The sequence below is a fragment of the Paenibacillus massiliensis subsp. panacisoli DSM 21345 genome, assembly GCF_000426545.1.
GTDB lineage: Bacteria > Bacillota > Bacilli > Paenibacillales > Paenibacillaceae > Paenibacillus > Paenibacillus panacisoli.
This window is the reverse complement of record NZ_AUFO01000010.1, coordinates 115,343-173,013: the sequence shown is the minus strand read 5'-3', so window position 1 is coordinate 173,013 and position 57,671 is coordinate 115,343. Positions and strand designations below refer to the sequence as shown.

Annotated in this window: 47 protein-coding genes and 2 riboswitches (1 of these 49 cut by a window edge); of the genes, 9 read left to right on the top strand and 38 right to left on the bottom strand. The window is 49.5% G+C overall.

The annotated features are described in order from the left end of the window. Positions 1–269 carry the beginning of a proline dehydrogenase family protein gene (locus K331_RS0109005; RefSeq protein WP_028590037.1) on the bottom strand. 655 nt of this gene lie to the left of the window's left edge, so the window shows 269 of its 924 coding nt (coding positions 1–269); the start codon lies at positions 267–269; its stop codon lies off the left edge, out of view. Positions 270–571: 302 nt separating this feature from the next. Here K331_RS0109005 and K331_RS0109000 point away from each other — a divergent pair, with 302 nt between their 5' ends. After that, complete coding sequence (locus K331_RS0109000) at positions 572–928, top strand: DUF1304 domain-containing protein (protein WP_028590036.1); 357 nt, start codon at positions 572–574, stop codon at positions 926–928. 515 nt (positions 929–1,443) lie between these two features. Here K331_RS0109000 and K331_RS0108990 read toward each other — a convergent pair. The 11 genes from K331_RS0108990 to gcvH all read right to left on the bottom strand — a co-directional run bounded on the left by K331_RS0108990 (position 1,444) and on the right by gcvH (position 15,051). Further along, positions 1,444–2,931, bottom strand: coding sequence for a CAP domain-containing protein (locus K331_RS0108990; protein ID WP_028590035.1), 1,488 nt, complete (start codon positions 2,929–2,931; stop codon positions 1,444–1,446). Positions 2,932–3,154: 223 nt separating this feature from the next. After that, entirely contained in the window at positions 3,155–3,667 is a 513-nt protein-coding gene (gene msrA / locus K331_RS0108985; protein ID WP_028590034.1) for a peptide-methionine (S)-S-oxide reductase MsrA, read from the bottom strand. A 229-nt stretch (positions 3,668–3,896) separates the two neighbouring features. Continuing rightward, positions 3,897–4,529, bottom strand: a complete 633-nt coding sequence (locus tag K331_RS0108980) for a 50S ribosomal protein L25 (protein WP_028590033.1) — start codon at positions 4,527–4,529, stop codon at positions 3,897–3,899. A 221-nt stretch (positions 4,530–4,750) separates the two neighbouring features. Beyond that, on the bottom strand, positions 4,751–5,224 hold the full coding sequence (locus K331_RS0108975) for a GNAT family N-acetyltransferase (RefSeq protein ID WP_028590032.1): 474 nt from the start codon (positions 5,222–5,224) through the stop codon (positions 4,751–4,753). A gap of 73 nt (positions 5,225–5,297) precedes the next feature. Then, positions 5,298–7,808 (bottom strand): type I pullulanase, encoded by a 2,511-nt coding sequence (pulA, locus tag K331_RS0108970; protein WP_028590031.1) that lies wholly within the window; start codon positions 7,806–7,808, stop codon positions 5,298–5,300. A 159-nt stretch (positions 7,809–7,967) separates the two neighbouring features. Continuing rightward, on the bottom strand, positions 7,968–8,609 hold the full coding sequence (locus K331_RS0108965) for a hypothetical protein (RefSeq protein WP_028590030.1): 642 nt from the start codon (positions 8,607–8,609) through the stop codon (positions 7,968–7,970). Positions 8,610–8,898: 289 nt separating this feature from the next. Then, complete coding sequence (locus K331_RS0108960; RefSeq protein WP_028590029.1) at positions 8,899–10,050, bottom strand: mannitol-1-phosphate 5-dehydrogenase; 1,152 nt, start codon at positions 10,048–10,050, stop codon at positions 8,899–8,901. Next, positions 10,047–10,481, bottom strand: coding sequence for a PTS sugar transporter subunit IIA (locus tag K331_RS0108955; protein WP_018884694.1), 435 nt, complete (start codon positions 10,479–10,481; stop codon positions 10,047–10,049). The genes K331_RS0108960 and K331_RS0108955 overlap by 4 nt, the downstream gene beginning before the upstream one ends. After that, a complete protein-coding gene (locus K331_RS0108950) occupies positions 10,478–12,556 on the bottom strand; it encodes a BglG family transcription antiterminator (protein WP_028590028.1) in 2,079 nt (692 codons plus the stop codon). Before K331_RS0108950 ends, K331_RS0108955 begins: the two co-directional genes overlap by 4 nt. 9 nt (positions 12,557–12,565) lie before the next feature. Next, positions 12,566–14,029 carry a PTS mannitol transporter subunit IICB gene (locus K331_RS0108945; protein ID WP_028590027.1) on the bottom strand — a complete coding sequence of 488 codons (1,464 nt, stop codon included), beginning with the start codon at positions 14,027–14,029 and terminating at the stop codon, positions 12,566–12,568. Positions 14,030–14,658: 629 nt separating this feature from the next. Beyond that, positions 14,659–15,051 carry a glycine cleavage system protein GcvH gene (gcvH, locus tag K331_RS0108940; RefSeq protein ID WP_028590026.1) on the bottom strand — a complete coding sequence of 131 codons (393 nt, stop codon included), beginning with the start codon at positions 15,049–15,051 and terminating at the stop codon, positions 14,659–14,661. A 364-nt stretch (positions 15,052–15,415) separates the two neighbouring features. Then, positions 15,416–15,576, top strand: a riboswitch (glycine riboswitch). A 3-nt stretch (positions 15,577–15,579) separates the two neighbouring features. After that, positions 15,580–15,664, top strand: a riboswitch (glycine riboswitch). Positions 15,665–15,797: 133 nt separating this feature from the next. Here gcvH and gcvT point away from each other — a divergent pair. From gcvT to gcvPB, 3 genes are read left to right on the top strand one after another with little or no spacing between them, the layout of a single operon-like run. After that, a complete protein-coding gene (gcvT, locus tag K331_RS0108935) occupies positions 15,798–16,898 on the top strand; it encodes a glycine cleavage system aminomethyltransferase GcvT (protein ID WP_028590025.1) in 1,101 nt (366 codons plus the stop codon). A gap of 39 nt (positions 16,899–16,937) precedes the next feature. Beyond that, complete coding sequence (gene gcvPA, locus K331_RS0108930) at positions 16,938–18,293, top strand: aminomethyl-transferring glycine dehydrogenase subunit GcvPA (protein WP_028590024.1); 1,356 nt, start codon at positions 16,938–16,940, stop codon at positions 18,291–18,293. Continuing rightward, a complete protein-coding gene (gcvPB, locus tag K331_RS0108925) occupies positions 18,290–19,756 on the top strand; it encodes an aminomethyl-transferring glycine dehydrogenase subunit GcvPB (protein WP_036634481.1) in 1,467 nt (488 codons plus the stop codon). Before gcvPA ends, gcvPB begins: the two co-directional genes overlap by 4 nt. 298 nt (positions 19,757–20,054) lie before the next feature. Here the strand turns inward: gcvPB and ptsP are convergent, their stop codons facing one another. The 9 genes from ptsP to galE form a co-directional block, all read right to left on the bottom strand. After that, positions 20,055–21,767 carry a phosphoenolpyruvate--protein phosphotransferase gene (gene ptsP, locus K331_RS0108920; protein ID WP_028590022.1) on the bottom strand — a complete coding sequence of 571 codons (1,713 nt, stop codon included), beginning with the start codon at positions 21,765–21,767 and terminating at the stop codon, positions 20,055–20,057. Beyond that, entirely contained in the window at positions 21,760–22,035 is a 276-nt protein-coding gene (locus tag K331_RS0108915) for an HPr family phosphocarrier protein (protein ID WP_025681322.1), read from the bottom strand. Before K331_RS0108915 ends, ptsP begins: the two co-directional genes overlap by 8 nt. Before the next feature lie 177 nt (positions 22,036–22,212). Continuing rightward, on the bottom strand, positions 22,213–23,037 hold the full coding sequence (locus K331_RS33030) for a glucose PTS transporter subunit IIA (RefSeq protein ID WP_028590021.1): 825 nt from the start codon (positions 23,035–23,037) through the stop codon (positions 22,213–22,215). 278 nt (positions 23,038–23,315) lie between these two features. After that, positions 23,316–24,173 carry a glucose PTS transporter transcription antiterminator GlcT gene (glcT, locus tag K331_RS0108905; protein WP_028590020.1) on the bottom strand — a complete coding sequence of 286 codons (858 nt, stop codon included), beginning with the start codon at positions 24,171–24,173 and terminating at the stop codon, positions 23,316–23,318. Between the two features lie 215 nt (positions 24,174–24,388). Then, positions 24,389–25,969 (bottom strand): flotillin family protein, encoded by a 1,581-nt coding sequence (locus K331_RS0108900; protein WP_018884705.1) that lies wholly within the window; start codon positions 25,967–25,969, stop codon positions 24,389–24,391. A gap of 30 nt (positions 25,970–25,999) precedes the next feature. Next, the gene (locus K331_RS0108895; protein ID WP_028590019.1) at positions 26,000–26,518 is read right to left on the bottom strand and encodes a membrane protease regulatory membrane protein; all 519 of its coding nucleotides are present in this window, start codon (positions 26,516–26,518) and stop codon (positions 26,000–26,002) included. A 360-nt stretch (positions 26,519–26,878) separates the two neighbouring features. Continuing rightward, the gene (locus K331_RS0108890; RefSeq protein WP_028590018.1) at positions 26,879–28,042 is read right to left on the bottom strand and encodes an iron-containing alcohol dehydrogenase; all 1,164 of its coding nucleotides are present in this window, start codon (positions 28,040–28,042) and stop codon (positions 26,879–26,881) included. 376 nt (positions 28,043–28,418) lie between these two features. Further along, positions 28,419–30,020 carry a UDP-glucose--hexose-1-phosphate uridylyltransferase gene (locus K331_RS0108885; RefSeq protein WP_028590017.1) on the bottom strand — a complete coding sequence of 534 codons (1,602 nt, stop codon included), beginning with the start codon at positions 30,018–30,020 and terminating at the stop codon, positions 28,419–28,421. A 29-nt stretch (positions 30,021–30,049) separates the two neighbouring features. Continuing rightward, positions 30,050–31,036, bottom strand: coding sequence for a UDP-glucose 4-epimerase GalE (gene galE / locus K331_RS0108880; RefSeq protein WP_028590016.1), 987 nt, complete (start codon positions 31,034–31,036; stop codon positions 30,050–30,052). 389 nt (positions 31,037–31,425) lie between these two features. Here galE and K331_RS0108875 point away from each other — a divergent pair, with 389 nt between their 5' ends. Further along, positions 31,426–32,286 carry an AraC family transcriptional regulator gene (locus K331_RS0108875; RefSeq protein ID WP_028590015.1) on the top strand — a complete coding sequence of 287 codons (861 nt, stop codon included), beginning with the start codon at positions 31,426–31,428 and terminating at the stop codon, positions 32,284–32,286. A gap of 221 nt (positions 32,287–32,507) precedes the next feature. On the opposite strand, the gene mgrA is transcribed toward K331_RS0108875, so the two are convergent. The 5 genes from mgrA to K331_RS0108850 form a co-directional block, all read right to left on the bottom strand. After that, complete coding sequence (gene mgrA / locus K331_RS0108870) at positions 32,508–33,524, bottom strand: L-glyceraldehyde 3-phosphate reductase (protein ID WP_028590014.1); 1,017 nt, start codon at positions 33,522–33,524, stop codon at positions 32,508–32,510. Between the two features lie 88 nt (positions 33,525–33,612). Continuing rightward, positions 33,613–34,353, bottom strand: a complete 741-nt coding sequence (locus K331_RS0108865) for an NAD-dependent protein deacylase (protein WP_028590013.1) — start codon at positions 34,351–34,353, stop codon at positions 33,613–33,615. A gap of 55 nt (positions 34,354–34,408) precedes the next feature. Beyond that, positions 34,409–35,185 carry an HAD family hydrolase gene (locus K331_RS0108860; RefSeq protein WP_028590012.1) on the bottom strand — a complete coding sequence of 259 codons (777 nt, stop codon included), beginning with the start codon at positions 35,183–35,185 and terminating at the stop codon, positions 34,409–34,411. A 42-nt stretch (positions 35,186–35,227) separates the two neighbouring features. Continuing rightward, the gene (locus tag K331_RS0108855) at positions 35,228–36,043 is read right to left on the bottom strand and encodes an alpha/beta fold hydrolase (RefSeq protein ID WP_028590011.1); all 816 of its coding nucleotides are present in this window, start codon (positions 36,041–36,043) and stop codon (positions 35,228–35,230) included. Between the two features lie 133 nt (positions 36,044–36,176). Beyond that, positions 36,177–36,845 (bottom strand): bifunctional 2-keto-4-hydroxyglutarate aldolase/2-keto-3-deoxy-6-phosphogluconate aldolase, encoded by a 669-nt coding sequence (locus tag K331_RS0108850; RefSeq protein WP_028590010.1) that lies wholly within the window; start codon positions 36,843–36,845, stop codon positions 36,177–36,179. A gap of 392 nt (positions 36,846–37,237) precedes the next feature. Between K331_RS0108850 and K331_RS0108845 the strand changes: the two genes are divergently transcribed. The 3 genes from K331_RS0108845 (at position 37,238) to ilvD (ending at position 40,613) form a co-directional block, all read left to right on the top strand. Beyond that, complete coding sequence (locus tag K331_RS0108845; protein ID WP_028590009.1) at positions 37,238–38,278, top strand: acyltransferase family protein; 1,041 nt, start codon at positions 37,238–37,240, stop codon at positions 38,276–38,278. A 165-nt stretch (positions 38,279–38,443) separates the two neighbouring features. Further along, positions 38,444–38,692: a KGG domain-containing protein gene (locus tag K331_RS0108840; RefSeq protein WP_028590008.1), complete on the top strand. Its 249-nt coding sequence runs from the start codon at positions 38,444–38,446 to the stop codon at positions 38,690–38,692. A gap of 232 nt (positions 38,693–38,924) precedes the next feature. Beyond that, positions 38,925–40,613, top strand: a complete 1,689-nt coding sequence (gene ilvD, locus K331_RS0108835) for a dihydroxy-acid dehydratase (protein ID WP_018884718.1) — start codon at positions 38,925–38,927, stop codon at positions 40,611–40,613. A gap of 131 nt (positions 40,614–40,744) precedes the next feature. On the opposite strand, the gene K331_RS0108830 is transcribed toward ilvD, so the two are convergent. Beyond that, positions 40,745–42,205 carry a polysaccharide deacetylase family protein gene (locus tag K331_RS0108830; RefSeq protein ID WP_028590007.1) on the bottom strand — a complete coding sequence of 487 codons (1,461 nt, stop codon included), beginning with the start codon at positions 42,203–42,205 and terminating at the stop codon, positions 40,745–40,747. Between the two features lie 358 nt (positions 42,206–42,563). Here K331_RS0108830 and K331_RS29150 point away from each other — a divergent pair, with 358 nt between their 5' ends. Then, a complete protein-coding gene (locus tag K331_RS29150) occupies positions 42,564–43,697 on the top strand; it encodes an AI-2E family transporter (protein WP_156897630.1) in 1,134 nt (377 codons plus the stop codon). Here K331_RS29150 and K331_RS29145 read toward each other — a convergent pair. From K331_RS29145 to K331_RS0108770, 11 genes are all read right to left on the bottom strand, one after another. Further along, positions 43,674–45,554: a peptidoglycan D,D-transpeptidase FtsI family protein gene (locus K331_RS29145; protein WP_051289729.1), complete on the bottom strand. Its 1,881-nt coding sequence runs from the start codon at positions 45,552–45,554 to the stop codon at positions 43,674–43,676. The genes K331_RS29150 and K331_RS29145 overlap by 24 nt on opposite strands. A gap of 335 nt (positions 45,555–45,889) precedes the next feature. Beyond that, on the bottom strand, positions 45,890–48,199 hold the full coding sequence (locus K331_RS0108815; RefSeq protein WP_028590006.1) for a methyl-accepting chemotaxis protein: 2,310 nt from the start codon (positions 48,197–48,199) through the stop codon (positions 45,890–45,892). Between the two features lie 385 nt (positions 48,200–48,584). Continuing rightward, positions 48,585–49,913, bottom strand: coding sequence for a peptidase U32 family protein (locus K331_RS0108810; protein ID WP_018884723.1), 1,329 nt, complete (start codon positions 49,911–49,913; stop codon positions 48,585–48,587). Between the two features lie 28 nt (positions 49,914–49,941). After that, a complete protein-coding gene (locus K331_RS0108805; protein WP_018884724.1) occupies positions 49,942–50,874 on the bottom strand; it encodes a peptidase U32 family protein in 933 nt (310 codons plus the stop codon). A gap of 12 nt (positions 50,875–50,886) precedes the next feature. Next, positions 50,887–51,936, bottom strand: a complete 1,050-nt coding sequence (gene mltG, locus K331_RS0108800) for an endolytic transglycosylase MltG (protein ID WP_028590005.1) — start codon at positions 51,934–51,936, stop codon at positions 50,887–50,889. A 96-nt stretch (positions 51,937–52,032) separates the two neighbouring features. Beyond that, a complete protein-coding gene (locus K331_RS0108795) occupies positions 52,033–52,338 on the bottom strand; it encodes a DUF1292 domain-containing protein (RefSeq protein ID WP_028590004.1) in 306 nt (101 codons plus the stop codon). Beyond that, positions 52,335–52,637, bottom strand: a complete 303-nt coding sequence (locus K331_RS0108790) for a DUF1292 domain-containing protein (protein ID WP_018884727.1) — start codon at positions 52,635–52,637, stop codon at positions 52,335–52,337. The genes K331_RS0108795 and K331_RS0108790 overlap by 4 nt, the downstream gene beginning before the upstream one ends. Positions 52,638–52,650: 13 nt before the next feature. Continuing rightward, complete coding sequence (gene ruvX / locus K331_RS0108785; protein WP_028590003.1) at positions 52,651–53,067, bottom strand: Holliday junction resolvase RuvX; 417 nt, start codon at positions 53,065–53,067, stop codon at positions 52,651–52,653. A gap of 10 nt (positions 53,068–53,077) precedes the next feature. Then, positions 53,078–53,338: an IreB family regulatory phosphoprotein gene (locus tag K331_RS0108780; protein ID WP_018884729.1), complete on the bottom strand. Its 261-nt coding sequence runs from the start codon at positions 53,336–53,338 to the stop codon at positions 53,078–53,080. 131 nt (positions 53,339–53,469) lie between these two features. Then, positions 53,470–56,094 carry an alanine--tRNA ligase gene (gene alaS / locus K331_RS0108775; RefSeq protein WP_028590002.1) on the bottom strand — a complete coding sequence of 875 codons (2,625 nt, stop codon included), beginning with the start codon at positions 56,092–56,094 and terminating at the stop codon, positions 53,470–53,472. Between the two features lie 504 nt (positions 56,095–56,598). Continuing rightward, positions 56,599–57,627, bottom strand: a complete 1,029-nt coding sequence (locus K331_RS0108770; RefSeq protein WP_404821475.1) for an AI-2E family transporter — start codon at positions 57,625–57,627, stop codon at positions 56,599–56,601. Positions 57,628–57,671 lie beyond the last annotated feature (44 nt).

Sequence of the window (57,671 nt, the reverse complement as noted above, 5' to 3'; positions counted from 1 at the left end):
CCCGTTCCTGCAATAGCCTGAATGCTTCGGATCGCCTCCGCAGCAGCTGCGGCTGCTTCTTCCTCACTCGCCACGAACTCTCCCAAATGGTCCAGGGTGGCCAGTATCCCCTGTTCATTCAATTCCCACACCTTCTGTAAAGCATCCTCCAATGTCTCTCCTGCGACAAAACGATCTGCCCCTAGCCGCAGTCCATGACTTCTGGCTAGACGGTTGGCTCTTTCACTTCTGGACAAATATAGCAGCGTATTGCGCAGCATGCTCTCCAGATCACCTCTTCTCCATCATCTGTTCATCCATCTGTCAACTGGTGTCAGCCCATCACCGGATTGCGATAGCCTATGCCTTACAGCATATGAGGCTTCATGCCGATTTATTGCAGACCAGGCTTGTCAGCTTTCTGTTATTTGTCATTGCTGCATGGATTTATTGCGAAGCTTAATGCTTGTATTCAATATAAGTTGAGAGTAATATATACAAGATGAGTTGGTAGCAATCCATTTGTTAGCAATCCATAAGGGGATTATTAGATTCATATTGTAAGCTTAATAGGAATAGGAGGAATCATTGTATGTTGGGAGCTATATTCGTAGGTCTTGTTGCAGCGCTTCATGTGTACATATTTCTGTTAGAGACCTTCTTCTGGACGACACCGCGGGCACGCAAGGCCTTCGCAACGACTCCAGAGTTCGCAGCACAGACCAAGACGCTTGCTGCCAATCAAGGGGTATATAATGCTTTTCTCGCGGCAGGTCTGATATGGGGGCTGGCTCATCCAGTAGCTAGTACTGGACAGCAGATTCAGGTCTTCTTCTTGCTTTGTGTGCTTGTGGCTGGCTTGTTCGGAGGCTTGACCTCCAAGCGCTCCATTCTGTTCGTACAGGCAATGCCTGCACTAGTTACATTGCTGTTGGTTTGGCTCACCTAGAGCCCTATACAACAAAACAGGCGTCAGATCTACAGCTTGGTAGCTGGTCTGGCGCCTGTGTAATTTTACACGACTAGTATGAAATTGAATGACGTGAAAGAGATTAATGAAACGAGTGACCTAGCAGATCATAGCAAAGATATGCATTATGATCCAGCTCCTCATGTTGCTTAGACCATACTGTGGAGCCCCACCATTCAAAAAAATGAACAAGCCAGTTCATCCAATCCCTCTCCTTCACCTTAAGCATCTTAGTCTTTTTAAACCAATAATCCCAACCTTTTTAGAAGGATTTTATCTTGTCTTTGGATATCTGTCAACAGATATCTGCTCCTTTTCAAATTGAGTCCTGATATCCGTTGAATTAGCAAACTACACATACACAACAATAGCCATGGCAAGCGCTTAGAGCTTCCATGGCTATTGTTGTAAATTATATTTATTCGTAAATACGATATAACGTCTGATCCGTATTGAGCAAATACTTATTCAAGCAATACTTATTTGAGCCATACTTATTCGAACGAATACGTAACGTCAGAATTGCTCGTCATATTAAGCAGATATGTCAATTGATCGCTAACGGACAGGTATACATTGAGCTCGGGAGCACCGAGATTAGGAACCGTCAGACTGAAGCGGCCCTGTTGATCCAGCTTAACACGTGTCGTCTGAATGAACGGCTCCTCAGGGGCAGCACCATGAATGCGCAGGGTGAATGTCTCATTGGCATACTTAGTGATTGTACCTCTGATCTTCAAGGTATGGTCTCCTGTATACTCGACCTGAACCAGTGGATTCGGCAGGTGATCTCCTGGTTGCTCCTCGCCTGGTGGCTGTTCTTCACCTGGAGGTTCTTCTCCAGGAGGCTGCTCTTCTCCTGGTGGCTGCTCTTCTCCCGGAGGCTGTTCCTCTCCAGGATCCGGACTACCATTCTCAACTGAGAAGAAACGAGTCTGATACGCGATATCTGCGGACGAACCGTTCTTCTTCTTCAAGCCAGTAATACGAATATTGAACGTATCCCCATCCTTCAGGGACTTGATTCCATCTGGACGGAAAATAACTCCATAACCAGAGCCATACCCATCGGGGCTCACGTTAAAGAAAGCCTTCCCTTGACCCGTTCCATTCTGATGCTGTGCTCCCAAAACCCAGGTGCGTTGATCAGAGGAACGAACGATCTCTACTTGTACACTGTTATTGGACGGCTTCGCAAAAACATCCGGGTTCAATTGTACAGACCAGGCTTGATTACTATTGAAGGCTTCAATAGGAAAAGCCCCTTTGTTCGGATACAAGCTGTAATTGTAATTAACCCTTCCGGAACGGCTGGTATCCAATACCTGCATGCTACTGTAATGGCTTGCATACGAGTTGTTTGGTCTAATCAGCGACGCAATGCCGAATCCAACCCGTTTCAGTTGTGGATTTAACACCCACCGACGATGGCCAAGATTAGCGATATTACTGGAGTCGGAATCATCCATGTAGGCATGCACGCTTTCCACTGCAAGATTTTTGCTAGAGCTGTAAGAAGCATACAGATTGGAAGTCGAAGCTGATTTGGCACCCAGATCGAAAAATTCCTTAGTCATACCTGCTGGCTGCGGAGGAAAATGGGTCAGGAAGTCAGCAGTAGAGACAAGAACAGCTCCATGCTGGGCTTGACGGTTCAGAGCGGAATCCAGCACAAGATCACTTGGTAGCCCTGTAAGAAAACGATAGAAATTGGATGCATTCAACGCTTGCTCCAAGTAACGCTCGTTAACAGCACCTGCAACGAAAGGATAACGTGTGGAAGGCTCCTCTGTATACAGAGGACCAGACACATTATCATCCATCCACAAGTTCCACTGCTGGATAATCTCTTGCTTGCTGCGCTCGGGCAGCAGGCTGTCTACAGAGCTTGCTTGTGCCACTGAAGAGTTCCAGAGCAGAAGCAGCATACCGACCAGCGGCAGCCCTAGCAATAGACGAAATGTTGTTTTGAGTCGAACCATGTAATTCAAATCTCCCTTCATTATGTCAATACTCAGTGTATATCGACATTTAAGGGAAAATTTGTTATATTATCTTTAAATTTTATTTGCTTGGATGCTGCCTCACATGATCCTACATACTGCTTCACATCACGCTCAAAGCTCTGAGCAAGCTCTGACATGCAAAAAAAACACAGCTGCATCCTGAGTAGATAGCACTGTGTTTTAATAGGTTGACTACAGATTACCAATGATTCTGAATGAACGAATCACGGCCTGACTTCTCCCGGTCTTCTTTGTAATGCTTCGGATTTTTCTTATGATAATCCTGATGGTAATCCGCTGCAGGGTAGAAGACCTCCGCTGACCGGATTTCTGTCACAATCGGCTGATCGAAGCGACCGCTGGCCGCAAGCTCCTGTTTGGATTGCTCGGCAAGCACGCGCTGCTCTTCATTGTGCACAAATATGGCTGTACGATACTGACTTCCCCGATCATGAAATTGCCCCTCTGCGTCCGTCGGATCAATCTGTACCCAATACAGCTCCAACAGCTTCGAATATGGAAAAACTTCATCATCATAAGTAATCTCTACGACCTCAAGATGGCCTGTCGTTCCTGTCTTTACTTCCTCATATGTAGGGTTATCGGTAGTGCCTCCCATATATCCAGACAAGATCCCATGAATGCCTGGCAGCTCATCAAATGGAGTTACCATGCACCAGAAGCATCCGCCGGCAAAGGTTGCCTTTTGTATCATACGATCAATCTCCTTCAGTTCCAACTTGATATGGTGTTTATCCTGCTTGGACACCATTGTACCATTTGGCTTCATCATTGTACCGTTCGGCTTCATCATTATAAGCGGATTCCATTCATAATTCCAAGCACGACATTCTCATTCATAGCAAAAAGACAGGCCAGCCAAGGAGTATCTCCTCAGCCAGCCTGCCTCTACACGATAGAGTGTAAGCGATGATACGTAATTATTCTTCTGACTGCTTCGCTTCAGCTTCAGTGCCTTCTGCCGAAGCTTCAGGCTCAGACTCTTCTTCCGTCTCGGCAATGCGCGGTACGATTACTGAAGCGATTACCCCGGCTTCATCCGCCATCAAGGTAACCTTGTCAGGCAGCTTGATATCGCCCACGCTCAGCTTGTCACCAATATCGAGACCCGAGATATCCACTTCAATTGCGGACGGTAGATCCGCTGGCAGTGCCTCGATCTCGATCTCTGTCTCCTGTACCTGCAATATTCCACCGGTCTTGGTGCCTGCTGCGGTACCTTGGAAGTCGATCGCTACCTTTACGCGAATTGGTTTATTTTTAGATATTTTCAAGAAATCAGCATGAAGGAATCTTCCATCCTGCTCCTGATAATCCTTAATCAATACGGGAATTTTCTTGCCACCCAGCTCCAGATCGAACATCTCCGTACGACCTGTACGCATGATCTTGCTGAAATCCTTGGCATCGACACTAACCGGTGTTCCGTCCATCTCTGAACCATACACCACTGCCGGAACGCGACCGCTCAATCTTAATTGGCGTAATGCTGCTCCTTTAGTCTCCGTTCTGTTCTCTGCCGTCAGTTGATTGCTCTTTCCTTGATTAGCCATGGTATTGAACCTCCTTAGGTATCCCTTACATGGATCATCGCCATCCTGTAACAGGACAGCATAGTAGCTATTAAAAGCAAGCCTGCTAGCATTATAAGCATGACAAGCCATAAGTATACTTACCCTTTTTTCAAATATTGACCCCTTATTCGCCTAAAAATACTGTTTTACCAGGTGAAAGAACGCTTTTGTCAGTCCCTACTTAAAGAAAAAAAGCCGCACTAGTGCGACTTTTGGGTTAGGTCTAGAAAATAGTGTATGAATTCATCGTCCCTTGTATACCCTTGCTTATGATACAGCGCTTGGGCTGTTGCATTGTCTGGAGCAGTGGATAGCTCAATTCCTTTGGCGCCTGTCTTCACCGCGAAGCCTCTAGCCTGCTCCAGTAGCAGCTCTGCGACACCTTGACGGCGATGGTCCTCCCGTACATACAGATCATTTAGCACCCATACTCTCTTCATAGAAATAGAAGAAAAGCTGGGATAGAGCTGTACGAAGCCCACTGCTTGACTAGTAGCCGAATCTCTGGCAGTGTAGATCACCGATTGCGCATGCTCCAGCCTCGCCAGTAAAAATTCTCGTGCTGCCTTCACGTCCGAAGGCTGGTGATAGAAACTCCGATAATGATCGAATAATGGCACTAGGTCATCCAGATCACGAATGGTTGCCTGCACTGCCGAGTAAGACACGTTCATCCTATAACCTCGCTCCTCTACAATAACTTTCGAAGACTGTTCTTAGCATGCTACAATCCGTTTATGCCCCATATTACACTGCGGTCTCTCGTACGATACCACTACGAACAAGCACCTGCATATGCTGCTCATCGGGCCGGATATCAATGTAACGATCCATCTCGATATCCTTGGCCTCCCACTGCTTCAGTCTGAGAATGTAACCGACTCTGCGCACATGAGGAGCTACTCGGATATGGGCAACTGCCCGCCCGTCTTCGATCCTCTCCAGCGAGATCTGCCCATCCTGCAGCCCGGTTCCCCACACCCAGACATTCCAGCCTTCATAAGACTGATCAGGACGCTCGTAATACAAAGTTATTGTTCGATAGGGGTGGGGTGACGAGTCCGAGCATGGGTCTAGGTCGAGGTGTGAATTCTCAGATAAGTGCAGCATGGAATGACAATCCTGCCCTCTATTCTCTACCGTAACTGGGTCAGCAACACGGACTTCTGCCGACAAGGCAACTTGCACTTGGCCTTCCTGATCCTCGACGGTGACAGGATCCGTAGAAGGCATCGCATCATGAAGCACCATGATCGACCAACGCGGCACCGTAACACGATCACCACATACGATGTCCAAAGTGTCTGTGCCCGCCTGCCGCTCATTCACAACAATATGCCAGCATTCCGAATCTTCCGGCAGGAACATGGTCTGCTCACGATCCGACCCGTTATAGATGACCACAATATTTCGCCACGTATCCCCACCAGCGTAGCTGTGCAACCGATAGGCCACGGTATGATCGCTCTCACGCAGCGTCTCCAGATGCTGCTCCACCAGCTCAGCTGACTGCAGTCGAAATGCCGGATGGCTGCGCCGAAGCAGGATCAGACCTGCATAGTAGTCAAAGACAGCACGAAAACGCGTCTTATGGCTCCAGCGAATACAATTAACGGCATCCCCGCTTCGATAGCTGTTATGATCACCGTACTTGGAGCGCAGTAGTTCATCGCCTGCATGTATGAAAGGTATGCCCTGTGAGGTCAAGACAATGCCATTCGCGAGTAAAGAGCGACGCACTGTCTCATCCTCCATCAGTTGGGTCTGATCCAGTAGTGCATAAGGGTCCGCATCCCGAACGGCTTCCTCAGCAGAGCGGCCATCTCTCGGCTCACCCTGATCCCAATCCGGGAAGGCACAGTGCCCGCGCAGCTGCCGCACCGTAATAATCTTGTCCCACAGATTCAAATTATCATGAGCTGTGACATAATTGATGGATTCGGAAGGAGCCTTCGTAAAATCATAGATCGCTCCCCGAACTCCTTGCATAATCTCGCCTTCTCTATCCCATGCACCTGTAGCAAAGCCGGCTCCTTCTCCATCACTATCCCCCTTGATCGCTCCCCGAAAATGATCATTAAATACCGCAAAACCCTTGCCGCGCTGGCTCCCCTTCAAGGTCTTTTCCTGAAGTGGTGATTCCCCGCCTGTCCATGGCTCTCCATAGATCAGCATCCCCGCGTAGACTTCCTCTCTCAGCTCTTTGGTCAGCTCTGCCACGGTTGGAGTGTCTATCAGCCCCAGCAGATCGAAGCGGAAGCCGTCAACATGATACTCCTCTGCCCAGTAGCGAAGTGAATCCTTGATATATCGGCGTACCATCGGACGCTCGCTGGCCACCTCGTTACCTACACCAGAGCCGTTAGACCATTCACCATGCTCGTTTTTACGATAATAATAACCCGGTACGATCGGCTCGAAGGGACCTTCCTCCAAGGCATACGTATGGTTGTAGACCACATCCAATATGACACCGATCCCTGCCCTGTGCAGAGCCATCACGAGCTCCTTGAACTCTCTGATCCGTAAAGCTGGATTACGCGGGTCGCTGGCGTAGGAGCCCTCTGGCACATTGTAATGCTGGGGATCATACCCCCAGTTATATTGCGGCGAATGGGCAGGGTCCGCCAGTTCATCAATGGTATGGCAATCGGCTATCGGAAGCAGATGTACATGAGTAATACCCAGCTCCTTCAAGTGATCCAGGCCAATGGACTCTCCATCCTTATTACATAGACCTGTCCTTGTAAAAGCGGAAAACCGACCACGATCCCCCTCAAAGTCCGTATCCGGATCAGCTGAGAAATCCCGTACATGCAGCTCATAGATAACAGCATCTGTAGGGTGTGCACAGTCAGGACGTCGATCCTCAGACCAGCCAGCCGGGTCGGTAGAGCGCAGGTCCAGTACAGCAGTTCGCTGTCCATTCGCCGTGACCGCCCGCCCATAAGGATCGGCGGCATAACGAACATCATGCTTGCCGAAGGTTAGCTTATACATGTAGTAATGGCCAGCCCAATCCCCATCAACGCAAGCCTCCCACACACCATCATCATGTCGATGCATGGACCATTCCAGGCCACCCTCATCCTGTCTTACTTGCCCCTCTTCATCATAGCTTCCTGCATTCGCATAGATGACGAGCTGGACCTGATCTGCTGTCGGTGCCCACAGGCTAAAATGGCTCATCTGTCTTGTATAGGATAGACCCAGCTTGCGGTCTGTATAGGCCGTAGCCAGAGAGAAATTGCTTGTCATCGTATCACCACCAAGAAAATTGTCTACATTAATAAAGAACAAATTCCGTGTATAATCCTTCAAGCGGCTACTCGTCTACCGAGCTGTAAGTCCGTATTTACACGTTACCCTATCATCAACTTATGCATGGACTATACCGAACTCCTCAGCACCAGCCCATCACAGCTCGGACAGATGGTAGGTTCGTTCCTCCACGTGGAAGCTGTCATGATCCTCCCACCACACCTTGCCCCCATAGTAATCCTCGTTGGAGATCACTCTCGATTGGCGAAACACATACAGTATTCTCGTACCCAATGTTGTCTTGAAGTCGACCCCAAGTGCCCCTTGATCCACCTGTGTCACTGTAACCAGATGAATGCCGTCGGGGGATGCTGCTTCAGCAACATCCTGAATAGATACCATGACCGAGGCCAGGAGATGGACGAGCAGCACCAGAACCATCATAAGTACAAATACCCCATACACCAGCCCTGCACCCAGCTTCTTCAAGCGATGCTCAGAAGTCTTTTTCAATAGTGGATACAGTAGAATCCAAGGCAGCACCATCCATGGGTAGGATATGACCCCAAGCAGCAGAATCAAGTAGATCAGGGCAAGCCATAGCTGTGGCACACGCCGCAGCGTATTCTTTCTTACCCGCCACATCCATGCGGTACACAAAGCCATGTACAGCACAGTAGATACCGTATCGAGCACCGGCCACATCCAGGATACATTCAGGAATCGAAAGAGTGCATACAATACTATGTAGGGCGCTGCCAGATTTCGTATCATTTTATCATACCATTGCTGTAACAATGAGGACCCCTCCTATAATTCTCCATATTATACCGTTCATTATGGCATAATTCCAAAATATGAAGTGTCTATATTGTTATTTTCAGCACATTGCACTGCTCCTTGCCCTCGATGATCTGAAGACTTTCTTTCCTGATTCCCATCCCCTAAAATTACCTTTAACAGATTATTCAGATTAAAAAAGCACCCTGTACGCCGCTTGGGCCATACAAAGTGCTTGCTGAAATCTTGGTCAGGCACAAGCTCTATAGTCACTTGAGACTAACCAAATGTTATTTTTTAAAATGAATTAATTGCTGCGCTTCAATTGCTCATATTCCGCCACGATCTGCTGATGCAGAGGATGATCTGCGGCAATGCCTGTGTAGCGCGTAATGGCCGCTCCAATACCCTCATTCTGAATAGCTGCTTGCAGCTCTGCGACTTCCGGGTCTTCGTCATTCTGGAAGATACAGGCCGCTGCCATTCCTTGCAAGAGATGCTTCGGATGAATACCGTATTCATAAGCTTGAAGCGCAGGGCGCACCAGGCGATCATTCGGTGACAGCTTGCGCAGTGGCGAACGGCCGACACGTGATACTTCATCGGTCAAGTTCGGGTTGCGGAATCGCTCCAGATTTTTAAGGATATACTTGTTGTGCTCTGCCTGATCCAAGCCGAATCGCTTCACCAGTACAGCACCAGTCTCCTCCAGCGCACCCTTCACAGACGCTAGTACCTGCTCATCCGCGATGGCTTCCTGAATGGTCGAGAAGCCTGCCGCATAGCCCAAATAGGCTGCTACGCAATGCCCGGTATTAACGGTGAATAGCTTGCGTTCAATGTAAGGCTCCAGATTGTCTACATAGTGTACGCCGCTGATTTCTGCATGGTCTGGCGACATTTGCGAACGATCAACTACCCATTCATAAAAAGGCTCAACCTGCACATATAGCGGGTCCTCATGATGCTGAATCGGAACAATCCGATCCACCGCTGCATTCGGGAAGAAGATGACACCCTCAGCCTTGGTGCGCGTCTCCTCATCCAGCAAGGCGTACACATGCTCCTTCAGCTGCTGACTGCCACCAATCGCATTCTCGCAAGCGATAATGTGCAGTGGCTGTGCTCCAGCATTCAAGCGCTGTGAGATGCCTTGGGCAATGCCAGGGGCAATCGCTTTGAGGATATTAACGCCCACCGCCGTCGTCACGATGTCTGCTCCAGCTACCGCTGCGGCTACCTCCTGAGCATTTTTTCCACTGATGGCTGTTACGTTAGTGACTTGCTCTGTATCCTTCGCATCATTAGCCAGCTCCACTGTATATTCATGACGACTGCTAAGCGCAGAGACAAGCGTATCATTGACGTCTGAGAAGATGACCTCATAGCCCGCTCGGGACAGCAACAGGCCAATGAAGCCACGGCCAATATTACCAGCACCAAAATGGACGGCCTTCATAGCTCCATCTCACTCTCGAAGAGCGCAATGATCTCTTCCGGTGTACTTGCAGAGCGCAGCTTGTTCATATTCTCATCGTCGGAGCAGACAACGGCAATTCCGGTAAGAATCTCCATATGCTCTCCACCTTGGGCGGCAATCCCGATCACCATATAAGCTTTCTCTTCACCAAAATCCACGCCTTGTGGAAATTGAATAATGGAAATACCTGTGGAATGAATGAAGGATTTGGATTCCTTCGTGCCGTGAGGGATGGCAAGCCCGTTGCCTACATAAGTGGAGACAATCTCCTCACGCTCCAGCATTTTGTCGATGTACTCTGCCGAAATATGTCCCGCATCCAGCAGGATCTGTCCTGCCATGCGGATCGCCTCGTATTTGTCAGTCGCTGTAGCGTTCATTTTCACCTTATCTGTTGTCATAATGCTCATAGTATGGTCCTCCCTGTCTCTAGTTTGCTGCGGAAGAATTCGGCCAAGCGATCGGTTAGATACGTTGAGATCTCTTCCCGGCTTCCCTTCTCCAGCAGCATAATTAATTCTTCTTGCAGTAATAATGCGCTGATTTCACTCAGCACCTCCAGGCTCTCCTTCGGCAGCTCGCGCGGACCCAGCATCAGCAAGATCTGCGTAACCGGATCACGCGCTTCATCCAGCAGCAACGGCTCCTCCAAATGGTACAGTGCAAGGGTAGGCCGCTGCACATCCGGGCTTCGAGTGTGAAAGAGAGCCAGTGAGGAATCAGGGATCACCATACTCCCGTGCCGCTCGCGTTCCAACAGCAGCTCTGCGACAGCGTCTGGATTACGAACAGTTCCCCTCCCCACCTCGGAGGTGCACAGCTGCTGCATGAGTTCCCTCAGCGCCAAGTCCCGGTTATCCACCGGATAGATCTGAAAGTCCTCAATGATTCTTACAATTTCCTGTAGACTGTCACGTAGCCCCATTAGCCATCCCAATCCTTGAGTAGGCTCCGCTGCTGCCTTAGGCTTGCCACTTTCCTTACTGAGCGTAATATGCTGTATAAAATGTCGCAGTCGATCGCTCTCCTCCTGCGTGAGGAGCGGGCTGATCTTGAGATATCGGTCTGGCTCCAGAGGAAGATCCACGGTTGAGATGATCAGATCGTAGTCCTCCTTAGGAATCCGGGCCGCCTCGTACCATGAAGCGCGGTCAATAATGCGAATTTGCGGCAGCTCCTTGCCCAGCCGTGTCGCCAGCAGCCGCGATGAGCCAATACCGCTCGTGCATACCACAATCGCTCTTACATCCCTTTGCAGCTGACGCAGCCGCTCCGCCGAAGCACCAAAATGCATAACCAGAAATCCGATCTCCTCATCCGGTAGCAGCACATCTGTCATTCCAACAGCCGCTTCCTTCACGGCCTCGAATAGCTCCTCATAATCCCGCCTGATCTGTTGGAGGAGAGGATTGCGGATGGCATTCCCTTCCTTCAGGCGTTTGATCACTGGTTCAGCATGGGCAATTAATCCCTCACGCAGTAGCCGGTCTTCGCTGTAATGCGTATCCGTCAATATTTCCACGCGCCGGATCAGCTCTCCAACGATCTCCAGCACCTCCAGATCGTCCAGCGGCAGCAAGCGCGTTGAGTCATTCTCTGCAAATCGGAACAGCTGCTTGAAATACTTTCGCTCCGTCTCGGACAGCTCCACTCCCAGGGCCTCCGATAGCTCCGTACTCATGCGTTCGACCATTGCAGAACGAACTCGTTCCTCTTCAGCCTCATGCTCCTGCTTGATCTTCAGCTCCAGTGTCTCTACCCGGCAGCCCTTTCGTATGCGGGCAATGGAGACGGATAGCTGGATCAACAGCTCCATATATTTGCTCTCGACCATACTGTCGAGCCACGGGCTATTCGGCTGCCATAGTGCATTTTCTACCGTAAGAAGATGCTCACGCCCGATGATCTCCATTAGCTTCTCCATCGCAGGAGATTCCTGTCCCATCTGGTCTGGACTGAACAGATCCGATTCATCCAGATGCTCCAGTGCAAGCTCCGCCATAGCCCGCCTGATATCGGATTCTTTGCCTGTAATCTCGACTCCGTATCCGCGTCTGCGCACAAGCGTAAGCCCTCGCTTCTCGACCCAGGACTGCAATTCATCCAGATCATGGCTGACCGTGACCACGGTTACCTTGAGGTCCGAAGCGATCGACAGTAGCTTAATCGGCTCTGGATCGTCCAGCAGCACGCATAATGCATAGATCTTTCGTTCCTCCGGCGTCCATTCTACAGACTCCACCTGGAACAATTGTTGCCTGAGCTGAGAAAGCCGTGAGGGATCGGCATCTAGATAGATACCGACCCCGGATTTCTTTTTGAGCTCGATCCCGTGGGATACGAGCTTTTTCTCGACTGCGCTAAGTTCTCGAAGAATTGTTCGTGTGCTGACATTGATACGGGCTGCAATATCTCCAGCCGTTACTTCTTTTGTCTGTTGCAGCAGGAACTCCAGAATTTCACGTTGTCTCTTGGTTATATTCATCGCTTCTCATCAGGAACCGGATTTGAGGCGCTCCACCAGTGCCTCATACTCAGGGCTCTTCAAGAAGTTATCTATCGAGATATGCTCAGCATTTGGAGCAACCGTCTTCGCACGATCTGTCAGTGTCTGCTGCGTAATGACGATATCCGCATCCTGTGGAATCTCACTGATCGCTGTATTCGTCACGACCACATCGACGCCAGCTTCCTTCATTTTTTTCCGCAAAATCGATGCACCCATCGCACTGGAGCCCATACCTGCATCACAGGAGAACACAATCTTGTTCACTTCGGCCTTCATGTTGTCAGCAGCGATGCCTGCTGCACGGTCTGCTTCTTTGTTATCATTTGCTACGATGTTGTTGTCGGATTTGCCTTGGTTCTTCATTTCCTTCATTTTTGCAGAAGCTGCTTCCAGATCCTCTTCTTTTTGCTTACCTGTTTTCAGCAGAACCGCTGCAACCAGGAAGGACACGACTGCAGCTACAGCTACACCAGCGAGCATTGGCAGATATCCGCCTTTTGGCGTCATCAGGAAATAAGCAAAGATACTGCCTGGGGACGGAGCCGCTACAAGACCAGCACCTGTCATCATGAATGTAGCTGTACCTGCGATACCACCAGCCATTGCAGCAATGATCAGGATCGGCTTCATCAGAATGTAAGGGAAGTAGATCTCATGAATCCCGCCGAAGAAGTGAATGATAACCGCACCGGGAGCTGAGGATTTCGCAGTTCCGCGGCCAAACAAGCAGTAAGCCAGCAGAATTCCCAGACCAGGACCTGGATTGGATTCGAGCATAAACAGTACGGATTTACCCAACTGACTTGCTTGCTCTGTGGCCAGTGGCGTCAGAATACCATGGTTGATTGCGTTGTTAAGGAACAGGACCTTACCTGGTTCGATCAGCAGATTGACCAGTGGCAGAAGCCCTGCATTCATCAGAATTGCTACACCAGCAGACAAGAACTGACTGATCCCCTGAATGACAGGCCCAATCGCTACGTGCGCTGCCAATGCCAGCAGACCACCAATAATACCTGCCGAGAAGTTATTAACCAACATCTCAAAGCCAGACTTAATCTTCCCATCTACAGCCTTATCAAATTGCTTGATGACCCAAGCACCAAATGGACCAGCTGCCATTGCGCCAAGGAACATCGGAATGTCTGCCCCTACAATGACACCCATCGTCATAATTGCACCGACTACACCACCACGCTGACCATGCACCATGGTACCACCGGTATAACCGATCAATAATGGAAGCAGGTAAGTAATCATTGGTCCTACAAGCTTGCCAAGCTCCTCATTCGGAATCCATCCTGTCGGGATGAACAAGGCCGTAATCAGACCCCAGGCAATAAAGGCCCCCATATTCGGCATTACCATACCGCTCAAGAAACGGCCGAACTTCTGTACCCCTACTCGGATGCCTCCGCTTTTTTGGGACTTTGCGTCCACTGAACTCATATTGATACCCTCCTCAAAAAGTAAAATCTGTGCTCCAACATCATGACCTTTGAACTAGGTATTACGTCGTGCCAGATGAATGAAATAAAAAGCTAAATGCTTAACTTCTTAAATTCATGGTAGATGAAAACGGTATCTTCTACAATCAAATGAAAACCAACTGCCGTCATGAACCTTGATGACATCATTTAAATTTGAAGAGCAAACCCTTGATACATAAGGATTGAATAAGCTCCAGTTAATTTCATTTTCAGGATCAAGGAGCATAACCTTCAGGCATCAACCTTTAGGGAGCAGTACCTATCTGACTGAAAGTATGCCCATTACACAAGCAGCTCATTTGGGACAAACGACAAATTTTGCACATCGCAAAAAAGCGTGCTGACAACCTTCTTTTGAAGGTAATCAGCACGCTTGAATGGCATTTTGCGGTCGACAAGTTCCCCGCAAGGCCTCAAATATCATATTTAAACAATTCAAATACGGCATGAATATAACATATAAGTAACTCGAACATGACACAAACCAACAAAATCAGGTCTAGTCACCTAAACTAGTTATGCTTTCCTTAGTCGCAAACTTCTCAAGCAACTCCCAAGTAACAACATGCAAGCGAATCGTACTTAACCTCAATCTGCTACATGGCTCGTATAAGCCTCAGGGCTCAGCAGCTTGGCTAAAGCCTCCTCTGCGCTATCATCCAGTTCAATTTCTATCATCCAGCCCTCCTCATAGGGTGAGGAATTGACCAGCTCAGGAGATGCCTCCAAGGCACCATTCACTTTCACAATGGTTCCACCCACAGGCGCGAACAAGTCCGATACCGTCTTGACGGATTCAATCGTACCAATGCCTTCTCCAGCAGTAACTACGCTTCCTTCTTCAGGTAGCTCAACGAACACGATATCGCCCAATTGATGCTGTGCAAAATCGGAGATGCCAACGAGCAATGTGCCTGCATCCGTCTTGCGCACCCATTCATGCTCTTCACTGTACAGATAGTTATCTCTTACCTCGCTCATGCTTCATCCTCATTTCCTAATGATCGTTGGTCATTTCAAGGTTATGCAGCGTTTAATTCATCCTAGCAGCGTCGATTTAGCATTCATTATCCAGTATCAGCTATTACACGATAAGATTACGCCAAGGTTGAATATGGTGTCAATATAGCTCACAAAAATGTCTGAAGTTATAAAGAACTTTGTCCTCCCGCTAGTAATTCGGCGCGAATATCAGGAAGGATCAGCCATCAATGTGATTAATTTCATAGAATATGATAATTTTGTTGACATACATCTACGAATCGCGTATTAATGGTTATATAGGTACAGCATACACGAACCTGTGGCAATACACAAAATCATAACAACGTGACGAACGATGCGGATGAAGGTATAGGGAGAGATTATCAATGATCGAATGTCTGGCATTGGCTGGTGCATTTCGATCAGGTCAGGCTGGCCCATTGCCACATGACCACAGGTAACGCCGAAGGAGTAAGCAGAACCGTCTGTGAATCTCTCAGGCAAAAGGACCTTTACCGGACGCAACTCTGGAGAGAATTCACCGATCGGTGGATCACCCAAGGGGAAACCTGTGCTCGCATGGGGTAACTCTCAGGTATCAAGGACAGAGCCAAAGAATGATGGATCACGGTAGCAGTATGGCTCCGTGGCGCATTTTTTGGGCTGTCCTTTTTTGCATGACCTGGAACAACATGAGACGCTTTGGAAATGTAGTACGAATCATGATGATGAGGTGACAGACCATGGGCAAATTAAAGCAAACCTCGCTGTTCCCATTGTATGGCGAGCTACCAGGAGTACGATGTATTGATTTTGGAGGCTGGGAGCTGCCGGTCCAATTCAGTGGAATTGTGAAGGAACATGAGGCGGTAAGGCAGCAGGCTGGACTGTTCGATGTCTCGCATATGGGCGAGTTCACCTTGGAGGGAGCAGATGCGGAGCAATTTCTTCAGCAGGTGACGACCAACGATGTGAGTCGACTGGAGAACGGTCAGGCCCAGTATACACTTCTCTGTTATCCCGATGGCGGAGTTGTGGATGATCTGCTGATTTACAAGCGTGGAGAGGGACGCTATATGCTGGTTGTGAATGCCTCCAACATCGACAAAGACTGGGAATGGCTGCAGAAGCATCTTACCGGAAAGGTCAGTATGCATAATATCTCGGATGATACCGCACTCTTGGCGCTTCAAGGACCGGCTGCTGCAGCAATTCTTGCTTCAATCAGCACAGTCGAGCCTTCCAGTCTGCAGTCCTTCCGTTTCGCCGAGGACGTTGAGGTAGCTGGACATAAAGCCCTGGTATCGCGAACAGGCTACACAGGTGAGGACGGATTCGAGCTATATCTTCCTGTTCAGGATGCTCCGAAAGTCTGGAAGGCATTACTAACAGCAGGTCAGTCTCACGGTCTGTTACCAGCAGGTCTCGGGGCGCGAGATACACTGCGCTTTGAAGCCAAGCTGGCACTCTATGGTCAGGAGCTGTCTTCCAGCATTTCGCCATTGGAGGCGGGTCTGGGATACTTTGTGAAATGGGACAAAGGTGACTTTATCGGACGAGACGCTCTGCTTGCACAAAAGGAAAACGGCGTTCCACGCAAGCTTGTCGGTGTGGAAATGATTGACCGCGGCATCCCTCGTCCGCACTATCCTGTATTCGCTGAGGGAGTACAGATCGGCGAGATTACTACGGGGACCCAATCCCCGACCTTGAAGCGCAACCTTGGATTGGCCCTCATTGATAGCCGTTACACGGCTGTAGGCACTCCGCTGGAGATTGAGATTCGCGGCAAGCTCCTCAAGGCCGAGGTTGTTCCTGCACCTTTCTACAAGCGAAGCTACTAACCCTACTACAAAGTGAATATGGAAGGAGCCTGTTGCTGCATGAAACCGCACCGTTATTTACCGATGACTGAGCAAGATCAAGCGGAGATGCTGCGCACCGTTGGCGCGGAGAACATCGAGGATCTGTTCAAGGATATTCCGGAGAACATCCGGTTCAGAGGAGAACTACCTGTCTCCTCTCGTCTGGACGAACGCGCACTGACTCGCCATATGGCTGGTCTGGCAGACCGAAATGCTCATACGGATTCCCATATCAGCTTTCTTGGAGCAGGCATCTATGAGCATCATATTCCATCTGTCATCAATCACATCATTTCCCGCTCTGAGTTCTATACAGCATACACCCCCTATCAACCGGAAATTAGCCAAGGTGAGCTACAGGCCATTTTCGAGTTCCAGTCCTACATCTGTGAGCTCACAGGCATGGCTGTGGCCAATGCCAGTATGTACGACGGTGCCACAGCGTTGGCCGAAGCTGGCTCGCTTGCTGCCGGGGCCACACGGCGCAAGCGTCTTGTCGTCTCGCGTGCCATTCATCCCGAGGCACGTGAGGTGCTGGCTACCTATGCACATGGTCTGAATCTCGACATCGTGGAGGTCGGCTGCAAGAATGGCGTAACAGATGCTGAGGCTCTTGCAGCAGCAGTGAATGAGGAGACCGCAGCTGTACTCGTACAAAATCCGAATTTCTTCGGAGCTGTTGAGAATGTACGTGCTATGGCTGAGCTGATTCATACCTATAAGGGACTGCTCGTGGTCAGCTCCAATCCGATATCTCTCGGACTGCTGGAGGCTCCAGGCAAGCTTGGTGCCGACATTGTCGTTGGCGATGCGCAGCCACTGGGTATCTCGACCTCCCTCGGCGGACCGACATGCGGTTACTTCGCTGTCTCCCAGGCGCATATGCGCCGAATTCCCGGGCGGATCGTAGGCCAGACCACAGATCGCAACGGCAAACGTGGCTTCGTATTAACCCTTCAGGCGAGAGAGCAGCATATTCGGCGGGAAAAAGCGACCTCCAATATTTGCTCGAATCAGGCGCTGCTTGCTCTTTCTGCCTCCGTCTATATGTCCGTAATGGGCAGACAGGGTATGGCGGACGTCGCAACTCTGAACCTTCATAAGAGCAGATATGCACTGGAACGCTTGACCTCAATCCCGGGTATTGAGCCTGCCTTTACTTCTTCTACCTTTAATGAATTTAGCATCCGGCTTCCAGAAGGCACCAACATGACCAAGCTGCAGTCCAGTCTATTATCCGCTGGCTTCATTGGCGGTTATGATCTGGGAAAAGCCTATGCGGAATACAAAGATTGTATGCTGATTGCAGTGACAGAGCAGCGGACCAAAGAAGAGATTGACCAATTTGCTAGCACGTTGGAGGGATTGTTATGAACCGACCTGAACAAGATATGCAGCTTATTTTCGAACGAAGCCGTTCGGGCCGTGTCGCATACTCCCTACCGGAATGTGATGTCCCCCAGCAATCGGTTGCTGAGCTTTTGCCTGATTTTGCCCTGCGTAGCGAGCCCGCAGCGTTGCCTGAGGTATTTGAGGTGGATGTCATTCGGCATTATACCGAGCTATCCCGTCGCAATTTCGGAGTGGATAACGGATTCTATCCGCTCGGCTCCTGTACGATGAAATACAATCCGAAGGTGAATGAGGATGTTGCCCGTTATGCGGGACTAGCCAAGATTCACCCATACCAGCCTGAAGAGAGCATTCAGGGAGCTATGGAACTCCTCTACACTCTCCAGCAGGACCTGGCTGGTCTGACTGGCATGGATGCGGTGACATTGCAGCCAGCCGCGGGAGCACATGGGGAATGGACGGGACTGATGATGATTCGCGCCTACCATGAGAGCCGGGGAGAGCAGCGTACCAAAGTGATCGTACCGGATTCGTCACACGGCACCAATCCAGCCAGCGCAACCGTTGCCGGCTTCGAGACAGTGACAATCCCGTCTACTGCCGAGGGACTGGTAGACCTTGATGCACTTCGCAGGGCAGTGGGCTTAGATACGGCAGCGCTTATGCTGACCAATCCGAATACCCTCGGCTTGTTCGAGACACAGATTACCGATATCGCGGACATTGTGCATGAAGCAGGCGGACTGCTTTATTACGACGGTGCCAACTCCAACGCCATTATGGGTATTACCAGACCTGGAGACATGGGATTTGACGTAGTCCACCTCAATCTGCACAAGACGATGAGCACACCACACGGCGGAGGTGGCCCCGGTGCAGGTCCGGTAGGTGTAAAGAAGCTCCTCACGCCTTTCCTTCCCAAACCGCTGGTCGTGAAGGATGAACAAGGCAACTATCGTTGGGACACACAAGCAGACTCCTCCATTGGACGTGTCAAAGCCTATTATGGTAATTTTGGCATCCTGGTACGGGCCTATGCCTACATTCGTACCTATGGTCCATCTGGTCTGCGCAACGTATCCGAATGTGCCGTGCTGAACGCCAATTATATGATGCATCGGTTAGCTCCTTATTTCGAGCTTCCTTATCCAGGTGTCTGCAAGCATGAATTCGTCATGTCTGGCAAAGGCCTCAAGCAATATGGCGTCCGCACCCTGGATGTCGCGAAGCGATTGCTTGATTTTGGGTATCACCCGCCTACCGTATACTTCCCGCTGAATGTCGAGGAATGCATCATGATTGAACCCACCGAGACAGAGAGCAAGGAGACGCTGGATGCATTCATTGACACCATGATCCGCATCGCCAAGGAAGCAGAGGAGAATCCAGAGCTTGTGCTAAATGCTCCATACACAACGACTGTCACCCGTCTGGACGAGACTACTGCTGCGCGGAAGCCTGTACTGAATTGTGCGTGTAGTTAGGCCTTCGGCAGCTTAAATCCCACCATAGAGGCGCTGCAAGCGTAAAGATCTGTCGACAACTCTAATTATTATCATTGCAATGTCGAGCATTGCACTGGTCTTCTCCCTCATCCATCAGCAGGTCTATCAAGGACCTGTTGATGGATGTTTTATTTTCATGTTCTTGGGTGTGAACGTAAAAAAGCCGGTATCCTAAGATACCGGCTGCCTTATCGGCGAAAGGTTAGATGTTGGAAAAAGACAAAATTACAGACCTTTCAAAAAAAAAACGGATGCTAAAGCTTGCCAAGTGGCCAGCTTATGCTTGAATACCTTGTACCAGCTTCACGACTTGCTCAGCTGTCTGCATATTCAGCGCTTCTGCGGCCAGCTTTTCCATCTCTGCACGGGACAGCTTGGAGATCTGACTGCGAGCAGGCAGAATGGAAGTAGCACTCATGCTGAACTCGTCAAGGCCGAGGCCCACCAGCAATGGAATTGCTGTAGCATCGCCTGCCATCTCACCACACATGCCAGCCCATTTGCCTTCGCGATGTGCTGCGTCAATGACCATTTTCACCAGACGAAGGATCGCCGGGTTGTATGGCTGATACAGGTAAGAGACACGTTCGTTCATACGGTCTGCAGCCATTGTATATTGGATCAGATCGTTGGTACCGATACTGAAGAAGTCCACTTCTTTGGCGAACTGGTCTGCCAGAACAGCCGTCGAAGGAATTTCGACCATGATTCCGATCTGGATATCCTCAGATACTTCAGTTCCTTCAGCTACCAGCTTAGCTTTCTCTTCAAGCAGCAGAGCCTTCGCTTCACGGAATTCATCCAGTGTAGCAATCATCGGGAACATGACACGCAGATTGCCGTATACGCTCGCACGCAGCAATGCACGCAGCTGTGTTCTGAAGATGTCTTGGCGATCCAAGCAGAGACGTACCGCACGGAAGCCCAGGAACGGGTTCATTTCCTTCGGCAGATCCAGATAAGGAAGCTCCTTGTCTCCACCGATATCAAGTGTACGAACAACTACAGGTTTGCCTTCCATTCTTTCAAGCACAGTCTTGTAAGCATTAAACTGTACATCCTCGGATGGCAGCTTGTCGCGGCCCATGTACAGGAATTCTGTACGATACAGACCAACAGCCTCGCCACCGTTGTCGATAACACCTGCTACATCGTTCGGTGTACCAATGTTGGCAGCAAGCTCCACATGGACACCATCTGTTGTAACGGTCGGCTGATCACGCAGCTTACGCCATTCCTCGCGCTGTACATCATAAGCCTGTTGCTTCGCGCGATATTCAGCAATCACTTCATCAGAAGGATTGATGAACACATCTCCGTCCAGGCCGTCAACGATGATCACATCACCATGCTTAGCTTCGGACATGATGCTCTTCGTCCCTACAACCGCTGGAATCTCCAGCGAGCGAGCCATGATTGCGGAGTGAGAGGTTCTACCACCAATATTGGTAGCAAAGCCTTTAACGTATTCACGGTTCAATTGTGCTGTATCCGAAGGAGTCAGATCCTCAGCAAGTACAATTGTCTCTTCACGAATCTCGGCAGGGCTCATGAACTTCACGCCCAGCAGGTGATTCAGCACACGCTTCGTCACGTCACGCATGTCAGCGGCACGCTCTTGCAGATATGCACTCTTCATGTTCTCAAACATTGAGATGAACTGGTTAGCTGTCTCATTGAGTGCATGCTCTGCATTGACCATCTCATCGCTAATTTTAGCTTTGACTGGATCAATCAGCTCAGGATCTTCGAGAATAAGCAGGTGAGACGCGAAAATCTCAGCCTTCTTCTCGCCCAGCTCCTGCAGCGTCTTCTCCTTGATCGCTTCCAGTTCGGTACGGGATGCTGCCAGCGCAGCATCCAGCTTGGCGATCTCCGCCGGTGCATCGGTTACTGTGCGCTTCTCTACAGAGTAATCAGGGTGCTCCAAGATAAACGCCTTGGCAATTGCGATGCCTGCAGAGGCCGCAATCCCTGAAATCTTATGCATGAACTTCGCCCAGCCCTTCCTTAACCATTACATCTTCCAAAGCTTGCAGAGCTGCTGCAGCTTCAGCGCCCTCACAGATGATGTTGATGGTGTCGCCTTGCTCAAGACCAAGGGACAATACACCCAGAATGGATTTCAGAGTTACTTTTTTGCCGTTAGCTTCAGCAAAGGATTCAGCACCACTGAATTTGTTAGCTGTGTTCACCAGAGCTGTTGCTGGGCGTGCATGGATACCGTCTTCGTCCGTAATTTTGAATGTTTTTTGCATAATCATCTTCCCGCCTTTTTTAAAATATATTATGGAGTTAATCATTAGGCTATGAATGGCCTTATATAGAAACTGCACCGCCGAAAGTAGCAGCTCTATAAGAGCTCTGCTCGAACGGGCATGTTTTCACAATGTTATTAACCTACTTAATACCTACTTAACGCGCTATATGCTCAATTAACGCGTTTTCCAAGTGAACGTGACAATATCTTCCTCACCAGCAACAAGCTCACCGGATTTGTTCAGCAGCACAGCTACCTCTCCCGGCAGATTCATGAAGATTACAGAGGATACGCTGGATCTTGCTTGCTCACGAATAACGTCCAGATCGAACTGGATAATCGGCTGTCCTGCCGCCACCAGCTCATCCTCCTCAACGAGAAGCTCAAAGCCCTGGCCACGCAGCTTGACGGTACCAACACCTATATGAACGAGTACCTCTTTTCCACCATCTGATAAGATGGTAACAGCATGCTGCGTCGGAAAGACGTTAGCAATCCGTCCATATACCGGAGATACGACAAGTCCACTATGAGGTATCACCCCAAATCCATCCCCTGTCATTCGGTTGGAAAATACAGGATCAGGTACTTGATCAAGGTTCAGCAGTTCACCCTGCATGGGCATCACGACAATCTCATGTAGAAGCGGACGATCCTGCTGCATAGAATGCAAATGTCCTTGTAGTGGCTCAGGCTGACGTCCAGCCATGATGTCCTGCATACGGGATTTCAGGAGCTCCGATACAAGACCGTACACCACCTGAAAATGATTCCCTATAATCTGGATGCCGGCAGCACCCAGTCCCTCCAGCATAACATAGTGTACGACAGATGCGTCCTTGACTTCAACTCGCAGCCGTGTGATACAGCAATCCAGATGCTCAATGTTAGCCGGTCCCCCAAAGGCTTCCAGCAATGCTCCCGGAAGTGCTTCCATAGCTTCTTCGGATAAGTTCTCCGGGATATGAGGCCGTGAATTTCCGAAACGCTTGTGGAACATCAACGAGCTTTCCTCCTAGTCGTGTTGCAGAGAACAGTTGCACAACTGCGCAAAAAAGGCATCAGTTAACAAAGTGACAGTTATAGCCTTTGGAATGTATCTTTCCCATAATAGCTATATCCAATCATACTTTAATCAACTCATGCCTGATCGAATCAGTAACACGTATCGTTATGCAATTATTCATGCACATTCAATAAATCTAAGAACAAGGCTAATTATAGCACGAAAACTTCAGAGTTTGCAACCTGATGTTTCTCATGTGCTTGGTGATATCTCTAACCAGAGTACTCTTGCTCCTTGCGCTGTTGTAAACGCTGTAAATGCATTGTTAAATAGCTCACTTCTGCAGCATATACAGGCAATCCCAGCCGCTTCTCCATAATCTTCGTCAGCTTCCAGGCAAGCGTGTACATTTCAGGATACTCCGAGCTCATCAGCTTATCCAGCTTGTGCATTTGCTCCACCGCTTCCCCACGCCGGACACGCTCGATCACGAAGCGCAGATGGGTTAACAGGCGTGAGTAATCCAAAGAATCAACAGGAATATTATATTCCAATGCATCCTCTACAATCGTCACTAGATCCGTAATCAGCGCTGAATGCTCACGCACCTGAGAAATGTGCTGATTCGTCATGGCACTGTATATGTGCAAGGCTACAAAGCCAATCTCATCCTGTCCCAAATCAATCCCCAAGCGATCGCGTATCAAATGTATTGCATATTCCGCCATTCGATATTCTTCGGGGTAGATCTCTCTGGTCTCGTATAGAAAGGGATTATGAATCACAATCCCCTGCTCCTTGCGCTTCAAGGCGAATGCAATATGATCCGTAATGGCAATATGAATATGTTCATTCAAAGGCACGCGAACCTGACCTTCGATATGGTGAATAACCTCACCAATGATCTCAATCAGTCGCTCGTCGACCTGAGGAATAAGCTGCTTGTACTGCTCCTGCTCCTCCTGATTGGTCAGAATGAACATCTTCTCCACCGATTCCAGCGATATATGGTCATTGGACTTTCGATTGAAGCCAATTCCCTTCCCAATAACGACGACCTCCTGATCATCGGGACGCACGCCAATAATAACATTGTTGTTTAATACCTTGACCACTTGTAGGCTGCTCACCATCCGCACCTCTTTTGCTCCAACTCTCGCACTTACAGGGTGTCTCGCTTAAGGTAACAAAATTTTCAGTAGAGGTCAATAGAGGTACATCCTGCAGGCAACTGATTACGTCAGGAACAACGGACAGCCCGCCTAGCAGAAGGAATAGAGTCCTTTGCAGGGGGCTGTCGCCAAATTCATATCAAATTATGAATTAATCCTTAGACCGACTAAGGCTACTCTTCAATTCGACGTTTCCCTGACTCTGACGGAGCTTGCTCGGTAGCAGGCACTGCTGTTACCGTCGATGCTGCTCCATCAGTCGGCACCGTGAATGCAGGTGTACCCGTTTTACCTTTGGTAAGTCCATGGATCAGACTCTCCACGTCAATTCCGGATACGCTCTTCAGCATCTCTGGGGCCGTGGACATCAGTTCTGTAACATAATTGCTCACTCTTGCAGCTCCAGCGCCGTCTCCCTTGCCTGTATCAACGACAGTCAGCTTCTCAATAGAAGCGATTGGCTCTGCAATCTTGCCAGCCAGTTCAGGCAGCATTTTGACAATGATATCGAGCACAGCAGCCTCTCCGAACTTCTGGAAGGCCTCGGCAAGCTTTTCCTTCGCTTCGGCTTCAGCCAGACCACGCAGTCGGATAACTTCCGCATCAGCAGTACCTTTGGCAAGCTCAGCATCCGCGACCGCCTGACCTTCGAGCCGTTTTTGCTCGGCTGTAGCCTTGGCTTGTGTCTCAATGGAGTACTGTACCGCATCAGCTTCCCGCATTTTACGCGCCTTATCCGCTTCGGCAGCTTGCTCGACCGCGTAACGGTCTGCTTCAGCCTTCTTCTTCACCTCAGCATCATACTGCTTCTCGCGCACTTGAATTTCCTTGCCCTGAATGTCGATCTCCCGCTCCTTGCGCACGAGCTCGACCTTCATTTGCTCCTCGACCACGGTCTGCTTGGCACGCGCCTCTTGAATATGATAGGCCTGATCCGCTTCGGCCTTCGCCGTATCCTGATCCTTCTTAAACGCAGCGACCTTCAGTTCCTTATCCTTCTCAGCCTCAGCAATGTTGGTATCCCGCAACAGCTCAGCCTTTTGACCCTCTTGCTCAGCCCGCGCCTTCTGAATCCGCGCATCCCGAACAGCCTCAGCTTCTGCAATCTCTGCATCACGTTTGACTGCTGCAATCCGCGGTTTACCGAGCGCATCCAGGTAGCCATGCTTATCACGTACATCCTTGATTGTGAACGAGACAATTTGCAGTCCCATTTTCTTCAAATCACGTGCAGCGACGCCCTGTACCTCTTGGGCAAACCGATCACGATTACGATATACCTCTTCTACAGTCATCGTCCCCAATATCGCACGCAGATGACCTTCAAGGACTTCCTGAGCTTCGCTTCTCAGCGCCTCAAGCGGCTTGCCGATGAACTGTTCAGCAGCAGTAGCCACATCCTCTATGGAACTGCCCACCTTGATAATAGCAACTCCGTCTGCAATAACAGGAACCCCTTGCTCCGTATATACTTCAGGAGTCGTCACATCGAGCTTGTGTGACAGCAAGGAAATGAATTCGGATTGCTGAAAGATTGGCCAAATGAACGCACCGCCACCACGCACAATCTTGATTTTTCGACCCGAATCGTCCTCAGAGATGTTCTTGTTTCCCAGAAAGGACCCCGTTACGATCATCGCCTCATCCGGGCCAACCGTCTTATAACGGGCCCAGAACGCAATACCCATAACCACAATCACAGCTACTACAATACCGGGAATAAGTATTACATCCATGTTAATCAAATCCTGCATGTTCTTCATCCTCTCCCCTATGTATTCGTCTTACACATTAAGATCAGAGACTACCAACACACCATCAGTGACTTCTATGACCACTACGCGGGTACCTGCAGCAAGCGGCTTATGCTCGAAGCTTGATGCTGTATGGATCGTATTTGCCGCCCCCAGCTTCACCATGACCTCTCCGAAGCCCTTGGCGGGCACAGGAATCGTAATCTCTCCAATCTTCCCGCCCAGCTCCTTCATGGAAAAGCCAGTAGATACTTCACTGTTCATCATGGGCTTCACAAATGCAAGGAACACCACCACAGCAACCAGGAAAGCGATCAACAGGGCTGCAATCAAGACGGTGGTACTCCCTAGGTTCGTGTATTTGCTTAGTAAAATACCGGCTCCGCCAAATGTCGTAGCCGCTCCTGCCAGTACTACAGGATTGAGCCAATCAATACCAGCCAGATCGAATACGCCATCAAGCCAGCTACCTAGCACATCGCCAATCAATACACTTACAATTGTAAAGAGTGCTCCGCCGATCAAGAATCCCCAGAAGACCGTTTCCAGCATAACCAGACCTCCTTTGTCCGTCGCTGATCTTATATCAATACATACGTATGTTGCCAATGCTAAGTTTCAGATATTTTCCTAAAGTTCGAATTATTACCCAGCTAATCCTCTGAATCCCTGAATATGAAGTACTCATTGTGTCGCTTCATCATCTATATATCTTACCTAAAATGTAATATTACGTCTATGACTTTGCGACTCACATCCACTCTACTTCTCGATGAACGACAAGAAACCGGCAGTCTGATCCAAGACCGCCGGTTTCTGCAAGGCTACTTTGTTAAGCTGCTACTCGATCAGCTGCCATTGGCCGAGTAGTAGAACACAGTACGCATGTAATTATGAAGTGTAAATATACTACAACGAAGCTTGATAGATGCTGACTACATCCTCACGCTGCAGTTTCTTGAAGTTACCGAATGGTCCAAAGCGCATCGCTTTGTCTGCCATCAGTTCGATGTCCTTATCCGTAATATCGTAGTCTGCCAGACGACTTGGCGCACCAATCGAGCTCCAGAAGCTGCGCAGCGCTTCAATGCCTTCTTCAGCTACCTGACGCTCAGATTTGCCCTCAGCATTCACATTGAACACTTGAACAGCCATACGTGCGAAACGCTCAGGCTTCACGTCGATATTGTGCTTCATCCAGTTCGGGAACAGAATGGCCAGACCACCACCATGCGGAATGTCGTACACAGCAGATACAGCATGCTCAATATTGTGCGTTGCCCAGTCACCAGCCAGCCCCATATTCAGGAATCCGTTCAGTGCCATAGTACCACAGAACATAACCGTCTCGCGCAGCTCGTAATTGTCGAGATCATCCACCAGCTTCGGCGCTGCCTCGATGACAGCACGCAGAATAGTCTCACACCAACCCAATTGTACCGGAGTGTTCGTATCCAAGTGGAAGTAGTGCTCAAGGACGTGAGACATCATGTCCACCATACCGTATACTGTCTGATCTCTAGGCAAAGAGAAGGTGTAAGTCGGGTCCAAGATGGAGAACGCAGGGTATACCAGTGGGCTACCCCAACCTAGCTTCTCCTGAGTAGCTTCATTGGTGATCACTGAGCCTGAGTTCATCTCGGAGCCCGTTGCAGCCATCGTCAGCACAGTTCCGTATGGAAGTGCTGCCGTCGGTACAGCCTTACGCTCAACGAAATCCCACATATCGCCATCATACTTCGCACCAACCGCGATCGCCTTCGTACAATCCAGCACACTGCCTCCACCTACAGCAAGGATGAAGTCAATGTCATGCTGCTTGCACAGCTCGACGCCCTTATGTACTGTCGCAAGACGCGGATTGGGCTCGACACCAGCGAGCTCTGTAATCTCTACCTCAGCTTGCTTGAGGAAGCCGATGACTTCTTCATAGAGACCGCTTCGCTTGATGCTACCACCGCCGTAGACCAGCAGTACGCGCTTACCGTACTTGGGAATTTCCCGAGTCAGCACTTCAAGCTTGCCCTGACCAAAAATAAGACGAGTAGGATTATGGAATTCAAATGCTCTCATCGTGGATGTTCGCCTCCGATTCATTTCTTAATTTCACTTCTTGCTTCTACTTCTTCGTTGTACTTCTTGGTTTGTTCTTAACCAGCGTTCATGTCACGCACTCCTACATTATAACGCCTTTAGACACAAAATAACAAATCTCAGTATATTGCGCACGATTTAATGACGAAGTATTGGTATGCTTTTTTAGAAGTACAGCAATCAGGAATATTCAATAGATTGCTCTGTATAAATAAACAACAGATTGCACTGCATAGATGAACAACACAAAGAGCAAGTCCTGCTTCTGCAGCAGAGCTTGCCCTTCGTGTATAGTTTGATATTTGGATTATCAATCAATTATCACATTAGATAATCACATTTGAGACAATCACACTTACTCACGGTATCCAAGGCTATTCAGGAAGGCTGCAAAGGCCTTCTGACCCTGAGCATCCCGTTTGAATACGCCCGCATGCTCCAGAATCTCGCTGAACTTCAGCCCAACCTCATTCTGGATGATCTCAACAGCCTGATCCTTATCAAGGCTGCTACCATGACGTTCAATCAGTGACCCGATCCACTCGGCATGCTTGTTGAGCGGATGTGTCTCATCCTTCTGAATTGCCGGCTCCAGCGGAGCACTGCTGCTCAGCAAGTCTGCAATGCCATCCAGCTCTTCCTTCAGGCGGCCCGGCAGGATCGCGAGACCCATGACCTCAATCAGTCCAATGTTTTCTTTCTTCAGATGGTGCATCTCACGATGAGGGTGGAAGATCCCTTCCGGATACTGCTCATTGGTACGGTTGTTACGCAGCACCAGATCCATTTCATACTCACCATTCTTACCACGGCGTACAATTGGTGTAACCGTATTGTGCGGCACTTGCTCACCATTCTCATCAGAGAAGGACAGAATATCTACTTCTGCATCGCTGTATTGCTTCCACGCTTCATAGAGCGCGTTGCCGGCCTCTAACAGCTGCTCAGGATTGTTAGAGCTTAGACGAACGACCGACATTGGCCATTTAACCGTTGCGACCTGCACCTCAGGGAATGCTTCACTGCGATATACGGCTTCACGCTGAGCCAGCTGAATCGGGAAGGTATGCTTGCCCCCCTGGAAATGGTCATGTGTCAAGATCGAGCCACCTACGATTGGCAGGTCTGCATTCGAGCCGATAAAGTAATGCGGGAAGTCCGTTGTGAACGCCAGCAAACGGCGCAGCGTATCCTTTGTAAGCTTCATTGGGACATGATCATGATGGAAAATGATACAGTGCTCGTTGTAGTACACATATGGAGAGTACTGGAACAACCACGGCTCCTCAATCAGCTTAAGTGGAATGACGCGCAGATTCTGACGGGCAGGGTGATTCACGCGACCTGCATAGCCCACATTCTCCCGGCAGAGCTGACATTTAGGATAGACAGGAGGCGGAAGCAGCTTCGCCATGGCAATCTCCTTCGGGCTCTTCTCCGGCTTCGAGAGATTGATGGTAATCTCCATGTCTCCGTAATCCGTAGGCTGCTTCCAATATACATTCTTATTGACCCGGTCCATGCGGATATAGTTGGAGTCAATGGATAGCTTGTAAAATTGATTCGTTGCCGCCTCAATCCCCTGCTCTGTCTGTGTCTGTCTGAAGGTACGAATGACATCCGATGGACGAGCCATCAATTGGCCCATAATCTTGGCATCCAGCAGATCACGATACGTATCTGTGTTCTCAGGAATTAAGCCCAGCTCGTAGCCATAATCAATCAATGTATCCAGCATTGACTGCGGGCTGTCCGGGATATCCAGTTCCTCATGACCAGCATAAGGCTCGGAGAAGCCAAATTGCTCCAGCAGCAGATTACGACTATAATCGTAATCCGTCTCTTCAATCAGCCCTTGCTTCGCAGCAAAGCCTGTCAGTCTATCAATAGCCTGAAGCGCGCTTTGCGCTCCGGCAGTAAGTTCCGTGTCTGGTGATGCTTGTGTTCCCTTCGCCATGATGGGCCTCCTTTGATCCTTGAGGTATATTACTCGCCGTAGCCGTCAGGATGGGACTGATGCCAGCTCCAGGCTCCGCTGATAATATCAGCAAGCTCGGTGCGGCTAGGATTCCAACCGAGCACGGTCCGTGCTTTATTCGAGGAAGCAACCAGAATCGCAGGATCACCTGCACGACGCGCCTCCATAACTACTGGAATATCAAGGCCAGTCACCTGCTTCGCTGTCTCAATCACTTCCTTGACGGAGAAGCCTTGACCGTTACCGAGGTTAAATACATTGCTGTCGTTGCCCTCGCGCAGATAACCGACTGCGCGCAGATGTGCATCAGCCAGATCACTCACGTGGATGTAGTCACGAATACATGTTCCATCCGGTGTGGGGTAGTCATCACCGAAGACAGAGATATGCGGACGCTGCTTCAAGGCTGTCTGCAGTACCAATGGAATCAGATGACTCTCAGGACGGTGATCCTCGCCGATCTTGCCGCTCACATGAGCGCCTGCCGCATTGAAGTAGCGCAGGGATACATATTTAATGCCCAGCACCTTGTCGAACCAGGACATCATGCGCTCCATCATCAGTTTGGTCTCACCATAGACGTTGGTAGGCTCCGTACGGTCAGTCTCTTCAATGGGTACCTTTTCCGGCTCACCATAGGTAGCTGCTGTAGAGGAGAAGACAATTCTGGATACCTTGGCTGCACTCATTGCTTCCAGCAGGCACAATGTGCCAAATACGTTATTATCATAGTATTTAGCTGGGTCCTTCATACTTTCGCCTACCAGGGAATTTGCTGCAAAGTGAATAACCGCATCAATCTGATTCTCCGCAAACACAGTCGTCAGGAGCTCCTTGTCACGCAGATCGCCTTCATACAGCTTACCGCCAAGAAGCGATTCCTTGTGTCCTGTCTGCAGATTATCAACGACTACAACCTCTTCACCCTTCTCAAGCAATGCTGCCACCGTATGAGAACCGATATAACCTGCTCCACCAGTTACCAAAATAGCCATTTTCCAAATCCCCTTTCTATTAGTTACTGCATGAATATCACATGTATAAGAGTTTGTTTCAAAACAACAACCGCAACAAAAGATGAGCACTTGCGCTCCAGTGTACCATACATGACATGTGATGAATGCCATGCTAAAAAGATCATTTCATTGATGAATCCAAGCCTCGGCTATCATTCAGAATGTTACTTCGGGCATGCCCCTTACACTGATCAGTATATAGAACACACAGCCGATATGTAATGTATTGATGTGTTATCCATATGGATAAATGTGACTTCACAGTTTATACTACAACATGAAGCGTACACACACAATTCAAGAGAATAACGAACCACAGCTTCTACTCTTTTTTACGAACATGTAAAAGCAAGGAGTGATACCCGCCCATGTCCGCCGATTACTCGTACGCTATAGCCTCTAACCCGGTCTATTATGATCAGAGCAGACTCCATGTGCTATTTGCCGGGGAGAGCCAGACCCATCCTGGGCACTCGCTCGGTCCCAAGCTCTACGATTATTATCTGCTTCATTTCGTTGAATCCGGTCAAGGGGTATTTCGCACAGAGCAGCAAAGCTATTCCCTGCAGACTCACGACTGCTTCCTGATCCATCCTGAGCAGCTCGTCAGCTACGCTTCCAATCAGGAGGAGCCTTGGAAATACAGATGGGCAGCCTTCACGGGCAGCGCCTCTCACGCCTTGGTTCGTCAAGCAGGCTTTACCACTGGAGCGACTGTATTCCGGGCTGCCGAGCATAGCTGTATTCCTGAATGGATTAAGAGCATGCAGCAGGGCTTCAACACGCGCAAGAGCAGCTCGCATCCCGCAGCGATCGGGTATCTTCATTTGATCATGGCGGAAGCCATGGACCACTTGGCCGAGGAACTGCCGTTAGCAGGACCTGAATCACACCTTCGCTCAACAGTCCGGCAGATGATTCAATACATGGGTACCCAATATGCCCATCCCGTGTCGATTGAGGATATGGCTACAGGTCTGGGATACAACCGTGCTTATCTATCCCGCATATTCAAGCAGGAAACGGGCGTATCGCCAGTGACTTATCTGCTGAAGCTTCGTATAGACAAATCACGGCAGCTGCTCCGGGAACGGCCCGGACTCTCCATCGAACAAGTAGCGGCCTCCGTTGGAATGCAGGATGCCCTATATTTCTCCAGACAATTCAGCAGACTGTATGGGCAATCGCCAAGCGAATATCGGCGCTCGATTCTTGCAGGCTCCTCCTGAGTGTGCGAGCTGAGCTAGGGCCCTGCTACGAATACATAAAGCTGGCCCGCTTGGACATCCAAGCGGGCTGATTGAGCTGTTCATCTATAGTGACTCTAATGAAAGTGATTACGTGATTACGTCTAGAGTAACACAAACTCTAGTGATGATAACGATATTAGTGAAGATCACGAACTCGTGACTACCTTGTAGCAGATACGCTTAAAGCATACCACTTCTAATTAAGACTTGGAGCCCTCTTGGCCGGAGGAGTGCAGAATGGAATCAATCCGTTCCAGCTCTTCTGTCGAGAAGTCCAGATTAGAGAGTGCTGCCACGTTCTCTTCAATCTGTTCTGGACGACTTGCACCTATGAGCGCAGAGGTTACACGTCCCTCACGAAGCACCCAGGCAAGAGCGAATTGAGCCAGACTCTGACCTCTTGCACCCGCCATCTGGTTCAAGGCTCTCACCTTGCGCAGCATCTCTGGTGTTATATTATTGGAGTTCAGGAACTGTGAAGCGCCTGCAGCGCGAGAATCATCCGGGATACCATTCAGATATTTATTGGTAAGCAGTCCTTGCGCCAACGGGCAAAATGCGATACTGCCCACTCCGTTCTCATCAAGCACGTCCTGCAAACCCTCTTCAATCCAGCGGTTCAGCAAGGAATACATGGGCTGATGGATGAGAAGTGGTGTCCCGAGCTCTTTCAAGATTCGAGCCGCTTCAGCAGTCTGCTCGGCACTATAGCTGGATATCCCTACGTAAAGGGCCTTCCCGGAACGGACAATGTGATCCAGTGCCATCATTGTCTCCTCAAGCGGAGTATCCGGATCAAAGCGATGGGAGTAGAAAATATCCACATAATCAAGCCCCATGCGCTTCAGACTCTGATCCAGACTTGAGACCAGATATTTACGAGAACCCCATTCACCGTATGGTCCAGGCCACATATAGTAACCTGCTTTGGTAGAGATGACCATCTCATCGCGATATGCCTTAAGGTCACTTGCCAGAACCTGCCCGAACAATTGCTCAGCAGATCCTGCTGGAGGACCATAATTATTTGCCAAATCAAAATGGGTAATCCCCAGATCAAACGCTCTTGTCAACATATTCCGACCATTCTCGGCGTTGTTGGTGCCACCAAAGTTATGCCACAGTCCCAGAGAAATAGCCGGGAGCTTCAGGCCAGATTTGCCTGTACGATTATATTTCATATGCTCATAACGATCTTCACCAGCTAAATAAACCATTGCTTTACCCGCCCCTCTCCACTCATGATTGTGTTTTCTTTCCTACGGAACATCATACGCCCTTGACAACCTTTTTACAAGAAAACGATTACACTACCAACCTTCCTACCTCATGCATAATCTGTCCGATCGGTTCGGTTAACAACAGGTCCGCCCGATGGTCATACGGAGTCGGGTCCGCATTCAACAATACCGTGCGTTCTCCTTGAAAATAAGTAATTAAGGAAGCAGCCGGATGAACGGTCAATGACGTGCCGCCAATTAACAGTAAATCAGCCTCTGCTATAGCCTCCACTGCATCTGATAAAGTCTTGTGGTTCAATTCCTCTTCATATAACACCACATCAGGCTTGATCATGGCTCCGTCATGCGGACAGACAGGCACGGTGCTCTCATTGTCCATAATCTCTGCAAGGGAATAAAAGCGTAAGCAGTTCATACAGTAATTGCGATGCACAGACCCATGAAGCTCCAGCACACGCTGGCTGCCAGCCTTTTGATGCAGACCATCAATATTCTGCGTGATAACCGCGGACAGCCTGCCTTCAGCTTCTAGCCTGGCCAGCAATTCATGACAACCATTAGGCTTAGCATTCGGATGCAGCATCTTGCGACGATAAAAGTCAAAGAAGACGTTCGGGTGTTCCAGGAAAAAGGTCTTGCTCAGCATAACCTCCGGTGGGTAAGGCAGCTTTTCTTCATTTCGATACAGTCCTGCGGCTGACCGAAAATCCGGAATTCCACTCTCCGTGGACGTTCCTGCCCCACCAAAAAATACGATTTTGCTGCTGTCTGTAATCCATGAAGCTAGTGTCTGTTTTTTGTCCATACCAGCATCACCTCATTAATTGTCTCCATAGAATAACATGCAACCCTATAATTCATTACACAAAACTCTGTCGTACTATAATCTCATCATAGCTGTGAATGATATCATCTGCATCCAGCAGATATGTTGCTGACTCCGACTCTGCAGCATAGCCAATCTTCAATGCCGCTCCAGCGAGTCTGCCCATCTGCATGTCTCCATTCGTATCCCCGATCAGTACGGTCTCAGACGGACTGACCCGGAGCTGGGCGCAGGCATGGAGCATCATGGCAGGATCAGGCTTACTATGTACGACCTGGTCATAGCCTACCACTGTCGCAAAATAAGAATGGATTCCCAGCCAATGGAGATGCTCCTCCGCTTCCTTCGTTCCATCCGCCGTAACCACTCCCATGACAATCCCGGCTTGGTGACACTGTTGCAGCAAACTCAACAAGCCTGCCGGCAGATTTGCCGGCCTCTGTTGCCGGATTTCCTGCGTCGCCACTAAGGCCAACTCACGTACACGCAGCACCGCCTCATTCCAAGGCTTACCAGCGGCATACAGCTGCCAAGCCAGAACAGCGGTTGTCTCCTCAATCGATCCCATGGCCAATGGACCACTGCGGTCATAGCCCATCGGCTCACCATCCGCATTATGAGTTGTACCAAGTACCCGGTGCTTCGAGCCTGTAAAGCTGCCCTTCAGCCCTTGAAGCTCTTGCTCAAGCATCTCCAGCAGCGTACGAGTCCAAGGTCCCCACATTTGCCAGAAGTCCAGCAGCGTGCCATCCTTATCGAACAGGACGGCTCTGCAGGGATGTCGTCTTCCTTTTACAAGCAACTCAGCCATTCCAATCTTCTCCTTAGAGGGGACATAGGTATTAGACAAGTCTTATTGGGAGGATGCATCAACATCGACAGTCGCAGTTAACCAGTCCAGCATAACCTGTGCTGTGCGGCTTTCCTGCTCTTCTGCGGTAATTGTAGCCACTCCATCCCCCTTTTGCGGGCCATAGCTTCCATATTGAGCATGATTTCCACCTTCTACGGTGTAGTACAACGTACTATCAGGCAGATTAGCTCGTCCACTCTGATATTTCTCCCTATTGATCACCTGATCCTGTGTACCCAGAATGGATAGCACTGGAAGGGACGTCTTATGCAGATCTGCCTTGCTGTCCGCATAAGACGCCAGAAGGAACAACCCTTGAATCTGACCTGAATGAGTCGCTGCATACCGCGCCGCCATGGCTCCGCCTAATGAGTGGCCCCCGATCACGAAGGACTCGTCAGGATAGGCAGCCAGAACAGCATTCGCCGCGTCAGGCTCCGTAAAAGCAAGGTTGAACTGCATTTTCACAATGACCGTATGATGCCCTTGCTCCGCGAGAGACTTCGCTAACGGTGCATAGCTCTTCGGGTCTACCAGTCCGCCTGGGTAGAAAATAACCCCTGTACCCTTGCCCGCTCCCTCTTCTGGCATGAAATCAATCCACTGCTCCGTCTCGGTCACCTTCACTTGAGCCTCTGCTGCGCTGCTGATAGCTGTCAGAGCCACCTCGTCTGCCTTGTAGGGTGTCAACACTTTCCAAGCACCCCAGCCGACAATAGCTACCAACAGAAGCAGCACTACCAGAAGCACCTTCCATACCATTCGGCGAGGCTGCCTCGCACTGTATACACTCATACCTTTACTTCGTCTTCTCATGCGAACCACCTTTTCGAATTGTCTAGTGAAGTACAAAAGTACAAAACTCCAACGCCACCATAATCGCAGCTTCGGAGTCTGATGTCGTCTTGCAAGGCTGGACCACCTCATGCTCACAGTCCAGCCCATTTTTCTACCGTCTATCCTTAGCCTCCCGGTAAGCCTTCATGTACTGCTCTGCCTTGGAACGTACCCGCTTCATATCTCCAGATTGGGTAGCCTCAGCCGTCAGATCTGAACCGATACCTACAGCCACAGCTCCACCTCGAATCCACTCCCCAAGATTAGCGACGGAGACACCACCCGTTGGCATGAAATTCGCCTGTGGCATGGGTCCCTTCATTGTCTTGATAATGGATGGTTCGTACACACTGCCTGGGAAGAGCTTTACAATATCCACGCCCCACTCCAGCGCTTGCTGAACCTCTGCCAAGGTCATAACCCCTGGCAAGATAGGCACACGATAGAGATTGCACAATCGGATCGTCTCCGAATTCAGCGATGGAGACACCACGAATTCAGCACCTGCCATAATGGCAGCTCTAGCAGAGTGTGGCTCCAGTACCGTACCCGCGCCAATGATAGCGAACCGATCCTCATGCTCTGCATTCCAGCTATAGATTCTGCTGAGGGATTCGATGGCACGCAAAGCTCCCGGAACTGTCAATGTAATTTCAATCGCCTTGATCCCACCCGCGATAGCCTGCTCAGCCATTTGCACGACCTGATCGCTGGAATCCCCCCGCAGCACAGCAACTACACCGCAGTCGACTATTTTTTGCACAAGTTGAATTTTTTTCATTACTTATTCTCCTTAGCACTTGTTTGATTGTATTCAGGACATCCCACAGCCTACACAGCTGATCCTATTCACGCTAGGTTAGACTCTTGGGTTCAATTATATAGGAGGACAGCTTGGATCAGGAACGCTAACTTGCCGCAAAGCCTTCATTGCAAAGGTATTTCATACTCCCAAGGGAAGATGCCCAGCTTTCGTTAGGGTACCATTGGTATAGGGGCAGGTCAAATTTGGAGCCATCGAACGTGTCAACGTTTCGACACAAATATGGGAGCTGAGAACGTTTTCCGTTGTGAAAAAAATCACTATTCAATGTCTTTAGCTAGCGTATTTTGAAAGTATAAAAAGATGATTTCATTATTACTTTTCATTATGTATTGATGGGGGAATACCGAATGACTGTACATGACACCTCGCGCGGTGACACCGTGCTGATCAACCTGCGGTTGCTGCTGATTTTTTGTGTATTTATTGGAAATGCTCTTGAGCCGCTGCTTGCTGACATGCCAATAGCCCAAGAGGTGTACACGTGGATATTTATGTTCCACATTCCACTGTTTGTATTTGTCACAGGATATTTTTCCAAATTTAATCTGCTCGGTTCGGGTAGTCGCAAGGTACTATTACAGATTGGACTTCAGTATTTGATATTTCAGACGCTCTATTCCTCTCTTGACGCCCTGTTCTTCCATGTACCTGGCATTCACCATTCATTCTTTGCACCATACTTGCTGCTGTGGTTCCTGGCTAGTCATATTTGTTGGCGGCTACTGATGATGCTCCTTATTCGGCTGTCTGTGACTTCACAGCTCGCTGTTGCCTTCGGACTTGGCATTATGATCGGATACCTTCCAGTGGACGGAATTTGGCTGAGCCTGAGCCGGACTTTCGTATTCATGCCATTCTTCGTCATTGGCTACCACTTCTCATATGAGAAGCTGGCCACATGGTGGACTCGCAAGGCAAGAGTGACGGCTATTATACTATCCTGCATGCTACTGTCGGTATCAGGCTTGATCGCTCAAGTACTCCCAGCGGGCTGGTTATACGGAAGCATGACCTACCCACAGCTGGGTCACACCGACTGGTATGCTGGTCTGTTCCGTATCGGTATCTACCTGCTACAGATCGCTGCCTCTGTCGTGTTCCTCGGATTCGTTCCACTAGCTGCCGGTTTCTGGACGGATATGGGCAGACGGACTCTCTATGTCTTCCTGCTGCATGGCTTTGTGATCCGGGCGGCTGTGATCTCAGGGATCTATAGCTACATTACACTTCCCTATGAGGCATTACTGCTCATCGTTACGGCTTGCGGGGCGACTGCCCTGCTGACGCTTCCGACGGTGAGAACACTATCGCACGCCATTGTAGAGCCTCGGACAGATTGGTTATTGCGCTACATGAAGCCAAGCCTGCGCCAGCCAAGAAAGGCGTGAATACGAATTCGATAAAGAATGAACAAGCCTGAATATTCATATCTCACATATCATCTGGGAACTATCGTGACTTGTTCCAGGCATCTTTTATCCTTGTTTCATGTCGCAGGGGAAGTGGTAAGTACAGGGTGCACACAACAAACTTGTCCCAAGGAGTGATTGGTTATGGCACCCCCCTCAGACAAAGGCAAGATGACACGGGCCGAAGCCGGAAGGCTTGGCGGGCAAGCCACCTCCAAGAAGCACAGTCGGGCTTTCTATCAGGGAATCGGCCGTAAAGGCGGTGTGACGACAGCAGAGACTCATACCACGGAGTTCTATCAAGAGATTGGCCGCAAGGGTGGAGAAGCCACTGCTGAGTCCCGGGATCGGGAATTTTATCAGGAAATCGGTCGCAAGGGCGGCAAAAAGTAATCCTCATCTCCATTTATGCACGTCACTGGGGCATATCCAGTTGACATGTCCGTTGAAGTCCCCATTATTTCTGGCAGTAGCCGGCTTCTGTGTGAGCCGGTTTTTTTGTGTATCCTCCAGCAAGGCCCATATAGCAAAAGCTGACTAGATGTGATAGACTCTTTAGAAAACATAAACGTTCATTAGCGCTCAACAGCGCTAAAATATACACCGATTGGGAGGATAAGTCAGCATGACAGCAAACAAAAAAATGCGCTCTGACATGATCAAAAAAGGCTTTGATCGTGCACCACACCGGAGCTTGCTGCGCGCAGCAGGAGTTAAGGAAGAGGATTTTGGCAAACCATTTATTGCCGTGTGCAACTCCTATATCGATATCGTTCCTGGACACGTACACCTTCAGGAATTCGGTAAGATCGTTAAAGAAGCGATTCGCGAAGCAGGCGGAGTCCCGTTCGAGTTCAATACCATCGGTGTTGATGACGGAATTGCTATGGGCCATATCGGCATGCGTTACTCTCTCCCAAGCCGTGAGATTATTGCCGATTCCCTGGAGACTGTCGTCTCGGCTCACTGGTTCGACGGAATGGTATGTATCCCTAACTGTGACAAGATCACGCCAGGCATGATGATGGGTGCGCTTCGCGTCAACATTCCGACGGTATTCGTCAGCGGTGGACCAATGAAGGCCGGTAAGGACAAGAACGGTCGCTCGATCTCCCTGACCTCCGTATTCGAGGGTGTAGGTGCTTATCAGGCAGGTAAGATTGATGATCAAAGCTTGCTGGAGCTTGAGCAATTTGGCTGTCCTACCTGCGGTTCCTGTTCAGGGATGTTCACAGCGAATTCCATGAACTGTCTTGCTGAAGCACTGGGACTGGCTCTGCCGGGCAACGGTACCATCCTGGCAGTCGCTGAGGAACGTAAAGAGTTCGTTCGTCAGTCTGCGAAGCAACTGATGGAGCTGATCAAGATTGATCTCAAGCCGCGTGACATCGTAACGAAGGAAGCGATTGACAATGCCTTCGCATTGGATATGGCGATGGGCGGTTCCACGAACACTGTACTGCATACACTGGCTTTGGCACATGAAGCTGAAGTAGATTATCCAATTGAGCGCATCAACGAAGTCGCTAACCGAGTACCACATCTGTCCAAGCTGGCTCCTGCCTCTGACTATCACATCGAGGATGTACACAATGCAGGCGGCGTAAGCGCGGTTCTGAACGAACTACTCAAGAAGCCAGGAGCGCTGCACGCGGACTGTATTACCGTGACAGGCAAGACGTTACGTGAGAATGTGGAAGGCCAAGAGATTCTGGATACGAACGTTATTCATAGGCTGGACAACCCTCATTCTGAGCGTGGTGGACTGGCTGTGCTCTTCGGCAATCTGGCCCCACAGGGCTCCATTATCAAGGTGGGAGCAGTTGATCCATCCGTTGGCGGCTATCACCGTGGACCTGCGATCTGCTTCGATTCCCAAGACGATGCGCTGTACGGAATCGCTAACGGTCATGTGAAGGAAGGCCACGTCGTGGTTATCCGTTATGAAGGACCTAAGGGTGGACCAGGTATGCCGGAAATGCTGGCACCAACCTCCCAAATCGTAGGTATGGGTCTGGGGGCCAAGGTAGGACTGATTACGGATGGCCGCTTCTCAGGGGCATCCCGCGGTATCTCGATCGGTCATATCTCACCAGAGGCCGCTGAGGGTGGACCGATTGCCTTCGTCGAGGACGGAGATTTCATTGAGCTGGATCTGAACAACCGCACCATCCAGCTGGAGATCAGTGACGAGGAATTCGATCGTCGTCGTGCCAACTGGAAAGGCTTCGAGCCAAAGGTGAAGACGGGGTATCTCGCCCGCTACTCCAAGCTTGTTACAAATGCGAGCAATGGCGGAATCATGAAAATCTAATCATAGCACCTAGCATGAACAAGAAGCACTGTAGCATACAACAAAAGCTGTCTCGGGCTTATCTAGCCTCGAAACAGCTTTTTTGTCTTACGGGTTACTTGTATTCTGCTAATTAGCCCATGAAGTCGCTGTTAGGCCGTGGTGCCTGTGCTGTTCACTTGGGCAGCAGTTGCCGATTCCATGTCCACGATCTCATTGTCATAGTCCGCTCCCGCTTCTGCTGACTTGGATAGGCGGTTGCTTGTGCCACCATATCGACTCTTCAGGATGCTGACAGGCATTACGATTCGCTTGGGGATCAGGGTCGCTCTTACCGCAGTTTCACGGCCGGATCTCTGTTGCTCTGCTCGAAGCTCTCCCTTCCTGAAGCGTCTCTGTCCAGCAGGGTGAATAACCAATAGCAGCAAAGCCAGGTACCAGCGCGAAGCTGTAGCAAATAGCCCTCGTGGTAATTCTTCTACGATGAAGCCCAGCTTCTCGGCTCCCCTATTAATCATGCTTACACCATACAGTGCCTTTACATTTGTAAGACCCGGCTCCTCGGCAATCCGGGTTGCCAGAGCGGGAAGCTGCTGCTCTACACCGCGAATCATCTGAATAGCAATGTGGAGCGTGGATTTTGCGCTAGCGCCGATCTCATACAATCTACGATTGTCAAAATGCAGCTCCAGTACACTGTCCCCCTTGCTTAGCATAGAACCATCGCCTAGCTTGAGCTCTTCTCCCTGATAGGAGCGCTGTCTGTAATGCAGCAATGGAGCGTCCTTCGAAGCTGGCTGGAGATGGAAGAGACTTTGGAACAGCTTCTCGTATTGGAACCATAAGCGCAGTATGCCTCTTTTCAGCCAACCTGCATCGCTCTGTCGCTCCATCTCCTTACCCATGACTGCTTCAGCCTCCTCCATCTCATCAATTCTAATTCCCTTCATCCCCCGGTGCGCGGCTTCCTCCAGCAGCTTCTCGACAGCTAGCAGCATATTCTCTGGTGCCTGCGGGTCAGCTCCAAAGGTGGTCCCCCGATCATGCAGCAGCATAATCTCTCCTCCTCGCAGCTTCCTCAGCATACGTTCGGCAAGCCGATCAGCACCGAGTCGGAATCTCCAATCATAGAACATTGAGGACCAGAGCACGATTCTTTTTCCAGCTGAAGGGGAGAAATCAAACAGGTTAACCACTCCCCACGGAGGTCTATAATACATGACTGGCTGTCCAGTAACCTGATTAATAATCTGCTCGGTCCACTCAATCTGTCTACGCACCGTCTTGGGCCGCATTAACCAATTCGCCTTGTGCTCATAATTATGAATACCAATCAAATGCCCTTCCCGGTGCATTCTTCGCAATATCTCCGGATGCTCCTTGGCATGCATACCGACAACAAAGAAGGTCGCCTTCACCTTATAGCGTCGAAGCAGGTCCAATAGCTGTGGGGTGTAGACTGGATGCGGCCCATCATCGAAGGTTAATGCGAACGAATCCTGTATTTTCCCTCTACGTAGTACCCTGAACCCGAACAATCGGCTAATGACCAGTGGAATAAATGCATACAAAGAAGAAATGTACAATATCAACAACAGTAAGTTCTGCAGCATGAATATCCCCCACTTTTCCGTTTTGTCTTGGTATTCTCTAAGCATATGAACATGAACATACATAACACAGGTCGGTGATGCTGGTCATGCTCAAATTTGGGAACCATTCTCCAAATATCATCGTATATGTACACAGTTCAGTATATTGAACCCTTTCAGATGCCCCGTGGTACTGGATAAATCACTAGATATACTACATAGTTTAGAAGAATCATGATAACCTATAGAGGATTTATGTTGCCCCATATAGTGTATTTTGAAAAATGATTTAGATGTATGATACAAATGCACACATGATTAACTATGAGCAGGGTGCTACTATAGGCTCATCAATTGATTGAGAAAAGGAGACGGAATCATGCTACCATTATACAAAAAATACTGGCGCACCATATTTGACATCGCATTAATTGTCTTCACAGTCTATCTTATCATGTTACTGTTCAGTAAGTTATACCATTTGGCTGCTCCCGTATTTCTATCCTTCATCGTCTTCGCTTGTATTGAACCGCTGGCTCAATTTCTGCATCGCCGGGGAATGCGCAAAGCTTTCGCTTCAGCAATTTCCGTGCTGCTGTTCGCTGCTGTGCTCATCGGGGTCTTTCTCGGCTTAGGTGTCATTCTGGCGGTGCAATCCATGAAGCTGGCTGATGACATTCCACGCTATACAATGCTGATTCAGGATGCATTCCGGCAATCCAGCGTATTTGTACAGAGTCAGATCACGTCATTGCCTCCAAGCCTGACAGAACGTCTGAATGAATACTTCGAGACGATCACCAGCATGCTTGGCACATGGGGGGCGAGCCTTCTTCGCTGGCTGATTGGGTTTGTAGGCTCATCCTCTACTTTTATAGCCAATTTTGCCGTTGCTGTTATTTTAGCATTCTTTTTAAGTGTCGAGATTGATTTATGGAAGGTTATTGCCCGGAAAAAGACACCGCAAACCTTGAAAACAGCCTTTGATTTCTTCAAAAATCACGTCATCAAGGCCATTTTCTCGTATCTGCGTGCCCAATTTCTACTTGTCTCCATTACATTTGCGCTCATTTTTACCGGATTGCTTATTCTGGGGACAGGAAATGCCTTCTATATAGCTATTTTATGTGCTCTATTTGATCTTTTGCCACTGCTTGGTGTACCTGTAATTCTGTTGCCTTGGGCTATCTACCTGCTGATTGTAGGGCAGACTGGACTCGGTATTGGATTGATCGTACTGCTGGTTATTACAATGCTGGTACGTCAACTGGCCGAGCCTAAAATTGCGGGCAACTCCATCGGTGTGACATCTGCCTATCTCATGCTGTCATTCATGATTATTTCCTTGTCGATCTTCGGTGTCTCAGGACTGATCATGTCACCAATTCTGTTAATCCTGATCAAGGAGCTCATGCAGCAGGGCTACCTTCAACGCTGGATTCATCTACCTAAGGATGAATTCGAGGAATCTCCATTTCCTGGCCCGCATTCAGGAGGTCCGACTAGCAGCTGATGAAGATCGGGCCAGCAAATCCATCACCTGACCGAACAGTCGTGTTGCCTGATTGCCGATATTCTCCGGTCTATTCTTCACTAAGACTGCAACTGCATACTTAGGGTGCTCTACTGGGCCGTAACCAACAAACCATTGATGGTTGCGGCCTTGTCCTGTCTGCGCAGTGCCCGACTTACCTGCCAGATGCCAACTAGCTGATCGTAGAGAGCGGCCTGTCCCTTCATTCACGGTATCCCGCATCCACGCCAACAGCTGGCGAGCTGTCTCTGGTCGCAACCTGCCCGGCGTAGCTGGCATCGCATGTGGCCCAAGCTCCTTGAGCACACTTCCGTCACGGTACTTCACGCGACTGACCAGACGCGGGGAGAGGACCTGGCCTTCATGCAGCAAGGTTACTACCACATTCGCCGCCTGTAACGGGGTAATCATGACGTCCCTTTGGCCAATGGCTGTCTGGACCCGTATCCCTTCATCCTGCAGGTCTGCGCCAGAAGCATAAATGCGTCCCCCATGCTCATGCGCCAGTGGCTGCACGGTCGATATCCCAGGTATTCTGTTTTCCCGCCATCCGACCGCTTGACCAAGTCCTAGATGTCTGGCCATAATTAGGATATCTTCTGAACTTACCCGCTCAGCGAGGTGAGCAAACACTGTATTGCAGGAACGGGCGAAGCCCTCGCGCAGGCTCAGTCTTCCGTGACCTCCGGGGACAGGACAGGAAAGTCCATATTTACCAAAGTCCCCCTTACACTCGAAGACTTCATCCTCAGAAGTCTGATTCGCCTCCAGGGCAGCAGCAGCCGTCACAATCTTGAATACTGAGCCCGGAGCTGTTGCTTGTGTCGCATGATTAACCCACTGTCCCTGCTTCGGGTGGATATCATTTGGATTATAAAAGGGGCTGGATACCATAGCTACAATATCCGCATTCTCTACGTCCAGAACGACTACCGCTCCTTCCCCCATCCTCGACTGCTCCAGTAGCCCCTCAATCTTCTCCTGTATGGGCAGATCAATGGTGGTCTGTAGCCGCAAAGGATAATAGGGATTATCTGGCTTAATCATACGAAGCGCGGAGCCTGGAAGTGTTGCACGCACTGGATCAACCAAGTGCAGCATGACCGTCTTCCCACGGCTCTTGAGCAACGACTCGAATGCTTTCTCCAGACCCGATGCCCCTATTGCAAGGGATGTCTTCTTGCCAGGATCGTAGACGTATCCCAGCCACTGGCGTCCTGTAGCTGAGTTGGTATATCTTCTCACATACGGAAGCACCTCTACGGCATCACTGTGAATTCCACGAAGCTTATGGAGCTGCGCAGATTGCAGAGCTAACGGTTGGTTCACTGCATCTTTCCAGATAAACGGGGACCCCAGCGCCTCCCATTGCTGTCGCAGCTTAGTGACCCTGATCTTCAATATCGAAGCGAGTGTCTCTAGTTCTCCTTCGCTCAGCCGCTCATAGCCTCTCGGAAATAACACCGGCACCCAGATGCGTTCTCCCGTCAAGGGATGACCATTGCGATCCTCTATATGCCCTCGGCCATCATCCACCACAACCCCTTCCTGACGTTGTAATACTGACTGCTCGCCTATAGTCCTAGAAGACAGAACATTCTGTCCGACGTAAAAGCCCGCCTGCAGCCAGCCCAATCTGGCTATGATCAGAATGAGCAGGCTGCCAAAGAAGATCATGAGCGCTCGGATTCGATGTCTACGCTGTGCATTTTGTAGATACTGTTTGCTTAGTTTGTGCTTTGTATGCTGTGGATGCTGTGTACAATGTGAATCCGGTGTTCCTTGGATGCTGCAAGCTCTATTTTCCCGCTGCGCCGGTGCTCTCTGGCCTGCCATGGTAGGTCCTCCTTGCCGAACGATCCCTGGATGTGGAATATAGTATGCCCTTGGAAAGCAGACACCATCCAGCTTATTCCTGTAGAGCTAAGACCGCTTGCCAAATATCACCTTTCCCAATCAAATGTAAGTATAAAACAGCTGCTATGAGGCTCCCTAGTGACCATGTTCAGTTTAATGCTCTTTCGCACGAGGATACACCGTAGATTGAACGTTAAAGCTCTGAAGAAGGCCCCCGGTAAGCATCCGATCTTCTGAACACAAAAATGCCCCCTTGCCAGATCGACAAGGGGGCATCGCTGTAAAATATATACACTAATCTGTGCTTGCTCAGGCTAAACGATGAACTTCGAAAGCGTCTCCTTGAGGTTGTTGGATACATTCTCCAGCTTACCAGACAAGGTTACGAGCTGATTGCCCACGTTCTCCTGCTCACTGCTCAGCGAAGCTACTTCCTCTGAGGTTGCAGAGGATTGCTCGGCAACAGCACTTACATTGCTCATGGCATCAGACAATACACTCTGTGACTGATTCAACTCCTGAATCGAGCCCGTTACAGAATTAAGGCGTTCGACGAAATCACCCATTTGCTGCTGTACAGAATTGAAAATTTCTGTTGTCTCCTTAACGGCGCCCATTTGTTCCCGGAACAATGGATAGACTTCAGACAATGCAGCTACCGTCTCGTTCATTTCAGACACAATGTTATCGACAATGTCCCCTGCCATAATAATGGACTGGCGAGATTGGTCAGCCAATTGCCGAATCTCGTCTGCTACGACCATAAAGCCTCTTCCGGCTACCCCGGCACGCGCTGCTTCAATCGTAGCATTCAAGGACAGAATATTCGTCTGCTTCGTAATATTCTGTAGCACATCAAATACCTTGAATACCGAAGCTGTCGTCTCCTTCAGACGATCTACCTTCGCTACCAATGCCTTGGTTGTTTCCTCGGTCACACGTGTCTTGCTCATCAGCTGCTCTAGCTGCTTGGTACCCTCTTCGCTTGAACGCTCTACGTGACGGGCAGCATCTCCCATCTCTTTGTTTGAGTCGATGACGAGCTCCATCTGACGGGAAATATTCTCCGTTAACGCATTTCCTTTCTCCGCTTCAGTTGCCAGGCTGGTAGCCCCATTCGCAATCTCTTCTGTCGCTACAGCGATCTCACGGGCCGAGACAGCGGTCTTTCTGGATGCATCACTAAGCTCAGAGGCTGTTCCTAGAACATCCTGTGCAGAATTGTTGGTAAGCTGCGCCAGGAGCGTTATTTGCTCCATCATTTCGTTGAAGCTGGCTGACAGCTGACCGATCTCATCCTGTGAATGATGCTTCGTGCGTACACGCAAGTCACCCTTCGCTCCCTGAAGCATCAGCTCAGTCAGATTGGACAATGGACGAGCGATCATCCGAATCATGACGAGACCGATCACTACAGCTAGCGCAGCAGCGACAATAGCAAATATCCAGGTCGTAATCAGAATACTTCTGGCGTCAACTACCAGTTCCTTCACAGGTACTTGTCCATTCAGTATCCACTGTGAGCTCCCTAAAGTCGTATAGACCGTCAGTGTGTTTACTTGCTGATCGCCGATATTCAGATTGAGATTCTTTGTTCCTTGCGGCTCTGTATAATCCTTTACGTAGTCGAGCTTCACTTCTCCCCCAGCCATATTGTCCAACGTAGACGCTACGACTGCCCCGTCTGAAGCTACGAGATCGACTCGGCCTCCTGCACCCAAGGAGAGACCACTCAATTGCTCCTCCAGAATACTTGTCTTCAAGTCCATGACGAGTACGTAAGTACCACCAACACCACTTACGTCATTCATAGTTCTAACCAGTCTGAAGGTTTTGCCCTCACTATCCGTAGGAATCCAGCGTGCTCCCTTGTTTTGCAGCACCTCATCGAACCACGCTTCTTCACGAACCTCAACTCGATTTCCGGTTCCCATCGGATTCTTACTCTTGTCCTCAGGGTACAGATATAGGCTCTCAATCGCTTTGTTCGTAAAAGCGATATTAGCGAGTTTCTTGTTGATCGTGTCTGTATTTACGAAGACATCAAATGAAGTTTGGTTCGGGTCCGATATTTTCTTGAGCAAATCAGACATCTCCGAGTCGAAAAATACCTGTGTCGAGGTATCCAGCAGTCGCTCAAGAATAATATCCAGCTTGTCTGCTGTCTGCGAGATCGTTTGTTGATATGCATCCGCTGCATTTTTCTCAATGACACCGCGAGCTGTCATATACGACATTACGCCCAGACAGATTACGAAGAACATAATAGCAACGAAAAAGATAGCAAACAGCTTCATCCCGACCGACTTGACTGGATTTGCCTTGCGTATCATTGCTCCCATACCTTTGACAGTAAACGTTTTCATCCCGCGCGGTTGACGGCCATTGCCCCCACCGTTCGCACTCCCTTGCGTGCCCTGACTGTTACCTTTCTTGCTCGGTAGCTTGGCCAACTGTTTCTTGAATAGAGGAGACAGCTTGCCTGCAGCTTGTCCAAGCTTTGCTTTCGTAGATTCCCATGGCTTAGATGAGCCCTCTACTGCTTTTTGGATGTTCTGTGGTGCATTGGTGTCTTGAAACTTTTGGTTTTTGTTGCCCTGCTTGTTCTGACGTTTAAAACCCATTTCTCTCACCTGCCGAATGTGTTATATTTCTCTCCTTACAACATTTTCCTCTTTCACAGCTTGCCTGAATAATACACGTCCCCCTTCCTATTTTGGCCGCACGCTAAATAAACACATGCCGGATTATGCACAAAGGTCTTGCTTGAGAGGCTTGACCATAGTCAATTGCCAGCTGCAACATGCATTCAAACATAGTTTTGGGGCATTATGTAAAAAGCTACTCTTAATATATATCGTAATATTATGGTCGGATGTTAACACTTTTACGTCCCGCTAATAAAATTTCTTAAAACTTTTTTCCTATTCATGAATAAGACCCTCTTATTCAAAGAGGGTCTTAAGCAGCAATGTTATAGGATAATTGTCTTATAACTGGCGATTTATACTATTTTTTCTTACGCATCATATCAAAATAAGATACGGGCTGGTCCACCTTCATTCGAATCGGCTGAAGTGGATGACGGGCAGCGTCAAGCTCATTGCCTTCTTCATCCCAGATTTGTCCAACCTTTTGCTTGAAGAAGGTACCGTTAGGCCCAAAGAACTCGATCTCATGTCCAGGCTTGAAGTGATTCCGTTGCTGAACAGTAGCCATCCCAGTTGCTGCATCATAGTCCAATACGAGTCCAGCAAAATCATAAGGTACGGCCTTCTCCTCAGGCTCATAGATATGATCCTCATGATCAGGTGTGTCATAGAAAAATCCAGTATTCAGTGGACGATTAGCTGCTTTGTTAATCTCCTCAACCCATTCTGGTTTGAGTACGTAGTTATCAGGGTCCGCCATATACGAATCAATCGCTTGACGGTAGACATTCACCACAGTTGCTACATAGTGTATGGACTTCATGCGTCCTTCGATCTTAAAGCTGTCCACACCCACATCAATCAGATCCGGAATATGATCAATCATGCACAGATCCTTGGAGCCCATAGTGAAGGCATTATCCTTCTCCTCGAACAGCGGCAGCTGCGTCTCGCCAAGACGGAAGTTCTGAAGGACTCGGCTATCCCGTGCTTCCTCCTCAGAGATCCACGTACCCTCTGGACGAGCGTCCTCGAACAGATCATACTTCCAGCGGCAGGACTGACAGCAGCCCCCACGATTGGAATCACGATCCGTAAAATGGTTGGACAGGACACAACGTCCGGAGAACGAGGAACACATGGCACCGTGAATAAAGGATTCTATTTCGATGTCGACGTGCTTCTTGATCTCCTGAATCTCTTCCATACTAGTCTCACGTCCAAGCACAACCCGTGGTAACCCCTGATCCTTCCAGAACTTCACAGCTTGCCAGTTCAACGTGGATTGCTGAGTACTCAGATGGACTTCCAGTCCAGGTACGAACTTGCGAGCTACATCAATGATCGCCGGATCAGCCGCAATAATCGCAGAGATTCCCGCGTCATGCAGGTTCTGCAAATATTCCTTAATTCCTTCGATATCTTCATTATGTGCATATATGTTGGTGGCCACAAACACCTTGGCCCCATACTTTCGTGCAAATTCCACACCCTCACGCATTTCCTCAAAGCTGAAATTATCCGCATTCGAGCGCAGGCCATAATGCTGACCTCCGATATAGACAGCGTCTGCTCCATAATGAATCGCAAATTTTAGCTTCTCCAGATTCCCTGCCGGTGCCAGAAGCTCCGGTTTATCAAGACGGTTTCTCTTTCCTGCGTATTTAGGCTTCGTTAAGGTTGCCATCGTGTTGTCCACCCCTTTTTAATTTCAATTAATAAACCTGCTCTTTATAGAAAAATCCGAAGGACAGCTCCCGCTCCGGGTCCTGCAATCGCCTTACTTCATCCAGCCAGCTCTCATCGAACGCGTAGCTGTCAGCATCAGCAGCATAGGCATCTATGGCCTGACGATAAGCCTTAACTGCAGCACAGTTATAAGCGAGCGACTTCATAAGACCTTCGATCTTGAAGCTGTGCACGCCGGCTTCCATCATAATATGCAGATCCTCGATAATACAGATGTCATCCGAGCTCATGATATGCGTTCCGTTGACATCCTCATAGATAGGGAATTTCTGATCAGGGCGCTCATCCGTCTCGATCAGGAACAACCCCCGATCCATCCCCAGATTACCATCCACTGGACGATTCTGATGCTTCATGTAGCTAGCCACCAGACTCCGCTTGGAATGATAAATGTTCGTCATCCCATGCACCTGCACCTGGGCCTCGATCTGTAGATGAGGAATCATCCCTGTAATCTCATCCATATTTAGCTCACGTGCCAGTACGACGCGAGAAGCTCCCTTCTCGCCCCAGTAGTTAGCTGTGGCATAGTTCGTCGAGGTCATCTCGGCATTCCAGAACAAACGGATATTCGGAGCATGCTCTCTCGCAGCTGCCAGCACAGAGGGGTCATTGAATTCGATCGCATCCACGCCGTACTCCGCAAGCTTCTCGATATATGTCGGGATCGACTGCAGCAGATCGTTGGTCATCAAGTTGCTCATAGATACGTAGACCTTCCCGTTACGCTTGTGCGCCTCATCAACGGTCTCCTTAATTTGCTCCAGCGTGAAGCTACCCGGCAGACGCATGCCAAAGCGGTCATCCCCGATCAGAAGGGCATCTGCTCCTGCCTCCAGAAGCTGCCGTGCCTCCTGCGGTGTAGCTGCCGTAACAAGCAGTTCCGGTTTTTTTTGCATATTGTACAACTCCTATTGTGTCACATTTTTGCTAGCTTCGATATTGCGTAAATGTTCCTGATACGTACGCCCGAACAAATGCCCCTGCGTACCATCCTTCTTCGTCACATAGTAGAAATAATCCGTATCGGCTGGCTCCAGCGCAGCTTCTACGGCGCTTAGACTCGGGCTCGAGATCGGCCCTGGCGGTAGCCCGTCATACATATAAGTATTGTACGGTGTATCTACCTCCAGATCCTTGAACAGAAGCCGCTCCTTCTGCTTGTCCAGCATATATTGCACCGTGGCGTCAATCTCAAGCCTTTGCCCTTTCTTCAGGCGATTATAGATAACGCTGGCTACCATCGGACGCTCTTCATCCACCACAACCTCACGCTCAATCAGGGAAGCGACCGTCATCAGCTCATGTAAGGATTCGCCGCGTTCCTGCAGTCGTGCCTCCAGATCGGTGATAGAGTCTAGCTCCTTCTGGGTCTGCTGCAGCATTACTGTAACAATATCCTTAACTGTACTGTCCTTCTTGACCTCATAAGTCTCAGGGAACAGGTAGCCCTCCAGTTGATATCTCAGCTTATCATTCCGCGGAATCGACTCAGTCAGTGGGAGCTCGAAGGCAGCTGCATCATTAGCCAGCTTGAGGAACTCTTCTTTGTCCACAATTCCTGCTTCCTGAAGTCGATCAGCGATTTGGATTATTGTATAGCCCTCAGGAATGGTAAAACGCAGCATTTCTTCCTTCTCAACGTCTCCTGAGGATAACTTCGTTATAATTGCATCAAAATCGGCCCCAGGTGTAACCGCGTAATTCCCCGCCTGGAAGCCGCTCCCGACATTATTCCATCTCACATATCCTTTAAAAACGAGAGCATTCCGAATAAGACCCTTCTCCTCCAGCAATTCAGCAATCCTAGAGGAGCTCATCCCTTGTTCTATGGTAAAAGCAACAGGCTCGGACTTTGCTTGCACAGGCTGCATCATTTGCCACAGATACCACGCAGCTCCTCCCGCTAATAGAACAAGCAAGAGCAGGAAGAGCAATGCCGGTCTAGATTTACGCTTCAACAATCCCAACCCCTTCACAGCCAAAAAGAGCGGACTGGTCCGCCCTTTCAGGTTCATCTCAACAGGCTTTACAATTGGTCAAGCTTCTTCTGGCCGTCAAGCTTCCTCCGGCAAGGTTACTTCGTCGTATAGCTCGGCAATGTCTTCCCATTCCTCATCATCCTCAATGGTTGTGAGTTCAGGCTCCCCATCACCGTTATATTGAACACGCAATAACTCATAATCCTCTGCAGATGCATTCGGTGCCTGGATCACGGCATAACCTTGACCCTGTACCTCGAATTCCGCTACCAGCTGATACATGACGCTCTTCCCCTGTTCATCCTCCAGCTCGATGTCAGAGCCGAAGGATTCCTGGAGTCGAGACAGCCACTGAATATCTTCACGAGAGTAAGATGTCATGCGTCAGCATCCTCTTCCTCTTCTACAAATGTATTAAAAGTTTCCTCGACGATCTCCCATTCGGCGTCATCCTGGATGACAAATAGCTTGATATCGTCTCCCTCTTCTTCATAGCGGAACGCATATACATCGGTCTCATCCTCTTCAGGCTCGACTGGTGCAACCATCATATACTTGGCGTCGGAGCCATCTACCTCGAATTTCATAATGACCTCGAATTCCTCTTCGTTGCCATCTTCATCAGCGATGTAGATAATTTCCGGTTGCTCTTCTTCCAATTCCACTCGGTTATCAGCCATTGCGAAATCCCCCTCACCTTGTACTGTTAGCATCCAAATAATTTTGCAAGATCAAGCATGCCGCCATTTTGTCCACAACCTGCTTGCGTTTCTTCCGGCTTACATCAGCATCAATCAATGCACGCTCAGCAGAAACGGTAGTGAGCCTCTCATCCCAAAGGTGAACGGGGATGTTCAATACCTCGCGCAAATGCTCAGCGAACGCCATAGCCAGCTCTCCTCTGGGACCGATGGTTCCATTCATGTTCTTGGGAAGACCCAATACAATCTGCTCCACCTCATGCTCCTTGACGAGGGCTTCGATTCTGGCAAACTCACTTGCATCCTTGCGCCTTTCAATAACTTCCAAACCTTGAGCGGTCCAGCCGAACGCATCGCTTAGTGCGACACCGATTCTGCGGTCACCGTAATCCAGTCCCAGTAATCTCATCCAGTCTCCCTTAACGATGGTTGGCCAGATAGGAACGGACTAATTCTTCAATCAGCTCATCGCGTTCTTTCTTGCGAACCAGACTTCTTGCATTGTTATGACGGGGAATGTAAGCGGGGTCCCCGGATAACAGGTAGCCGACGATCTGGTTGATTGGATTGTACTCCTTCTCCACCAGTGCATCGTATACTGTCAACAAAATTTCCTGGGAAGACGCTTCTTCCTCGTCCCCTTTGACATTAAACTTGACCGTCTTATCCATAGAGTCCATGTTGACACCTCGCTTCCACAAAACATGTGTACATGTTATGTCCAGCTTTTCTTCTCTATCATACCATAATCAGCGCCCTGTAAGGAAATAAAGGAATTGGAAATCCATTATTTAGGGCAAAATTTCTTCATTTAGCCTTGGGACACCAGCTCTACGGCACGCTTCAAAGCTTCATCCAGCTTGGATACATCCTTGCCGCCCGCTTGAGCCATGTCTGGTCGGCCGCCGCCACCGCCGCCGCAGACCGAAGCAATCTCCTTGACCAGCTTGCCTGCATGAAGTCCTGCCTGGACCTGTTCCTTCGGCACGGATACGACAAAGTTCACCTTGTCCTCCATTACTGCACCGAGTACGAGCACTGCCTCCGGCAGCTTGCCTTTCAGCTCATCTGCAATAGCCCGCAATGCGTCCATATTCGTGGCTTCCACTCGTACAGCCAGCAATGATGTATTGCCTGCCTGCACAACTTTATCCGTCAATTGACCAGCCTCAATCGCACTCAGCTTGCCCTGCAGGGATTCGTTCTCACGGCTCAGCTCTTTCATTTGCTGATGAAGACCTTCGATTCGCTTAGGCACATCTGCAATGTTGGATTTGAGCAGGCTGGCTGAGGCTTTGAGCAGCTCCAGCTGTTCTTCCATGTATTCATACGCATTACGACCTGTTACGGCTTCAATTCTTCTGACACCCGATCCAATACCGCTCTCGCCAAGCAGCTTGAACAGGCCGATCTGCGATGTATTGCTCACATGACATCCACCACATAGCTCAATGCTGTATTCGCCAACCTTGACTACCCTTACGATGTCTCCATACTTCTCCCCGAACAGTGCCATAGCTCCCATGGCTTTAGCTTCGTCAATCGGCTTCAGGTCAATACTCACGGACTCCTGAGCCCAGATGTGGTTATTCACCCGACGTTCAATATCGGCTAGCTCTTCCGCAGTAATGCTACCGAAGTGAGAGAAGTCAAAGCGCAGACGGGAGGCCTCTACCAGAGAGCCAGCCTGATTGACATGCTCGCCTAATACTTCCTTGAGCGCTTTGTGCAGCAGATGCGTGGCCGTATGGTTTTTCTCGATATCCTGACGAGCTTGGCTATTCACCTCAGCCCGAACGGAGTCACCCACACGAAGCTCGCCAGCCTCCACCACGATCTGATGGACATGCTGTCCTTGAGGTGCCTTGCTCAATCCTTCCACTCGCGCCGTAACCGTGCCACCACGCAGGACACCACGGTCACTTACCTGACCGCCGCTCTCCGCATAGAATGGCGTAACATCCAGTACAATCTGCGCAGTCTGTCCTTCATGCAGCTGATCGACGAGAGCATCCTCATGGATAATCGCAACAACCTTGGATTCGGTCACCAAATCATGATACCCAACAAATTCACTTTTAACCGTCAATTCGGACAATGCTCCGCCCTGTACCTTCATGCTTCCGCTGTCCTTACGGGCAACACGCGCCCGTTCACGCTGTTCCTGCATGGCCTGATCGAAGCCCTCACGGTCCACGCCAAGTCCATGCTCGCTCGCATAGTCCTCTGTCAGATCGAACGGGAAGCCATACGTGTCATACAGCTTAAACGCATCAGCACCACTGATGGTCTTCAGACCGTTGCTAGTCGCTGCAGCACTGATCTCTGCCAGAATTGCCAGACCGTCGCTAAGCGTCTCATGGAAACGTTCCTCCTCCGTCTTGATAACCTTGACGATGAATTCGCGCTTCTCTACTACTTCTGGGTAGTATACGCCCATGATGTCGCCTACTGTCTCGACCAGCTCATACATGAATGGACGCTCCATGCCCAGCATTTTTCCGTAACGGACAGCCCGGCGGAGCAATCTACGGATAACATAGCCTCGACCTTCATTAGAAGGAAGCACGCCATCTCCCACGGCAAATGCTACGGTACGGATATGATCCGCGATCACCTTCAGGGCTACATCCGTATCCACATGCTCGTTGTATGTCACATTGGCAATAGACGCTGCTTTCTGAATAATAGGCTGGAACAGGTCCGTATCAAAGTTAGAGTTCACGTCCTGCAGGATGGATGCAAAACGCTCCAGCCCGGCACCTGTATCAATATTCTTATTCGGAAGCGGCGTATAGCTGCCATCCTTGTTATGATTGAACTGTGAGAATACGAGGTTCCATACCTCCAGGTAGCGTTCGTTCTCGCCGCCAGGATACATCTCGGGATCGGACATATCGCTACCGTAGGCTTCACCACGATCATAGAAGATTTCGGTACATGGACCACAAGGACCCTCACCGATATCCCAGAAATTGTCCTCCAGCTTGATGATACGCTCGGCTGGGAGACCAACCTTCTCATTCCACAGCTTGTACGCCTCTTCATCCTCAGGATATACCGTAACCGACAGACGCTCTGGATCAAAGCCGATCCATTGCGGTGAGGTCAGGAACTCCCATGCCCAGGTCACAACCTCTTCCTTGAAATAGTCACCAATAGAGAAGTTGCCCAGCATTTCAAAGAAAGTATGGTGTCTGCGTGTCTTGCCGACATTCTCAATATCATTGGTACGAATACATTTCTGCGAATTCGCAATACGCGGATTATCCGGCTTCACGCGACCGTCGAAGTATGGCTTCAATGGTGCCATGCCTGCATTAATCCACAGCAGCGATGGATCATTGTGAGGAACTAGCGATGCGCTTGGTTCAATATGGTGTCCTTTTTCTGCAAAAAACTCGAGCCATTTGGAACGGATTTCACTGGCTTTCATGTACATGCCTCCACTATCAGAATTAAGATGATTGGTTCGTGCTGAATCAAAAATAGATGTGAAAATACAAAAAAACGCCCCTCCATACTTCAGGGACGAATTCATCGCGGTACCACCCTGGTTATCGACCATGCCAGTACGCATGAACGATCGCCTTTGATCAGCTGATAACGGGAGCCTCCCGGCGGGGATGAGCCGCACTCCGAAATGAGCTTTCCGTCGTCACGCCGCACAGGCTCTTCCACCCATCGGGAATGCCCGAAGGAGCCTGCTCGCTGTGGAGGGTAAATCGACGTACTTGATTTCATCAACGTGTTATTTATTAGACAGCCAAGTCAAGCTGGAACGCTTACTGCTCCCAGCGCAAGCTTTGGGAAAACATTAATGTAAATACAAGTTGGTGCAATTACAGAAGGAGTAATTACACAAAATGATACATTGTCTAGTATATCCATCCGAAATCGTAGTGTCAATGCGCGTTACAGCCACTTTTCACAGAGGATGCTACACCGTCTTCCGACGGATGTAGTAAGCGAATACATGCTGCACGATGACCTTCAGAATAGCCAGCACAGGAACAGCTAGGATCAAGCCGACAATCCCCGCGAGTTCTCCACCGACTAGTAACGCAAAAATAATTGCCAGCGGATGCAGGTGCAAGGATCGACCTACGACCTGAGGAGATACCACATTGCTCTCCAGCATCTGGCATAGCACATTGACGATGACCACATAGATGACCATCTTCATGGACACAGTAGAGGCCATAATGATGGCGGGAGCCGCTCCCAGAAAGGGACCCAGATAAGGAACAATGTTGAATACCGCCACCACACTCGCCAAGAGCAGCGCATAAGGCATACCTACGACCATATAGCCGATGTAAGCTAGCATTCCAACAATAATGCAGACGGCAAATTGGCCGCGAATGTAGTTGCCAAGGGCTGTATCGATCTCCTTCAGCACATGGACAATCTCTTTACGATGGGCTCCAGGCAGGAACGAGACAATCGTGCGCTCGAACACATCGAAGTCCTTCAGGATATAAAATATGAGAAACGGAAGAATGAACACATTCAGTAACGCGTTAATCATCCCCCCGATATTGTCCATGAACGCCGAAATGCCCGTCGTGAGCCGATCCTCCATTTGGAAGAACCACTGATTCATCCCGTCGCGAACCCCAAGTGGCAGCATACTGCCATCCAGATTGGTCATGAACCCCTGTGCATGCATTGTAATCTCTGGCAAATGCTCATTCAGCTCATCAAGCTGCTCAATGAACATCGGAATCACATTCATCAGCACCACACCAATCGAGGTGAGAAAGACAGCATAAATGAGCAGAACTGCCACGCTTCGCGGAACCTTGCGGCCGCTGAGCATACTGACCACGGGATTGAGAACGTAGGATATTATCATGGCGAGGGCGAAGGGGGCTATTATTTTCTTCAGAAAGCCATAGGTTGTACGAAACAACGGAAGCAGTAGCCACAGGAAATATAAAATAACAAGCCCCAGCAGCACCATCATGCCATACCGAAACCATTTATTCTTCAGATAAGATTCCAATCCCC

Coding starts and splice junctions, on each gene's coding strand:
- K331_RS0109000 (WP_028590036.1), top strand. CDS start 572: ATGTTGGGAGCTATATTCGTAGGTCTTGTTGCAGCGCTTCATGTGTAC.
- K331_RS0108990 (WP_028590035.1), bottom strand. CDS start 2,931: ATGGTTCGACTCAAAACAACATTTCGTCTATTGCTAGGGCTGCCGCTG.
- K331_RS0108980 (WP_028590033.1), bottom strand. CDS start 4,529: ATGGCTAATCAAGGAAAGAGCAATCAACTGACGGCAGAGAACAGAACG.
- K331_RS0108975 (WP_028590032.1), bottom strand. CDS start 5,224: ATGAACGTGTCTTACTCGGCAGTGCAGGCAACCATTCGTGATCTGGAT.
- pulA (WP_028590031.1), bottom strand. CDS start 7,808: ATGACAAGCAATTTCTCTCTGGCTACGGCCTATACAGACCGCAAGCTG.
- K331_RS0108960 (WP_028590029.1), bottom strand. CDS start 10,050: ATGAAGGCCGTCCATTTTGGTGCTGGTAATATTGGCCGTGGCTTCATT.
- K331_RS0108955 (WP_018884694.1), bottom strand. CDS start 10,481: ATGAGCATTATGACAACAGATAAGGTGAAAATGAACGCTACAGCGACT.
- K331_RS0108950 (WP_028590028.1), bottom strand. CDS start 12,556: ATGAATATAACCAAGAGACAACGTGAAATTCTGGAGTTCCTGCTGCAA.
- K331_RS0108945 (WP_028590027.1), bottom strand. CDS start 14,029: ATGAGTTCAGTGGACGCAAAGTCCCAAAAAAGCGGAGGCATCCGAGTA.
- gcvH (WP_028590026.1), bottom strand. CDS start 15,051: ATGAGCGAGGTAAGAGATAACTATCTGTACAGTGAAGAGCATGAATGG.
- gcvT (WP_028590025.1), top strand. CDS start 15,798: ATGGGCAAATTAAAGCAAACCTCGCTGTTCCCATTGTATGGCGAGCTA.
- gcvPA (WP_028590024.1), top strand. CDS start 16,938: ATGAAACCGCACCGTTATTTACCGATGACTGAGCAAGATCAAGCGGAG.
- gcvPB (WP_036634481.1), top strand. CDS start 18,290: ATGAACCGACCTGAACAAGATATGCAGCTTATTTTCGAACGAAGCCGT.
- ptsP (WP_028590022.1), bottom strand. CDS start 21,767: ATGCATAAGATTTCAGGGATTGCGGCCTCTGCAGGCATCGCAATTGCC.
- K331_RS0108915 (WP_025681322.1), bottom strand. CDS start 22,035: ATGCAAAAAACATTCAAAATTACGGACGAAGACGGTATCCATGCACGC.
- K331_RS33030 (WP_028590021.1), bottom strand. CDS start 23,037: ATGTTCCACAAGCGTTTCGGAAATTCACGGCCTCATATCCCGGAGAAC.
- K331_RS0108900 (WP_018884705.1), bottom strand. CDS start 25,969: ATGCAGGATTTGATTAACATGGATGTAATACTTATTCCCGGTATTGTA.
- K331_RS0108890 (WP_028590018.1), bottom strand. CDS start 28,042: ATGAGAGCATTTGAATTCCATAATCCTACTCGTCTTATTTTTGGTCAG.
- K331_RS0108885 (WP_028590017.1), bottom strand. CDS start 30,020: ATGGCGAAGGGAACACAAGCATCACCAGACACGGAACTTACTGCCGGA.
- galE (WP_028590016.1), bottom strand. CDS start 31,036: ATGGCTATTTTGGTAACTGGTGGAGCAGGTTATATCGGTTCTCATACG.
- K331_RS0108875 (WP_028590015.1), top strand. CDS start 31,426: ATGTCCGCCGATTACTCGTACGCTATAGCCTCTAACCCGGTCTATTAT.
- mgrA (WP_028590014.1), bottom strand. CDS start 33,524: ATGGTTTATTTAGCTGGTGAAGATCGTTATGAGCATATGAAATATAAT.
- K331_RS0108865 (WP_028590013.1), bottom strand. CDS start 34,353: ATGGACAAAAAACAGACACTAGCTTCATGGATTACAGACAGCAGCAAA.
- K331_RS0108860 (WP_028590012.1), bottom strand. CDS start 35,185: ATGGCTGAGTTGCTTGTAAAAGGAAGACGACATCCCTGCAGAGCCGTC.
- K331_RS0108855 (WP_028590011.1), bottom strand. CDS start 36,043: ATGAGAAGACGAAGTAAAGGTATGAGTGTATACAGTGCGAGGCAGCCT.
- K331_RS0108850 (WP_028590010.1), bottom strand. CDS start 36,845: ATGAAAAAAATTCAACTTGTGCAAAAAATAGTCGACTGCGGTGTAGTT.
- K331_RS0108845 (WP_028590009.1), top strand. CDS start 37,238: ATGACTGTACATGACACCTCGCGCGGTGACACCGTGCTGATCAACCTG.
- K331_RS0108840 (WP_028590008.1), top strand. CDS start 38,444: ATGGCACCCCCCTCAGACAAAGGCAAGATGACACGGGCCGAAGCCGGA.
- ilvD (WP_018884718.1), top strand. CDS start 38,925: ATGACAGCAAACAAAAAAATGCGCTCTGACATGATCAAAAAAGGCTTT.
- K331_RS0108830 (WP_028590007.1), bottom strand. CDS start 42,205: ATGCTGCAGAACTTACTGTTGTTGATATTGTACATTTCTTCTTTGTAT.
- K331_RS29150 (WP_156897630.1), top strand. CDS start 42,564: ATGCTACCATTATACAAAAAATACTGGCGCACCATATTTGACATCGCA.
- K331_RS29145 (WP_051289729.1), bottom strand. CDS start 45,554: ATGGCAGGCCAGAGAGCACCGGCGCAGCGGGAAAATAGAGCTTGCAGC.
- K331_RS0108815 (WP_028590006.1), bottom strand. CDS start 48,199: ATGGGTTTTAAACGTCAGAACAAGCAGGGCAACAAAAACCAAAAGTTT.
- K331_RS0108810 (WP_018884723.1), bottom strand. CDS start 49,913: ATGGCAACCTTAACGAAGCCTAAATACGCAGGAAAGAGAAACCGTCTT.
- K331_RS0108805 (WP_018884724.1), bottom strand. CDS start 50,874: ATGCAAAAAAAACCGGAACTGCTTGTTACGGCAGCTACACCGCAGGAG.
- K331_RS0108795 (WP_028590004.1), bottom strand. CDS start 52,338: ATGACATCTTACTCTCGTGAAGATATTCAGTGGCTGTCTCGACTCCAG.
- K331_RS0108790 (WP_018884727.1), bottom strand. CDS start 52,637: ATGGCTGATAACCGAGTGGAATTGGAAGAAGAGCAACCGGAAATTATC.
- ruvX (WP_028590003.1), bottom strand. CDS start 53,067: ATGAGATTACTGGGACTGGATTACGGTGACCGCAGAATCGGTGTCGCA.
- K331_RS0108780 (WP_018884729.1), bottom strand. CDS start 53,338: ATGGACTCTATGGATAAGACGGTCAAGTTTAATGTCAAAGGGGACGAG.
- alaS (WP_028590002.1), bottom strand. CDS start 56,094: ATGAAAGCCAGTGAAATCCGTTCCAAATGGCTCGAGTTTTTTGCAGAA.
- K331_RS0108770 (WP_404821475.1), bottom strand. CDS start 57,627: ATGATGGTGCTGCTGGGGCTTGTTATTTTATATTTCCTGTGGCTACTG.